The organism is Pseudogemmobacter blasticus, assembly GCF_003071405.1.
Classification (GTDB): Bacteria; Pseudomonadota; Alphaproteobacteria; order Rhodobacterales; family Rhodobacteraceae; genus Pseudogemmobacter; species Pseudogemmobacter blasticus.
This window is the reverse complement of sequence record NZ_CP020470.1, coordinates 2,640,527-2,696,283: the sequence shown is the minus strand read 5'-3', so window position 1 is coordinate 2,696,283 and position 55,757 is coordinate 2,640,527. Positions and strand designations below refer to the sequence as shown.

General features: G+C 65.7%; 58 protein-coding genes (2 of these 58 running past the window's edge). 12 read left to right on the top strand and 46 right to left on the bottom strand.

The genetic code is table 11. The features are described from left to right. A protein-coding gene (gene argE / locus B6K69_RS13165; RefSeq protein WP_108644099.1) for an acetylornithine deacetylase crosses the window boundary here: on the bottom strand, window positions 1-1,090 show its 5' portion. The gene continues 71 nt to the left of window position 1, outside the view; 1,090 of the gene's 1,161 nt are visible here — the first part of the coding sequence; it begins with the start codon at window positions 1,088-1,090; the stop codon falls past the left edge of the window. A gap of 138 nt (window positions 1,091-1,228) precedes the next feature. Between argE and B6K69_RS13160 the strand changes: the two genes are divergently transcribed. Together B6K69_RS13160 and B6K69_RS13155 are read left to right on the top strand one after the other, a co-directional pair. Then, window positions 1,229-1,936, top strand: coding sequence for a hypothetical protein (locus B6K69_RS13160; protein WP_108644098.1), 708 nt, complete (start codon window positions 1,229-1,231; stop codon window positions 1,934-1,936). Between the two features lie 132 nt (window positions 1,937-2,068). After that, window positions 2,069-2,890: a hypothetical protein gene (locus B6K69_RS13155; RefSeq protein WP_108644097.1), complete on the top strand. Its 822-nt coding sequence runs from the start codon at window positions 2,069-2,071 to the stop codon at window positions 2,888-2,890. Window positions 2,891-2,963: 73 nt separating this feature from the next. Here B6K69_RS13155 and B6K69_RS13150 read toward each other — a convergent pair whose 3' ends face one another. The 6 genes from B6K69_RS13150 to B6K69_RS13125 all read right to left on the bottom strand — a co-directional run bounded on the left by B6K69_RS13150 (window position 2,964) and on the right by B6K69_RS13125 (window position 10,097). Then, window positions 2,964-3,404 carry a PaaI family thioesterase gene (locus B6K69_RS13150; RefSeq protein WP_108644096.1) on the bottom strand — a complete coding sequence of 147 codons (441 nt, stop codon included), beginning with the start codon at window positions 3,402-3,404 and terminating at the stop codon, window positions 2,964-2,966. A gap of 102 nt (window positions 3,405-3,506) precedes the next feature. Further along, window positions 3,507-4,574 carry a serine protease gene (locus B6K69_RS13145; protein ID WP_108644095.1) on the bottom strand — a complete coding sequence of 356 codons (1,068 nt, stop codon included), beginning with the start codon at window positions 4,572-4,574 and terminating at the stop codon, window positions 3,507-3,509. A gap of 26 nt (window positions 4,575-4,600) precedes the next feature. Next, entirely contained in the window at window positions 4,601-6,565 is a 1,965-nt protein-coding gene (locus B6K69_RS13140; protein ID WP_108644094.1) for a caspase family protein, read from the bottom strand. A 73-nt stretch (window positions 6,566-6,638) separates the two neighbouring features. After that, window positions 6,639-8,009 carry a HAMP domain-containing sensor histidine kinase gene (locus B6K69_RS13135; protein ID WP_108644093.1) on the bottom strand — a complete coding sequence of 457 codons (1,371 nt, stop codon included), beginning with the start codon at window positions 8,007-8,009 and terminating at the stop codon, window positions 6,639-6,641. Further along, on the bottom strand, window positions 8,006-8,698 hold the full coding sequence (locus B6K69_RS13130; RefSeq protein WP_108644092.1) for a response regulator transcription factor: 693 nt from the start codon (window positions 8,696-8,698) through the stop codon (window positions 8,006-8,008). The genes B6K69_RS13135 and B6K69_RS13130 overlap by 4 nt, the downstream gene beginning before the upstream one ends. A 31-nt stretch (window positions 8,699-8,729) precedes the next feature. Then, window positions 8,730-10,097 carry a trypsin-like peptidase domain-containing protein gene (locus B6K69_RS13125; RefSeq protein WP_123876567.1) on the bottom strand — a complete coding sequence of 456 codons (1,368 nt, stop codon included), beginning with the start codon at window positions 10,095-10,097 and terminating at the stop codon, window positions 8,730-8,732. A gap of 158 nt (window positions 10,098-10,255) precedes the next feature. Here B6K69_RS13125 and B6K69_RS13120 point away from each other — a divergent pair, with 158 nt between their 5' ends. After that, window positions 10,256-10,852 carry a hypothetical protein gene (locus B6K69_RS13120; RefSeq protein ID WP_108644090.1) on the top strand — a complete coding sequence of 199 codons (597 nt, stop codon included), beginning with the start codon at window positions 10,256-10,258 and terminating at the stop codon, window positions 10,850-10,852. 10 nt (window positions 10,853-10,862) lie between these two features. Further along, complete coding sequence (locus B6K69_RS13115; protein WP_108644089.1) at window positions 10,863-12,950, top strand: caspase family protein; 2,088 nt, start codon at window positions 10,863-10,865, stop codon at window positions 12,948-12,950. A 194-nt stretch (window positions 12,951-13,144) separates the two neighbouring features. Here B6K69_RS13115 and iolG read toward each other — a convergent pair whose 3' ends face one another. Together iolG and B6K69_RS13105 are read right to left on the bottom strand one after the other, a co-directional pair. Next, complete coding sequence (gene iolG, locus B6K69_RS13110) at window positions 13,145-14,149, bottom strand: inositol 2-dehydrogenase (protein WP_108644088.1); 1,005 nt, start codon at window positions 14,147-14,149, stop codon at window positions 13,145-13,147. An 88-nt stretch (window positions 14,150-14,237) separates the two neighbouring features. Next, the gene (locus tag B6K69_RS13105) at window positions 14,238-15,650 is read right to left on the bottom strand and encodes an FAD-binding oxidoreductase (RefSeq protein WP_108644087.1); all 1,413 of its coding nucleotides are present in this window, start codon (window positions 15,648-15,650) and stop codon (window positions 14,238-14,240) included. A 145-nt stretch (window positions 15,651-15,795) separates the two neighbouring features. Between B6K69_RS13105 and B6K69_RS13100 the strand changes: the two genes are divergently transcribed. After that, window positions 15,796-16,455: a YceI family protein gene (locus B6K69_RS13100; protein WP_108644086.1), complete on the top strand. Its 660-nt coding sequence runs from the start codon at window positions 15,796-15,798 to the stop codon at window positions 16,453-16,455. Between the two features lie 6 nt (window positions 16,456-16,461). On the opposite strand, the gene B6K69_RS13095 is transcribed toward B6K69_RS13100, so the two are convergent. After that, on the bottom strand, window positions 16,462-17,160 hold the full coding sequence (locus tag B6K69_RS13095) for an arylesterase (RefSeq protein ID WP_418259901.1): 699 nt from the start codon (window positions 17,158-17,160) through the stop codon (window positions 16,462-16,464). Here B6K69_RS13095 and B6K69_RS13090 point away from each other — a divergent pair. Together B6K69_RS13090 and B6K69_RS13085 are read left to right on the top strand one after the other, a co-directional pair. Then, window positions 17,159-17,854: an ABC transporter ATP-binding protein gene (locus B6K69_RS13090; RefSeq protein ID WP_107673594.1), complete on the top strand. Its 696-nt coding sequence runs from the start codon at window positions 17,159-17,161 to the stop codon at window positions 17,852-17,854. The genes B6K69_RS13095 and B6K69_RS13090 overlap by 2 nt on opposite strands. Then, entirely contained in the window at window positions 17,851-20,364 is a 2,514-nt protein-coding gene (locus tag B6K69_RS13085; RefSeq protein ID WP_108644084.1) for an ABC transporter permease, read from the top strand. Before B6K69_RS13090 ends, B6K69_RS13085 begins: the two co-directional genes overlap by 4 nt. Here the strand turns inward: B6K69_RS13085 and B6K69_RS13080 are convergent. Together B6K69_RS13080 and hemC are read right to left on the bottom strand one after the other, a co-directional pair. After that, entirely contained in the window at window positions 20,361-21,095 is a 735-nt protein-coding gene (locus B6K69_RS13080) for a BUD32 family EKC/KEOPS complex subunit (protein ID WP_108644083.1), read from the bottom strand. The genes B6K69_RS13085 and B6K69_RS13080 overlap by 4 nt on opposite strands. A gap of 62 nt (window positions 21,096-21,157) precedes the next feature. Then, complete coding sequence (gene hemC, locus B6K69_RS13075; protein ID WP_108644082.1) at window positions 21,158-22,102, bottom strand: hydroxymethylbilane synthase; 945 nt, start codon at window positions 22,100-22,102, stop codon at window positions 21,158-21,160. A gap of 91 nt (window positions 22,103-22,193) precedes the next feature. On the opposite strand from hemC, the gene hemE reads away from it, so the two are divergent. From hemE to B6K69_RS18010, 4 genes are all read left to right on the top strand, one after another. Next, a complete protein-coding gene (gene hemE, locus B6K69_RS13070) occupies window positions 22,194-23,225 on the top strand; it encodes a uroporphyrinogen decarboxylase (RefSeq protein ID WP_108644081.1) in 1,032 nt (343 codons plus the stop codon). Window positions 23,226-23,303: 78 nt separating this feature from the next. Next, a complete protein-coding gene (locus B6K69_RS13065; RefSeq protein WP_108644080.1) occupies window positions 23,304-24,203 on the top strand; it encodes a DMT family transporter in 900 nt (299 codons plus the stop codon). A 2-nt stretch (window positions 24,204-24,205) separates the two neighbouring features. Then, window positions 24,206-24,541, top strand: a complete 336-nt coding sequence (locus B6K69_RS13060) for a hypothetical protein (RefSeq protein ID WP_123876566.1) — start codon at window positions 24,206-24,208, stop codon at window positions 24,539-24,541. Between the two features lie 114 nt (window positions 24,542-24,655). Next, on the top strand, window positions 24,656-25,054 hold the full coding sequence (locus B6K69_RS18010) for a hypothetical protein (RefSeq protein ID WP_123876565.1): 399 nt from the start codon (window positions 24,656-24,658) through the stop codon (window positions 25,052-25,054). Between the two features lie 195 nt (window positions 25,055-25,249). Here B6K69_RS18010 and rpmD read toward each other — a convergent pair whose 3' ends face one another. From rpmD to rpmC, 11 genes are all read right to left on the bottom strand, one after another. Next, window positions 25,250-25,444, bottom strand: a complete 195-nt coding sequence (rpmD, locus tag B6K69_RS13055) for a 50S ribosomal protein L30 (protein ID WP_107673601.1) — start codon at window positions 25,442-25,444, stop codon at window positions 25,250-25,252. A 1-nt stretch (window position 25,445) separates the two neighbouring features. Continuing rightward, window positions 25,446-26,021 carry a 30S ribosomal protein S5 gene (gene rpsE, locus B6K69_RS13050; RefSeq protein WP_107673602.1) on the bottom strand — a complete coding sequence of 192 codons (576 nt, stop codon included), beginning with the start codon at window positions 26,019-26,021 and terminating at the stop codon, window positions 25,446-25,448. A gap of 125 nt (window positions 26,022-26,146) precedes the next feature. Then, window positions 26,147-26,506, bottom strand: coding sequence for a 50S ribosomal protein L18 (gene rplR / locus B6K69_RS13045; protein ID WP_108644078.1), 360 nt, complete (start codon window positions 26,504-26,506; stop codon window positions 26,147-26,149). 11 nt (window positions 26,507-26,517) lie between these two features. Further along, on the bottom strand, window positions 26,518-27,051 hold the full coding sequence (gene rplF / locus B6K69_RS13040) for a 50S ribosomal protein L6 (RefSeq protein ID WP_108644077.1): 534 nt from the start codon (window positions 27,049-27,051) through the stop codon (window positions 26,518-26,520). Window positions 27,052-27,061: 10 nt separating this feature from the next. Further along, complete coding sequence (gene rpsH / locus B6K69_RS13035; protein ID WP_107673605.1) at window positions 27,062-27,460, bottom strand: 30S ribosomal protein S8; 399 nt, start codon at window positions 27,458-27,460, stop codon at window positions 27,062-27,064. A gap of 13 nt (window positions 27,461-27,473) precedes the next feature. Continuing rightward, window positions 27,474-27,779, bottom strand: coding sequence for a 30S ribosomal protein S14 (gene rpsN, locus B6K69_RS13030; protein WP_107673606.1), 306 nt, complete (start codon window positions 27,777-27,779; stop codon window positions 27,474-27,476). Window positions 27,780-27,797: 18 nt separating this feature from the next. Further along, window positions 27,798-28,358 carry a 50S ribosomal protein L5 gene (gene rplE / locus B6K69_RS13025; RefSeq protein ID WP_108644076.1) on the bottom strand — a complete coding sequence of 187 codons (561 nt, stop codon included), beginning with the start codon at window positions 28,356-28,358 and terminating at the stop codon, window positions 27,798-27,800. Beyond that, window positions 28,358-28,663 (bottom strand): 50S ribosomal protein L24, encoded by a 306-nt coding sequence (rplX, locus tag B6K69_RS13020; protein WP_107673608.1) that lies wholly within the window; start codon window positions 28,661-28,663, stop codon window positions 28,358-28,360. The genes rplE and rplX overlap by 1 nt, the downstream gene beginning before the upstream one ends. After that, complete coding sequence (gene rplN / locus B6K69_RS13015; RefSeq protein WP_013066055.1) at window positions 28,663-29,031, bottom strand: 50S ribosomal protein L14; 369 nt, start codon at window positions 29,029-29,031, stop codon at window positions 28,663-28,665. The genes rplX and rplN overlap by 1 nt, the downstream gene beginning before the upstream one ends. 62 nt (window positions 29,032-29,093) lie before the next feature. Further along, entirely contained in the window at window positions 29,094-29,333 is a 240-nt protein-coding gene (gene rpsQ, locus B6K69_RS13010) for a 30S ribosomal protein S17 (RefSeq protein ID WP_108644075.1), read from the bottom strand. 11 nt (window positions 29,334-29,344) lie between these two features. Beyond that, window positions 29,345-29,545 carry a 50S ribosomal protein L29 gene (rpmC, locus tag B6K69_RS13005; protein ID WP_107673610.1) on the bottom strand — a complete coding sequence of 67 codons (201 nt, stop codon included), beginning with the start codon at window positions 29,543-29,545 and terminating at the stop codon, window positions 29,345-29,347. Window positions 29,546-29,913: 368 nt separating this feature from the next. Here rpmC and B6K69_RS13000 point away from each other — a divergent pair, with 368 nt between their 5' ends. Further along, entirely contained in the window at window positions 29,914-30,510 is a 597-nt protein-coding gene (locus B6K69_RS13000) for a peptidoglycan-binding domain-containing protein (RefSeq protein ID WP_108644927.1), read from the top strand. A 52-nt stretch (window positions 30,511-30,562) separates the two neighbouring features. Here B6K69_RS13000 and B6K69_RS12995 read toward each other — a convergent pair whose 3' ends face one another. The 23 genes from B6K69_RS12995 to rplK all read right to left on the bottom strand — a co-directional run. Further along, entirely contained in the window at window positions 30,563-31,783 is a 1,221-nt protein-coding gene (locus B6K69_RS12995) for a Hint domain-containing protein (protein WP_228156733.1), read from the bottom strand. A 142-nt stretch (window positions 31,784-31,925) separates the two neighbouring features. Further along, the gene (locus tag B6K69_RS12990; RefSeq protein WP_107673611.1) at window positions 31,926-32,549 is read right to left on the bottom strand and encodes a TIGR02466 family protein; all 624 of its coding nucleotides are present in this window, start codon (window positions 32,547-32,549) and stop codon (window positions 31,926-31,928) included. Between the two features lie 78 nt (window positions 32,550-32,627). Continuing rightward, window positions 32,628-33,041 carry a 50S ribosomal protein L16 gene (gene rplP / locus B6K69_RS12985; protein ID WP_107673612.1) on the bottom strand — a complete coding sequence of 138 codons (414 nt, stop codon included), beginning with the start codon at window positions 33,039-33,041 and terminating at the stop codon, window positions 32,628-32,630. 13 nt (window positions 33,042-33,054) lie between these two features. Beyond that, window positions 33,055-33,786, bottom strand: a complete 732-nt coding sequence (gene rpsC / locus B6K69_RS12980; RefSeq protein ID WP_107673613.1) for a 30S ribosomal protein S3 — start codon at window positions 33,784-33,786, stop codon at window positions 33,055-33,057. Further along, entirely contained in the window at window positions 33,786-34,166 is a 381-nt protein-coding gene (gene rplV, locus B6K69_RS12975) for a 50S ribosomal protein L22 (RefSeq protein WP_107673614.1), read from the bottom strand. Before rplV ends, rpsC begins: the two co-directional genes overlap by 1 nt. Before the next feature lie 3 nt (window positions 34,167-34,169). Further along, entirely contained in the window at window positions 34,170-34,448 is a 279-nt protein-coding gene (gene rpsS, locus B6K69_RS12970; protein ID WP_107673615.1) for a 30S ribosomal protein S19, read from the bottom strand. Window positions 34,449-34,451: 3 nt separating this feature from the next. Further along, complete coding sequence (rplB, locus tag B6K69_RS12965) at window positions 34,452-35,291, bottom strand: 50S ribosomal protein L2 (RefSeq protein ID WP_108644074.1); 840 nt, start codon at window positions 35,289-35,291, stop codon at window positions 34,452-34,454. A gap of 740 nt (window positions 35,292-36,031) precedes the next feature. Further along, window positions 36,032-36,328, bottom strand: coding sequence for a 50S ribosomal protein L23 (locus B6K69_RS12960; RefSeq protein WP_107673618.1), 297 nt, complete (start codon window positions 36,326-36,328; stop codon window positions 36,032-36,034). Continuing rightward, entirely contained in the window at window positions 36,325-36,945 is a 621-nt protein-coding gene (gene rplD, locus B6K69_RS12955) for a 50S ribosomal protein L4 (protein ID WP_107673619.1), read from the bottom strand. Before rplD ends, B6K69_RS12960 begins: the two co-directional genes overlap by 4 nt. After that, a complete protein-coding gene (gene rplC, locus B6K69_RS12950; RefSeq protein WP_107673637.1) occupies window positions 36,942-37,664 on the bottom strand; it encodes a 50S ribosomal protein L3 in 723 nt (240 codons plus the stop codon). Before rplC ends, rplD begins: the two co-directional genes overlap by 4 nt. 12 nt (window positions 37,665-37,676) lie before the next feature. Beyond that, complete coding sequence (rpsJ, locus tag B6K69_RS12945; protein WP_023666234.1) at window positions 37,677-37,985, bottom strand: 30S ribosomal protein S10; 309 nt, start codon at window positions 37,983-37,985, stop codon at window positions 37,677-37,679. Window positions 37,986-38,043: 58 nt separating this feature from the next. Next, on the bottom strand, window positions 38,044-39,219 hold the full coding sequence (gene tuf / locus B6K69_RS12940; protein WP_108644067.1) for an elongation factor Tu: 1,176 nt from the start codon (window positions 39,217-39,219) through the stop codon (window positions 38,044-38,046). Between the two features lie 82 nt (window positions 39,220-39,301). Beyond that, window positions 39,302-41,428, bottom strand: a complete 2,127-nt coding sequence (gene fusA, locus B6K69_RS12935) for an elongation factor G (protein WP_107674695.1) — start codon at window positions 41,426-41,428, stop codon at window positions 39,302-39,304. 9 nt (window positions 41,429-41,437) lie between these two features. Continuing rightward, on the bottom strand, window positions 41,438-41,908 hold the full coding sequence (gene rpsG, locus B6K69_RS12930; protein ID WP_107674697.1) for a 30S ribosomal protein S7: 471 nt from the start codon (window positions 41,906-41,908) through the stop codon (window positions 41,438-41,440). 11 nt (window positions 41,909-41,919) lie between these two features. After that, window positions 41,920-42,291 (bottom strand): 30S ribosomal protein S12, encoded by a 372-nt coding sequence (gene rpsL, locus B6K69_RS12925; protein WP_107674699.1) that lies wholly within the window; start codon window positions 42,289-42,291, stop codon window positions 41,920-41,922. A 280-nt stretch (window positions 42,292-42,571) separates the two neighbouring features. Then, window positions 42,572-43,444 (bottom strand): DMT family transporter, encoded by an 873-nt coding sequence (locus tag B6K69_RS12920; protein ID WP_108644073.1) that lies wholly within the window; start codon window positions 43,442-43,444, stop codon window positions 42,572-42,574. A 55-nt stretch (window positions 43,445-43,499) separates the two neighbouring features. After that, window positions 43,500-44,726 carry a flavin-containing monooxygenase gene (locus B6K69_RS12915; protein WP_108644072.1) on the bottom strand — a complete coding sequence of 409 codons (1,227 nt, stop codon included), beginning with the start codon at window positions 44,724-44,726 and terminating at the stop codon, window positions 43,500-43,502. A 202-nt stretch (window positions 44,727-44,928) separates the two neighbouring features. Beyond that, window positions 44,929-49,179, bottom strand: coding sequence for a DNA-directed RNA polymerase subunit beta' (gene rpoC, locus B6K69_RS12910; RefSeq protein WP_108644071.1), 4,251 nt, complete (start codon window positions 49,177-49,179; stop codon window positions 44,929-44,931). 77 nt (window positions 49,180-49,256) lie between these two features. Continuing rightward, on the bottom strand, window positions 49,257-53,393 hold the full coding sequence (rpoB, locus tag B6K69_RS12905) for a DNA-directed RNA polymerase subunit beta (protein WP_108644070.1): 4,137 nt from the start codon (window positions 53,391-53,393) through the stop codon (window positions 49,257-49,259). A 247-nt stretch (window positions 53,394-53,640) separates the two neighbouring features. Continuing rightward, window positions 53,641-54,015, bottom strand: a complete 375-nt coding sequence (gene rplL / locus B6K69_RS12900; protein ID WP_107674708.1) for a 50S ribosomal protein L7/L12 — start codon at window positions 54,013-54,015, stop codon at window positions 53,641-53,643. A 66-nt stretch (window positions 54,016-54,081) separates the two neighbouring features. Then, window positions 54,082-54,597 (bottom strand): 50S ribosomal protein L10, encoded by a 516-nt coding sequence (gene rplJ / locus B6K69_RS12895; protein WP_107674710.1) that lies wholly within the window; start codon window positions 54,595-54,597, stop codon window positions 54,082-54,084. Between the two features lie 418 nt (window positions 54,598-55,015). After that, window positions 55,016-55,714, bottom strand: coding sequence for a 50S ribosomal protein L1 (gene rplA, locus B6K69_RS12890; RefSeq protein ID WP_108644069.1), 699 nt, complete (start codon window positions 55,712-55,714; stop codon window positions 55,016-55,018). A gap of 4 nt (window positions 55,715-55,718) precedes the next feature. Next, window positions 55,719-55,757: the 3' portion of a 50S ribosomal protein L11 gene (rplK, locus tag B6K69_RS12885; protein ID WP_107674713.1), read on the bottom strand. Its footprint extends 414 nt past the window's final position; only the last 39 of its 453 coding nucleotides appear in the window; its start codon lies beyond the right edge, outside the window; its stop codon occupies window positions 55,719-55,721.

Here is a 55,757-nt window from a genome sequence, read left to right as displayed (position 1 = left end):
CGACGGTGACGAATTCATCGGGCTTGTGGCCCTGCGCCATGCTGCCGGGGCCGCAGATCACGGTGGGCACGCCCAGCCGGGCATCGAACAGGCCGCCCTCGGTGCCGAAGGCCACCTTGATGGTGCCGTTCGCCCCGGTCAGCGACTGCACGAAGCGCACCACGGCGGCATCGGTGGGGGTGCCAAGGCCGGGGTAATCCCACAGCCGTTCGACGCGGATCTCCGCCTCGGGGAAACCGTCGCGCAGGGGGACGACAATCGCTTCGGCCCCGGCGCGCAATTCGTCGATCAGGGCGACCACATCGACACCGGCCAGCGAGCGGATCTCGAAATCGACCACCGCGCTGTTCGGCACGATGTTGACCTGCACGCCGCCCGACATCTTGCCGGCGTGAAGGGTGGTATAGGGCACGTCATAATCACCGTCGAACGGGCCTTCGGCGGCCACGCGGGCCTGAACGGCGCGGATCACGCCGATGAAATCGGCCGCCAGATGCAGCGCGTTCAGCGCCAGCGGGGCCAGCGCGGAGTGCCCCTCGCGCCCGGTGCAGGTGGCGCGCAGCGCGACCTTGCCCTTGTGGCCGGTGGCAACCTGCATCCCGGTGGGTTCGCCCACGATGCACATGGCGGGGCGGACCGGCGCGCCCTGCAGCAGATCAACCAGCGAGCGCACGCCCATGCAGCCGATTTCCTCATCATAGGACAGCGCCAGATGCAGCGGCACCTTCAGCGGGCGTTTCGCGGCAGCCAGCGTGGCGGCGATGGCGCTGGCGACAAAGCCCTTCATGTCGGTGGTGCCCCGGCCGTACAGGCGGCCGGCGTCTTCGGTCAGGGCAAAGGGCGGGCGGGTCCAGGTCTGGCCTTCCACCGGCACCACATCGGTATGGCCCGAGAGCATGACACCGCCCCGGTCCTGCGGGCCGACCGTGGCCCAGAGGTTGGCCTTGCCGCCCGTGGCATCCGGCACCAGCCGGGCCGCGATGCCCGCTTCGGCCAGAAGCCCCGCCACATAGTCCATCAGCGCCCGGTTGGGGTTGGCGCTGACGGTATCGAAGGCGATCAGCCGTTCAAGGATGGCACGGGTCTGCATGGGCACGGTTCCTGAGCTTCTGCCCCCCGTGCTAACGCGAAGCCGCGCCGCGCGAAAGGGCCGGGGCGGAAAGTCCTGACTGGCAGGCCGGCGGCAGACTTGGCATTGTGGCGCCAACCCCAGCCGCCCGAGACCGACATGAACCCTTCGCTTGCGCTGATCGCCGCCCTTGCCCTTGCCGCCCTGCCCCCGGCCGCCCGGGCCGAAGAGGCGGCGACCGGCAAGGTGGGCACGCTGAACCTGGCGGCCCGGCTTTACGCCCATGCGCTGGCCACCGACGATGCGCTGGCGGCAGTCACGGCGTTCCGGCTGGCCAGCGGCGTGGCATTGCGGCAGGCCGACGGCTGGAGCAGGAGCACCGAAACCGCGACCGGGACCGAGTTGCCGGGCGAACCGGCGCCCGCCGACACGGCGCAAGCGGGGAAGGACGCGGCACGGGGCTTTTCCGCGCTGGCGCTGATCACCGGGCAGGCGGCAGAATCGACCCGCGAAATCGCGGCGGGCGATGACGAGCTGGCGCTGATGGTCGAGGATGCCGTGGCCGATACCGCGCGCGGCCGGATCGGCGGCGCGAATCAGGCGGTGGCGACCCTGGCGCCCGGCAAGAAGGACATCTGGGAAATTCCCTTCGCCGGGCAGGAACAGGCCGAGATCGGCATCTTTGGCGATGGCAGCGGCGGGCTGGGCTGGATGGTGGCCGATGCGCAGGGCGTGCCGGTCTGCGTTGACCCCTATTCGGACCAGCCGCTTTACTGCAGCTTCACCCCGGCCGAGAACGCCTTTTACACCGTCACCGTGATCAGCCGCGCCGATGTGGACGGGCAGTATCTGCTGGCCACCAACTGACCCCGGTTTCGGGCCGCCCGGCCCGGATGACGATATTTGTCACCCGTTGCCCGCTTTTCAAACGCATATCCGGCTGTCACATTCCCCTGCAGGCAGCCCTTCCGCCAAGGTATTTCACCACAGGACAGAACCATGAAACTCAAAGCCCTTTCCCTGACGCTGGCCACCACCGCGCTGGTGGCGCTGGCCCTTCCTTCGCTGGCCGAGGACAAGGCCGGAACCAATGTCAGCGCCGAAGGCACCGGCAGCGCCGGCGCGACGGCGACCCTGTCGATGGCGCATGAGCTTTACGCGCTTGGCGTTGCCTCGGGCGATGCGCTGACCGTGCTGACGGCAGCCAAGCTGGCGGCGCAGTCGGAAGGCACCCCGCAAGAGCCGGCGGCCCTTGATCCCGCCGAATTCGAAGGCACCACTCTGGAAGCGTTCCGCGCCCGGAAAGCGGCGCCGGCCGCCCCCGCAGCCCCCGCGCCGATGATGAACGAGGGCGAACCGCGCCCGGCCGGCAAGGCAACGCTGCTGACATCGGCCGGCGGCGAGGAGGACGATGGCGCCGCCAAGGCCCCCGTCACCGCCGCCGAGATGTTCGCCAAGGCCAAGGAACTGGCCGGCGATGACGAGGGGCTGCTGGGCCTGATCGCGGATGCCGAGGCCGAAGGGTCGCGCGGGCGCATCGGCGGCGCGGTGACCTGGGGGTCGGCCCTGCCCAAGGGCCAGATCGACGTGTGGGAAGTGCCGTTCTATGGCAATTCCTATGCCGAGGTCGCGGTGGTGGGCGATGGCGACGCGAATCTGGACATGGTCGTCACCGACCAGAACGGCAACGTGATCTGCTATGATGTCAGCCCGTCGGACCAAGTTTATTGCGATTTCGTGCCCGCCTGGGACGGCTATTTCTACATCACGGTCGAAAATGCCGGCCGGGCGCGCAACAGCTATTACCTGATGACGAACTGAGCCGGCCAGGGCCAGCGCGGAACAGTCGAAAGGGCGCCGGGGGTTCCGGCGCCCTTTTCGTTGCGGCGGATCATCAGCCGGCGTCGGTCTGGCGCAGGGTCATCTGGGTCTGGATCACCATCGCGGCGGGCTTGCCGTCGCCGCGCAGGATGGTGGTCTGCCAGATCGTGGTCTTGCGGCCACGATGCAGCGGCACGGCGATGGCCGTCACCGTGTCACCCGGCAGGACGGGCCGGAAGAAGTTGGTCTTGCTTTCCAGCGTCGTCGTGCCTTCGCCCGGACCAAGATGGACGAACGACCCGGTGCCGGCCAGATTGTCGGCCAGCGACATGATCGCCCCGCCATGCAGCACGCCGTTGCGGTTGATCAGCTCGGGGGTGACGGTCATCTGGCCCTCGATCCGGTCCGGCGTGGCATGGGTGATGCGCAGCCCCAGGTGGCGGGCATAGGGCGGCTGGTCCTGCGCCACGGGGTGGATCGTCGGGGGTGCCGCCGGGTCGTCTTGGGGGATCATCGCGCTGCCTTCCGCTGTTCGGACGGCCAAGGTGGCCAAAAGCGAACGGCCCTGCAAGGCGGAACCCGCCGGGCAGGGCCGTGGACGGGGCGACGCCAGCCGTCAGGGGTTGGCGGCAATCACCTCGTTCAGCCAGGGCACGAAGCGCGAGATGTTGGTATAGGCCGAGAACATCGCCGTTTCCTCGCACCCCTTGCCCGACGAGGCCGACAGGCCCCAGCTTACGATGCCGGCCTGGATATAGCTGCCGTCTTCCAGCGGCACGACCAGCGGACCGCCGCTGTCGCCGTTGCAACTGGTCTTGCCACCTTCAAAGGTGCCCGAGCAGATCATGTTCTCGCTGATCGGCTTCGGGGCGCGCTGGACAAGCTGGTCCCACAGGGCATAGGCGTCGTCCTCGCGCACCGACAGCACCTGCACGGCATAGGAAAAGCCGGCCGCCGCCTCTTCGGCGCGGGCTTCCATCATGGCGGTGTTGCACATTTCGCGGTCCAGCATCTGGATCTGCGCCTCGCGCAGGTCGGCGGAGGGGCGGCCGCCGTTCTGAAGGCCCCAGCCGGTGACCACGGTGGTGACGCCCGGCTTGGCCAGAATGTCGCCGAAGGCCGCATCCGGCACCTGCACGGTTCGGTAGGGCACGTTCGGCTTGCGCGACAGCTTGATGAGCGCGATGTCGTAATCGAAATCGGTCGAGGTATAGGACGGGTGGCGATAGATCGCCTCGACCGGGATGGTATCGCCCGAGCCGTCCAGCTTGTTGGTGCCGGCGACGATGCTGATTTCCTGGGGTTTCAGGTCAAACTCGACGCCCTGGTCATCCATCATGTGCACGCAATGGGCGGCGGTCAGCACCCATTCGTCCATGACCAGAGAGCCGCCGCAGAACTGGCTGTCGGTGGACACCGGCATTCCGCCCACGGTCAGCGCCACCTGCCAGGGCCATTCGCCCTGATCGGCCAGCTCACCGCCGATGACCTTGCCACCCGCCGCCTCGGGTTCGGCGGCATCGCGCTTGGCCTTGTCGCCCGAGGCGGCGAAGGCGAAGGGCGAACTGTCCTGCGCCTTGGTGCCGCCCTTGTGGAAGGGGGCGGCGTCCTGCGCCAGAACGGCGCCCGCCGTGCCGGCGGCAAGCAGGGCCAGCAGAACGGGCTTGAGGGAAACGGCTTTCATGTCAACGCTCCATCGCAATCGGCGGGTCAGGGTGACCCGGGTTTCAGGCGCACAAGCTGACGGATCATCGTCAGCGCGGCGGGTTTGGTCGAGAAGCCGCGCATCGCGGTTTCCTCCGGGTCGGTCATGCGGCCTTCCAGCCAAAGCGCCATCGGGTCCGAGGCACTGGCAAAGTCGCGCGTCATGCCGGGGCTGGCAAGGCGGGTCAGGTCAACGCGCCGGCCGCTGTCCTCATCCATCGGCACGGCCAGAACCCAGATCTCCTCAAGCCCGGCGGTGGCGGTGGCTTCGATCTGCAGGCCGATCCGCGCGCTTTCGCCGGGGGCCAGCCGGTTGACGGTGTTCCGCTGCGGCCAGATCGGCTGCACCTCGAAATCGGCGGCCATGTAAAGAACGCTGATGTCCTGCATCTTGCCCGAGGTGTTGGTGACCGTCAGCCAGAGCTGGTCACAGGGGGCCACGCCCTGTGCGGGGTCGGCAGATGCGGCGGGGCCGGGGGTGCCACAGGCATCGCCCGTGGTGGTGGCGGGGCGGCGTTCGATGCCCACGGTGACCGGCGCCTTGCCGGTCAGGCTGCGGCCGGTGGCGCCGGCCAGCGTCTCGCGCAGGCGCAGGGCGTGGGCGGCCAGCTCCAGCGCGCGGTCCAGCGCCTGCGCAGCGGTTTCATCCGCCAGCCTTGTGACGCGCGGGGTTGATCCCGGACCCTCCGGGTCAAGCACGCCATCGCCGCGCGCCAGCGCCACCGTGCCATCAACCAGGATCGGCACAAGATCGGGCACGCCGGTGCCGGGCGTGGGAAGGGCGGCTTCCCAGGCGGCATAATCCTGCCCGTCATCCGGGGCGGCCCGCACCGGGGCGGCCAGCGACAGGGGCGCGGCAGGCGGCGCGGCAATCACCTCGGCCCAGGCGGCACCGGCGGGCAGGTCGCCCGGCAGCGCCGTGTCGCGCAAGGTGGCCTTGCCGGCGGTGACGGTGGCCAGCGGTTCGCCCCCGGCACCCGCCGCGTAAAGCGCCAGTTCGGCGCCTTCGGCCAGGCCCTGCAACAGCCCGGCCTGAACCTTGCCGTCCTTGACGGCAAAGCGCGCCTCGCCCGCGCCGGTGCCGAAGACCTGCGCCGTCAAGAGCGGGCCTTCGCCTTCGGGCACCTGCCGGGCGGGGCCTTGCACCATGGCATCGGCGGCGGCGGCCAGAACCTGCGCCCAGCTTGCCTGTGGCGCGGTGGCCAGAACCTGCGCCATCCGCAGGGTGAATTCTCCGTGCCATTCGTCGGTGCCCGGCAGCGGATATTCAAACGACCGTTCATCCGACTGCGAGGAATAGAGGAACACATAATCCCCCGTCAGCTCCAGCGGGGCCGTGGCGGGGGCCGAAGCCGCATCTTCGGGGATACCCAGCGTTTCGGGGGCCAGCACCCGCGCCACGCCCTGCCCGCCCACCGCCCGGAAGCCGGTGGCCGAATGGCAGGCGTCGATCAGCCCGACAAGCTGCACGCCGCGGCCCAGCATCCCTTGCGCCCATTCCTGCAATTCGTCGTCGATCAGCGCGTTTTCCACGCCGCCAACCGCGCCCTTCCACCCCGCCGCATCGGCGGGCAGCAGGATTTCGTCATAGCCCCCGCCTTCATCGCCCGAGGCATCGGGGGCCTGCGCGCCATGGCCCGAGAAATAGAACAGCACCGTATCGCCGGGCTGCGCGGCGGCAGCGGCGGTCTGCATCGCGGCCAGAATACCGGCGCGGGTGGGATCGCCCACCGCCGCCCCTGCGGGCAGACCGGCCCGGTCTGAGGTCAGGATCGTCATGTGATCCGCCGCCACCCCGCGCGCAGCCAGCGTTTCGGCCATCAGCCGCACGTCATTGGCGGGGCCTTTCAGATCGGCGTCCAGCACCAGATAATCGGATACGCCGACCAGAACCGCCCGCACCTCGGCCATGGCCGGGGCCGCCGCCAGCAGCGCGGCCGATGACAGGGCATATGCAAGGGCGTGTTTCATGCGGACAAGATTAACGTTGGCCCGGCACCGCACAAGTCTGCTGCGCCGCACCAAGGCCGGATGACGGCATTTGTCACCCCGCGGCGCCGCCTTCGCCCGGCGCGCGGGGAAAGGCGATTTCCACCGTCAGCCCCTGCCCCACGGCGGGCAACGACAGCCGCGCGCCGTGGCGCAGCGCGATGGCCCGCACCAGCGCCAGCCCCAGCCCGTGCCCCTGGATGCCGCGCGCGCGGTCGCGCTCGGCCCGGGTGAAGCGGTCGAAGGCGGCGTCCTTCAGCCCGTCCGGCAGGCCGGGGCCGGTGTCGATCACCCGCAGAAGGGCGGGATCGCCCGCGGCAAGCTGAAGTTCCAGCCGGTCGCCGGGGCTGCAATACTTGATCGCATTGTCCAGAAGGTTGGCCAGCATCTGCGCCAGAAGGTTGCGGTCGCCCAGCACCTGCACGCCGGCGGCCACCTGCAACGCAACTTGCAGGCCCTTGTCCTCGGCCAGCGGTTCGTACAGCTCCCACACCTCTTGCGCGACGGTGGACAGGTCCACCGGCACCAGCCCGCCGCCCTGGCCCTGGTCGGCCTCGGCCCGGCTGATGTCGAGCAGCGAATCGAACACCCGGATCGCCTGCCGCATCTCGGCGCGCAGGTCGGCGGCCAGATCATCCTGCCCTTCGACGCGCGACAGTTTCTGCAACATGCGGTTCAGCGGCGTGCGCATTTCATGCGCGATGGTGTCTGACAGCCGGTGCGTGGCGCGGTTCAGGTTGGAAATCCGGTCCAGCATGGCATGGACATGGGTTTCCAGCAGGCCGAATTCATCGCCGCTGCGCGGGCCGGTCAGGCGGGCATCCAGATCGCCCGCCGCCACCCGGTCAGCCAGCGCGTTCAGCCGACCGATGCGCCCCATCACCCAGCGGGCCGCCAGCCAGCCCACCCCGGCCCCGGCCAGAAGCAGGGCCGCCAGCAGCCCCAGCATCCCACGTTGCAGCGCCGCCAGCGTGGCATCGACCGGCGCCAGGCTGCGGCCAACCAGCAGGGGAAAGCCACCCGGAAGATCGCGCGCCACCACCAGCCAGCGGGCGCCGTCCAGCGCCACCTCTTGCGCGGGGTCGATGGTGAACCCCTGCCCCTGCGCCACCAGCCCTTCGGGCCAATCGGCCCGCGTGCCGGCCAGCACCTTGCCCTGCCGGTCAAGCAGCACCAGCATCTCGCCCCCCGGCGCGGCGGCGCGGTAGGCGATGGCTTCGCGCAAGGCGATGATGCGGCGCTGGTCATAAAGCGCGGCCAGACCGTCCAGATCGGCGGCCAGCAGCGTGCGCTGCGCCTGCATCAGCCGGGTTTCCACCAGCCGGTATTGCAGCCCCATGGCCAGCAGCGCCAGCAGCGCCACCGCCGCCGCCATGACCGCCGCCAGCCGCAGCGTGGCGCGGGCGCGCAGGGGGGCTTCGCTCACCCTGCCGCCCCGAGGGGGGCGAAGATGTAGCCTTCGCCGCGTGCGGTCTGGATGGCGGGGCTGCCCGCCTCTTCCAGCTTGCGGCGCAACCGGCCGACGTGAACGTCCACCACATTGGTGCCCGGATCGAAATGCAGATTCCAGACGTTTTCGAGAAGCTGCATCCGGGTGACGATCTGCCCGGCATTGCGGGCGAAATAGGTGATCAGCTCAAATTCCTTGGGGCTGACCGGCACATGGCTGCGCTTCACATGCACGGTGCGGGCCTTCATGCGGATTTCCAGATCGCCGAAGGCCAGCAGGTCATTGTCCAGCACCTGCATGGTGCCCCGGCGCAGCAGCGCCCGCAGCCGGGCGCGCAATTCGCTGGGTTCAAAGGGTTTGGGCAGATAGTCATCCGCCCCTTTCTCAAGCCCCTCGACCCGTTCGGCGGCGCGACCCAGCGCCGACAGCACCAGGATCAGCGCGCGGCTGCCCGTGGTGCGGATGCGCGCCATCGCTTCGACCCCGTCGCCGCCCGGCAGCATCCGGTCCAGCACGATCACGCGGTAATCGCCCGCGCCCGCCTCGGCGATGCCGTCATCCAGCGTGGCGCGGTGATGCGCCTCGCAGCCCAGTTCTGCCACCACTTCGGCCACGGCGGCGGCGGTTTCGGCATCGTCTTCGATGATCAGGATACGGTCCTGCATGGGTTTTCCTGCCCGGTTTGCGGCGAAAGGATCAGAACACCACCACGTCCGGGTCAAGCACATTCGCACCGCCCACCGGACGAAGACCGCCATCCTTGCCCCAGGGATCAAGGTAAAGGTGGCGCGTCGCACCGCCCGGGGCGGCCACCCGCAGCAGCACCGGGCCGGTGATTTCCAGCGCGTTCAGGGCCGCAATGTCCATGTCCTGCCCGTTGACGGCAAGGATGCGGTCGCCCCGGGCCAGCCCGGCAAAGAGCGCGGGCGAATTGTCGGTGACAGCCTTGACCACCGCGTCTTCGTCCAGAACCACGCCCAGCGCCGACAGGCGGTAGCTTTTCACCGTTTCGGGGTTGGCGGGCAGCGAGGCCAGGTCGCGCGTCTTGATCGCCAGCGCCGGCGCCTCGGTCTGGGGCGGGGTGAAGGCCAGCGGCAGGGTGACGGTTTCGGCACCACGCCGCACCGTCAGCGCGGCTTCGCCCTTTTCCACCGCCGCCTCGATCAGGAAGGCGAAAGTGCCGGGTTCGGCCAGCGCCGTGCCATCGACCGCAAGGATGATGTCGCCCGCCGCCAGCCCCGCCGCCGCGGCCAGACCGCCGCTTTCGGTGCCGTCAACCAGCAGGCCCGCCGCCTCCACGCCCAGCGCCTCGGCCACCTGCCGGTCCACCGGGCGGGCGGTCAGGCCCAGCTTCGGCAGCGGCAGCAGCGTCTCGTCGATCAGGCCGGTCACGATCCGGTCCAGATCGGGCGCGGCAATGGCATAGGCGATGCCGACGAACATCCGGCTGCCATCGGCGATCTGGCTGTTCATGCCGACCAGCCGCCCCGAGGCATCCACCAGCGGCCCGCCCGAGGAGCCGGGATTCACCGCCGCGTCATGCTGCAGCATCTTGAGCGGCACCTGCACCTCGACCTGCCGCGCGGTGGCAGAGATCAGCCCTTCGGTCAGGGTAAACTCAAGGCCCAGCGGCGCGCCAAGGGCAAAGACCTCAAGCCCCAGCGCGGCCGGATCGGGGGTGGCCACCAGACCCGCCCGCCCCGGCGCGACCGCGATCACCGCCACATCGCGCACCGGATCAAGGCCGATCACCGTGCCCACCTCTTCGACGCCGTGGCGGTTCACCAGGCGCACCTCGGTGGCCGTGCCCACGACATGCGCATTGGTCACCGCCACCTGCGCGGCATCGCCCCACAGGAAGGCCGACCCCAGGAACCTGTCCTCGGCATCATTCGAGCGCACGACCAGAACCGCATCCATCGCGGTTTCCAGCGGCGTGGCCGCCCCGGCGGGGCGCACCGTCGGCAGGGCCGCCAGCAGCACGGCCAGCGCAAACAGCAGCGCCAGCGCGCCTTGTGACAGGCGTTTGCGGACCGCGCCCCAAACCACATTCTGCAAAATCATGATGTCCAATCCCTGGATTTCTTGCCTTGGGCCGGACCCTAGGCCCAGGCCATGGGGCAGGTCACATGACAAATCCGGTCATGGAAATTTTCCAAGTTTACAGGCGGATGCGGCGGCCCCATCCTGCCGCCACCCCCAAAGGGAAAGGCCCCGTTCCGATGCCCCGCCGCCTGCTTTGTGCCGCCCTGATGACGATCGCCCTGCCCGCGCTGGCCGAAACCGTGCGGCCCTTGCGGCTGGCGGAACTGTCGGCGGATCTTTACGCCCGCGGCCTGGCCTCGGGCGATGCGGTGCTGATCCTGACCGCCGCCAGCCTGCGCAAATCGCTGGACCTGCGCCCCGAGGGCGAACAGCCCCTGCCGCTGGACTGGCAGGCGATGCTGGCCGCCGCCGAACCGCTGGCGGCGGGCGATGCCGCGCTGCAGGGCCTGATCGCCGACATCCGGGCCGAGACGCCCAAGGGCGTGGCCGCGGGGCCGGTCTATCGCATCGCCGGCATCGCGCCGGGAACAGAGGCGCAGATCGAGGAACTGTCGTTCCGCGGCGGCGCCTATGCCGAGGTCTATGTCGAGGCGGCCTCGGGTGCCAACCTTGACCTGACGGTGCGCGATGGCGACGGCCGCCTGATCTGTGCCGATACCGATCCCGGCCCCATCGCCTATTGCGGCTGGACACCGGCCGCCGACGGCGTGTTTCTTTTGACGATTGCAAACCGCGGCCAATCTGCCACCGACTATGCTTTGATGACGAATTGAGGACGCCCCCATGTTTCGCAGCCTTTGCCTGACGACCGCCCTCGCCCTTGTGGCCCTGCCCGCCATGGCGCGCGAGAATTACGCCATCCTGATCGGCGCCAACCAGTACCAGAACCTTGACGAACGCTGGTGGCTGCGCGGCCCGAAGAACGATGTGGAACTGGTGGCCACCTACCTGACCACCGAGGCGCCGGTTCCCTTCCCCGCCGATCACGTCACCCTGCTGACCGACGGGGTCGAAGGCGTGCAGCCCGCCACGCTGGGCGCCATCCGCGACGCCTTTGCCAAGGTCACCGCCGAGGCGCAGCCGGGCGATTTCGTCTATCTGCATTTCTCGGGCCACGGCACCCAGGCGCCGGCCACCCATGATGACACCGAACTGGACGGTCTGGACGAGCTGTTCCTGCCCGTGGACATCGGCCCCTGGAGCGACAGCGTGGGCGCGGTGGAAAACGCGCTGGTCGATGACGAGATCGGCCGGCTGATCGACGGCATCCGCGCCAAGGGCGCCGATGTCTGGGTGGTGTTCGACAGTTGCCATTCCGGCACCGCCACCCGCGCCGTCGAGGCCGATGACGAGGTGCGGACCCGCCAGCTTGACCCGTCAGTGCTGGGGCTGGACCCGGCGGCGATGGAAGACGTGGCCAGCCGGGGCATCGGCGAGGAAGACCCCCGCGCCGCCGCCGTTTCCGATGTGGCCGACGCCGCCCCGGCGGGCGAAGGCATGGGCAACTTCGTGGCCTTCTATGCCGCCCAGACCAACGAGGTGACGCCCGAGAAGAACCTTCCCAAGGGCAAGCCTGACCGCAAGCCGCATGGCGTGTTCACCTACACCCTGTTCGAGACGCTGGCCGAATACCCCTCGGCCACCTATGGCCAGATCGCGCAGGAAGTGCTGCGCAAGTATTCGGTCAAGAACCTGGCCAAGACGACGCCGCTGTTCGAGGGCGATCTGGACGCCGTGGCCTTTTCCGGCGCGGAAGGCGGGCGCGTCGCGCAATGGCCGGCCACGGTCGAAGGCGGCAGCTTCAGCCTGCCGGCGGGCGAATTGCATGGCCTGTCGCAAGGGGCGGTGCTGGCGGTGATGGCCACCGCCGCCGACCCGACCGAGGCAGCGCTGGGCTATGTCGAGGTGACTGGCATCGACACCTTCACCGCCACCGCGACGGCGGTGGAAAAGGACGGCAAGGCGCTGCCGGCCGAATTGCCCAAGGGCCTCTACCTGCGCAAGCTGGACGATGCGCTGGATTTCACCCTGACCGTGGCGCTGCCCGAAGCCGGCACCGCGCCGGCCGATGCGCTGCTGGCCGCGCTGGACAGCCTGACCGCCGAAGCCGGGCCGCGGCTGAACTTCGTGGCCGCCGGGGCCGAGGCCGACCTGCGGCTGGCGGTGATTCCCGACAGCCCCCGCCCCGATGCGATCTGGGTGCTGCCCGCGACAGGGCTGGCGGATGACCTGTCCACCACGCCTTCGGTGGGCACGGCGGGCAAGGACGGGGCCACGCTGGCGGTGACGCTGGCCGACACGCTGGCGCATATGTCCAAGGCGCTGAACCTGATGAAACTGGGCGGCGCGGTCGGCGGCGGCGACATGCAGGTCGAGGTCGAGATGCTGACGCGCAATGTCGAGACCCCGGCGCTGACGCCGCTACCGGTGTCGCCAGTGCCGGTGCTTCTGTCCAACGACGAGGTGCATGTTCTGGCGAAGAACCACATGGACGTGCCGGTTGACGTGAACGTGCTGTACATCGGCGCGGATTATTCGATCAGCCATTGGGCGGCCGAGCGGTTGCAGCCCGGCGACGAGTTGAAGAAGGGCCTGTTCGCCATCGGCGGCGAGGTGATGGGCCAGGAACGGATGATCGTGATCGTCACCCCGGCCAAGCCGCAAAGCCCGGTCGAGAACCTCAGCTATCTGGCGCAGGACGCGCTGGAAACCACCCGCAGCCTGGGCGGTTCGGCCTTCAACGATGCGCTGACCGAGGCGGGCTTCGGGGAAACCACCCGCGGCGCGGTGGCGCTGTCGGCCCCCGAGGAAGACACCGGCCCCGCGCCGATGATCCTGCAGATGGAACTGCGGACGAAGGCGGCGAACTGAGGCCTGACCAAAGCCGAGCGGCCGCACACCTGTTTCTCGCCTCTGGTCCGCGCAAGCGCGGCCCAACCGGCTCGGTCGTCTGCCTCCGGCGGGGATATTTCAGGACAGATGACATCAGGGCGGGCCTTTGCCCCTTCAACTTGGTCCAAATACCCCGGGGGTGCGGGGGCAGCGCCCCCGCCCTTCGGTGCGGCTCAGGCCAGCACTTCGGCCAGCCGCACGACGCGGCGCTCGGCAACCGATTTCAGCGCCGCTTCGGCCAGCGCCAGCGCGATCAGCCCGTCTTCACCCGAGGGCTCGGCCTTGCCGGTTCCGGCCATGGCCGCGATGAAGGTGGCAATCTCGGCGGCATAGGCCTCGGTATAGCGGGTCATGAAGAAATCATGCAGAGGCGGGCGGGTGTAGCCCTGCGCGCCCGCCACCTCGATCGACACCGGGCGCTGGTTCTCGGCCGAGACCATGCCGGCGGAGCCATGCACCTCGATGCGCTGGTCATAGCCATAGGTCGCCCGGCGCGAGTTCGAGATCACCGCCTGCCGGCCCGAAGCCGTGCGCAGCAGCACCTGCACGGAATCGAAATCCCCCGCGGTGCCGATGGCCGGATCGACCAGCACCGCCGCGGTGGCGACCACATCCTCGATCTCCTCGCCCAACAGGAAGCGGGCCATGTCGAAATCATGGATCGTCATGTCGCGGAAGATGCCGCCCGACCGGCCGATGTATTCCACCGGCGGGGCGCCGGGGTCGCGGCTGGTGATCACCGCCATCTCGACCTTGCCGATGCTACCCTTGTCGATCTCGGCCCGGACGGCGCGGAAATGCGGGTCGAAGCGGCGGTTGAAGCCCACCATCAGCGTGCCCTTGTGGGCGCGGACCACGGCCAGGCAGGCCTTCACCCGGTCAAGCGACAGGTCGATGGGCTTTTCGCAGAACACCGCCTTGCCGGCCTTGACGAAGAGTTCGATCAGGTCGGCGTGGGTGTCGGTCGGGGTGCAGATCACCACCGCGTCAATGTCGCTGGCCGCGGCCATCGCCTCGATGCTGCGCAACTCACAGCCATACTGATCGGCAATCGCCTGCGCCGCCGCGGGCATGGCATCGGCCACCGCCACCAGCCGGGCATTGGCATCGCCCGTCACCGCCTTTGCATGAACCTTGCCGATGCGCCCCGCGCCCAGCAGGCCGAACCTGATTGTCATGACTATCCCTCCTGCCGGTTGCGCAAAGCTGCGCGGCACTTTCCTCATTCCGCCTTGTTCCGGGGAAGCGGCGCAAATGCAAGGCCCCTCAGCGTGGCGGAATCACCTTGCCGGGGTTCATCCGGCCCTCAGGGTCAAGCGCGGTCTTGACCGCCCGCATCACATCCAGCGCGACCGGGTCCTTGCGCCGCCGCATCGACGGCAGTTTCGACAGGCCGATGCCGTGTTCGGCGCTGAAACTGCCGCCCAGGCCGGCCACCACATCTTCCACCGTATCCATCACCGCATCCTTCAGCGCGGCATCGTCGCGGGTGGGATAGACCGAGAAATGCAGGTTGCCATCGCCCAGATGCGCCACGGTGATTTCGCGGAACCCCGGGTTCTGCGCCTGAAGCCGGGCCAGGGCATGGGTCAGGAAGGCATCAACACGGTCCACCGGCACGCAGACATCACATTCCACCACCGGCTCAAGCCCGACGCAGATCTGCGCCGCCGCTTCGCGCCGGGACCACATGACCGCGCGCTGGTCTTCGTTCCGGGCCAGAACGGCATCGTCGATCAGCCCTTCTTCCAGCATCCCGGCCAGCACGGTTTCCAGCGTGGCCACCAGCGGCACCTCGCCGGTGGCATCGGGGCGGCCTTCGGCGGCAACCGTGGTGGCCGCCTCGATCAGGATCGTCACCTCGGGGATATGGTCGAAGGGCAGGCCCAGATCGGGGCGCACCTCGCGCAGCCGTTCGGAATAGCTGCGCGGCATGAATTCGAACGCCTCGACCCGCCCGCCCGTCGCTTCCTGCATCCGGTTCAGCAGATGCAGCGCCTTCGGCAGGCCGGCGGCAGAGACCATGGCCGTGGCATGAGCCAGCGGCAGGGGCACCAGCTTCATCACCGCCGCGGTGATGATGCCCAGCGTGCCCTCGGCCCCGATGAACATCTGCTTGAGGTCATAGCCGGAATTGTCCTTGTGCAGTTCGCTCATCAGATTCAGCACCCGGCCGTCGGCCAGCACCACCTCAAGCCCCAGGCACAGGCCGCGGGTGCTGCCATAGCGCAGCACGTTCGACCCGCCGGCATTGGTGGACAGGGCGCCCCCCAGCATGGCCGATCCGCGGGCGCCGAACCACAGCGGGAAGTATAGCCCCTTCTCCTCGGCCGCCTCGTGCAGGCGCTGCAGGATCACCCCCGCTTCGGCCACCACCAGCCGCGCGTCGGGCCGCAGGTCACGGATGCGGTTCATCCGCTCAAGGCTGACCATCAGCCCGCCCTCGGTCATGGTGCCGCCGACCAGCCCGGTGTTGCCGCCGATGGGCACCACCGGCACGCCCTGCGCGGCGGCCACCCGGACGCAGGCCGCCACTTCGGCGGTGCTGCCGGGGCGCACCACGGCCAGCGGCCGGCCGTGGTAGTGGCGCATCCAGTCCACCCCATAGGGCGCGGCCTCGGCCCCGGTCAGCACATTCGCGGTGCCCACGGCGGCGGCAAGATCGTCAACAAGGGTCATGGCGGGTGGTCCGTCTGCTGTCGGGTCAGGCCGGGTGCCCGGCGCAGGGCCAGACTAGCCAAGCCCCGCCCCCCGGGCCAGAGCCCTTGACAGACCCGGCGCCGGCTTAATACTTAGCGTTATTGCTAAGTGAAGGGTCGCCCGGATGTTCCGCTCCCTGTTTCTTGCCGCCACGCTTGCGCTGGCCCCGCTGCCCAGCCTTGCGCAAGAGGATCTGGGCACCCCGCCCGCCGGCACCTACAAGCTGGACCTGTCGCATGGCCGGCTGATCTTCAAGGTCAGCCATCTGGGCTTTTCCACCTATATCGGCCTGTTCACCCGGTTCGACGCCACCCTGACCTTCGACCCGGAGGCGCCGGAAACCATGTCTGTCACCGCGACGGTGGACCCGAAGTCGCTGGAAACCCACTTCCCCGACCCGGCCTATGATTTCAACGCCCAACTGACCGGGCCCGAGTTTCTGGATGCCGGGCAGTTCCCCGAGATCACCTTCACCTCGACCGCGGTCAGGCTGACGGGCGAGACCACCGCCGAGGTGACCGGCGACCTGACACTGCATGGCGTGACCAAGCCCGTGACGATGACCGTCACCTATAACGGCGGCTGGGCGCATATGCCAATGGACCCGGGCGGCGCGCGGGCGGGCTTTTCGGCCAGGGGCGCGCTGAACCGTTCGGATTTCGGCATTTCCTTCGGCCTGCCGGCGCCGGGCACCACCATGGGCGTGGGCGACCGGGTCGAGTTCGAGATCGAGACCGAATTCTCGAACCCCGACGCACCGAAGCCCGAGGCGCCAAAGCCCTGAGCCGGGTCAGCCCCGGACCCTGCCGATCAGCTCCTGCACCTTCGGCCCCAGCGCCTTGACGATTTCGGCCACGCCCTTGGCGTTGGGGTGAATCCCGTCGGCCTGCATCCAGGCTGACAGGCTGGCCGGATCGGCGGGGTTGGCCCCGGCGGCGGCCAGCCCGGCGAAGAAATCCTCCATCAGAAGCGCGCCATGGGCGGCGGCCAGATCGGGATAGACCGCATCGAATTCGGCCTTGTAGTCCGGCCCCCAGTTGCCCGGCGCCTTCATCGCCACCAGCAGCACCGGCAGGCCGCGCTGGTCGGCAGCGGTCAGGATGGCGTCAAGGTTCGCCCGCACCTCGGCCGGGGGCAGGCCGCGCAGCATGTCATTGCCGCCCAGCGTCACGATCAGCGCATCCGTCTCGGGCGTCAGCGCCCAGTCAAGCCGGGCGCGGCCGCCCGCCGTGGTGTCGCCCGACACGCCGGCGTTGACCAGCACCGCATCGGCCCCCTGCGCGGCAAGCCAGCCCTGCAACTGCGGCACCAGCCCCTCGCCTTCGGGCAGGCCGTAGCCCGCGGTCAGGCTGTCGCCCAGGGCCACCACCGTTACGGGTTCGGCCGCGGCGGGCAGGCCGGCCAGCAGGATCAACGCAATCGTGACATTGCGCATCCGCCGCAATGCGCCATATCCGAACTGAACCGACCGTTTCAGGATAGCTTGCATGACCGACCCCGTTCTTTCCCTTGCCGACGCGCGGCTGACCCTGCCCGGAAATGCCGGCCCCGTCGAGATCCTGCGCGGGATCACGCTGTCGGTGCAGAAGGGGGAAACGGTGGGTCTGGTGGGGCCTTCGGGATCGGGCAAGTCGTCTCTCCTCATGCTGATGGGCGGGCTTGAGCGCGCCACCGGCGGGCAGGTCCGTGCCCTGGGGCAGGATCTGACCGCGCTGGACGAAGACGCGCTGGCGCGGTTCCGCCGTCAGAACATGGGGGTCGTGTTCCAGTCTTTCCACCTGATCCCCACGATGACCGCGCTGGAAAACGTGGCGATCCCGCTGGAGCTGGCCGGGGCGAAGGATGCCTTCGCCCGCGCCGAGGTGGAACTGGCCAGCGTGGGCCTGGGCCACCGGATGGACCATTACCCCAGCCAGCTTTCGGGCGGCGAACAGCAGCGCGTGGCGCTGGCCCGTGCCGCCGTGCCGCGCCCGGCGCTGCTGCTGGCCGATGAACCCACCGGCAACCTTGACGGCGTGAACGGGCAGGCGATCATGGACCTGCTGTTCGGCCTGCGCGACCGGCACGGCGCCACCCTTGTGCTGGTGACGCATGATGCCGACCTTGCCCGCCGCTGCGACCGGGTGATCCGGCTGGCCGATGGCCGCCTGATCGACGACCGCGTGAAGGCCGCCGCCGAATGAGCCTGGCCCTGACCATCGCGCGCCGCGAATTGCGCGGCGGATTGCGCGGCTTCCGCATCTTCCTGGCCTGCCTTGCGCTGGGCGTGGCGGCGATTGCCGCCGTGGGCACCCTGCGCAGCGGCATCCAGTCGGGTCTGGCCGATCAGGGCGCCGTGCTGCTGGGCGGCGATGCCGAGATGCGCTTCACCTACCGCGCCGCCACCCCCGAGGAACGTGCCTTTCTGGACCGCGAGGCCACCGCCAGTTCCGAAGTCTACGACTTCCGCTCGATGGTGCTGACCGAAGGCGATCAGGCGCTGACGCAGGTCAAGGCCGTGGATGCAGCCTATCCGCTGTATGGTCAGGTGCCGCTTGATCCCGCCATGCCGCTGGCCGAGGCGCTGGCGGATCGCGACGGCATCCCCGGTGCGGTGATGGACCCGGTGCTGATCGACCGGCTGTCGCTGACGCCGGGCGATACGTTCCGCCTTGGCACCGCCACCTTCCGCCTGTCGGCCGCCCTGCTGCGCGAACCCGACAGCGCGTCGGCCGGCTTTACCCTTGGGCCCCGCACCATCGTGCGGACCGGGGCGCTGGCCACATCGGGCCTGCTGGCCCCCGGATCGCTGTATGAAACGCGCTACCGGATGCGCCTGCCCGCCGATGCCGATCTGGCCGCGCTGAAGCGCAAGGCCGACCGCGCCTTTCGCGATGACGGGATGCGCTGGACCGACAGCCGCAACGCCGCCCCCGGCATCGAACGCTTTGTCACCAGCCTTGGCAGCTTTCTGGTGCTGGTCGGGCTGGCCGGGCTGGCGGTGGGGGGCGTCGGCATCTCGGCTGCCGTGCGCGCCTATCTGGACGGCAAGACCGCCACCATCGCCACGCTCAAGACGCTTGGCGCGCCGGGCGGGCTGATCTTCCGCACCTATCTGATCCAGATCGGCGCGCTGACGGTGCTGGGCATCGCGATGGGCCTTGTGCTGGGCGCGGGCCTACCCCTGCTGGCCGCGCCGCTGATCGAAGCCTCGCTGCCCTTCCCCGCCCGCATCACCGTTTCGCCTGCGGCCCTGGCCGAGGCGGCGTTCTACGGGCTGCTGACCGCGCTGATCTTCACCCTGATCCCGCTGGCGCGGACCGAGCGTATCCGCGCCGCCGCCCTGTATCGCGGCGGTGCCGGCACCCGGGGCTGGCCGCGTGCGCGCTGGATGGTGGCGCTGGCGGTCATGGCTGCCGGTCTGATCGGGGCGGCAAGCTGGATTTCGGGTATGCCCGAACTGACGCTGGGCGCGGCGGGGGGCGTTCTGGCCGCGCTGGCCGTGCTGGCGCTGGCGGCCTGGGGCCTGCGATGGGCCGCGCGCCGGCTGGCGCGGTCGCCCCTGGCACGCGGGCGGGTTGCCTTCCGCGCCGCGCTGGCGGCCATCGGCGCGCCCCGGTCAGACGCGCTGCCGGTGATCCTGTCGCTGGGGCTTGGGCTTTCGGTGCTGGCCGCGGTCGGCCAGATCGACTGGAACCTGCGCACCGCGATTGACCGCGACCTGCCCACCCGCGCCCCGGCCTTCTTCTTCGTCGACATCCAGCCCGACCAGATTGATCCGTTCCTGGCGCTGATGCAGGCCAACCCGGCGGTGTCGAAAACCGAAAGCGCGCCCATGCTGCGCGGCGTCATCACCCGCATCAACGACCGCCCCGCCCGCGAGGTGGCCGGCGATCACTGGGTGGTGCGCGGCGATCGCGGCATCACCTATGCCGCCACCCCCGCCGAAGGCACCAAGATCACCGCCGGCACCTTCTGGCCCGCCGATTACACCGGCGCCCCGCAGGTAAGCTTTGCCGCGAAAGAGGCGGCCGAGATCGGGCTGAAACTGGGCGATACCGTCACGGTCAACATCCTGGGCCGCGACATCACCGCCACCGTCACCTCGTTCCGCGAGGTGGATTTCTCCAGCGCCGGCATGGGCTTTGTCATGGCGCTGAACCCCGCCGCCGTGGCGGGCGCCCCCCATACCCATATTGCCACAGTCTATGCCCCGCCCGCCGCCGAAGGCGCCATCCTGCGAGAGGTGACGCGGACCTGGCCCAATGTCACCGCCATTCGCATCCGCGAAGCCATTGACCGCGTGTCCGAGGCGCTGTCGGCCATTGCCACGGCCACCGCCTGGGCGGCGGCGGCGACGCTGGTCACCGGCTTTGTCGTGCTGATCGGCGCGGCGGCAGCGGGGGAACGGGCGCGGTCTTACGAATCCGCCATCCTGAAAACGCTTGGCGCATCCCGGCGGCAGATTCTGACCAGCTTTGCCCTGCGCTCAGCCCTGCTGGGGGCGGCGGCGGGGGCCGTGGCCGTGGTGGCGGGGGGCGTCGCCGGCTGGGCGGTGATGACCTTCGTGATGGAGGTTGACTACCAGTTCGAGCCGGTCTCGGCCCTGGCCATCGTGGCGGGCGGCATCCTGGCCACGCTGATCTCGGGTCTGGCCTTTGCCGCGCGGCCTTTGGCGGTGCGCCCGGCGCAGATCCTGCGCGCGCAGGATTAGGCCAGCCGGGCCAGCGTCAGCGACACCGCCCGCAGCTCGCGGCTGCGGGGGCGCAGCCGCAGCAGCCCGCGCGCCAGCCAGCCCAGCGGCGCCAGTTGCCGCGCCAGCCGCTGCACCCGGCCCATCGCCCCTTCGGGCGCGTTGGCGGCATAGGCCGCCAGCGCCGCATCGCACCAGCGCGGATCTTCGGCCCATTGGGTGAAGCAGCTTTGCACGAACATCACCGCATCGGCCGCCTGCCAGAACCCGCCGCGCCGGCCCAGCGAGAACCGCTCAAGATCAATGAACCGCGCCGCCTGCCCATCCCAGCAGATGTCGCGCGCGGCGGGGCGGCCATGCACCAGCCCGGCCCAATGCAGTTGCGCCAACGCCTTGCCTGCCGCGGCAAAGGCGGCCAGACGGTCCGCCTCGGGGCGCGTGGCATCGCCGGCAACCATGACCAGCGTCGGCCCCACATCGGGCATCACCAGATAATCCGGCCCTTCCATCGCAATCGGCGCCACCGGAAGGCCACGGTCGGCCAGCTCGTGCAGCCCGGCCCGTTCGGCGGCAAAGGCCTTTTCGGGATTGCCCTTCTGCACCCGCAGCCGCAGCGACAACTGCTCGACCTGCTTCATCCAGAACCGGCGGCCATCGGCCAGCACCAGCGACCGCACCCGCTGGCGTTCGCCGGCCTGTGCCTTGCGCACGGCTTCAATCAGATCGGGGCGGACGGCAGGATGACTGTTCACGGGGCACCTCATGACTGCGCCCAGTTTAACCGCGCGGTTCGGGCTTTGTAAGGCCCGCGCCCCTAGCGCCCGACCAGAAAGCCCTTGGGCGCGCGCGCCAGCAGGTCTTCGGCCAGCGCGGTTCCGATCCCGGCCGCCTGTGCCGCAGGGCCTCGGCGTTCGCCCGAGATCGACTCGCTGCCATCGGGGCGCAGGATTTCGCCGCGCAGCCAAAGCTGGTCGCCCTCCAGCACCGCCAGACCGGCAATCGGCGTTTCGCACGATCCGTCCAGCCGCAGCAGATAGGCCCGCTCGGCCGCCAGCCGGATGCCGGTGTCGCGGTCGTGGATCGCGTCCAGCATCGCCTTGACGCGCGGATCATCGGTCCGCCGCTCCACGCCGATGGCGCCCTGCGCCACCGCCGGCAGCATCTGTTCCGGCTCGATGGCCGACCGGGCGACATTGGCCATGCCCAGCCGCTTCAGCCCGGCCATGGCCAGGAACGTCGCATCCGCCACGCCGTCTTCCAGCTTCTTCATCCGGGTCTGCACATTGCCCCGGAACTCGACAAGCTGCAGATCGGGCCGCCGCAACGCCAGTTGCGACCGCCGCCGCAGGCTGGATGACCCCACCTTTGCACCCTGCGGCAAATCAGCCAGGCTGCCGTAGCGGGCGCTGACGAAAGCATCGCGCGTGTCTTCGCGTTTCAGATAGCAATCCAGCGTCAGGCCGTCGGGCTGGATCGTCGGCATGTCCTTCATCGAATGGACCGCGATGTCGATGCTGCCGTCCAGCAGCGCCTCTTCGATTTCGCGGGTGAACAGGCCCTTTCCCCCGATATCCTTAAGCGCCTTATCCAGAATCTGGTCGCCGGTGACCTTGATCACGCAGATCTCGAACGCCTCGATGGGCAGCGAGAACGCCTCCATCAGGCAGCGCCGCGTTTCATGCGCCTGCCAGAGGGCAAGCGGCGAACCACGGGTTCCGATCTTCAGGGGCTCTTGCGGGGTGGGCAGTTTCTCGATCATGGGGGCAAGCCTTACAACTGTCATCTTTGCCTGACAACTCTTGACAAGCCACGGTCGGAGTCGGAAGGCAAGGCGACAAAGGAGCCCTGCCATGACCGACAAGACCATCCTTCGTGCACTCCGCGGTGAGACCCTTCCCACGCCGCCGATCTGGATGATGCGGCAGGCCGGCCGCTACCTGCCGGAATACCGCGCCACGCGGGCACAGGCAGGCGACTTCCTTTCGCTGTGCTACACGCCGGACCTTGCGGCCGAGGTGACGCTGCAACCGATCCGCCGCTACGGGTTCGACGCCGCGATCCTGTTCGCCGACATCCTGCTGCTGCCGCAGGCGCTGGGGCCGAAACTGTGGTTCGAAACCGGCGAAGGCCCGCGGATGGAAACCACCACGACCATGGATCAGGTCAAGGCTCTGAAGCCGACCGACGCGATCCATGACACGCTGGCGCCTGTCTATGAAACCGTCCGCATCCTGGCGCGCGAACTGCCGCGCGAAACCACGCTGATCGGCTTTGCCGGGTCGCCCTGGACGGTGGCCACCTACATGATCGCCGGCCGCGGGTCCAAGGACCAGGGCGCCGCGCACCGCCTGAAAGACACTGATCGCGCCACGTTCCAGGCGATCATCGACCGCGTGACCGAGGCGACGATTGACTACCTTTCCGCCCAGGTTCAGGCCGGGGCCGAGGTCGTCAAGCTGTTCGATAGCTGGGCCGGGTCGCTGAAAGGGCAGGATTTCAAGGACTTCGCCGTGAAGCCCGCGAAAGAGATCATTTCGGCGCTGAAGGCCCGCCACCCCGGCCTGCCGATCATTGCCTTCCCGCGCGAGGCGGGCGAAGGCTATATCGGCTTTGCCAAGGCGACCGGCGCAGACTGCGTGGCGCTGGACAATTCCATCACCCCGGAATGGGCGGCCGAGAACGTGCAGGTCAGCGGCTGCGTGCAGGGCAACCTTGCGCCAGAGCATATGGTGACCGGCGGCGATGCGCTGGTGCGCGAAACGCTGCGGGTGGTCAACGCCTTCCGCAAGGGGCCGCATATCTTCAACCTGGGCCACGGCATCACGCCCGAGGCAGACCCGGAAAACGTCAAGCTGATGATTGATACGGTGCGGGGCGCTTGACGCCCCCGCCCCCGGCTGCGTAACGAGACGCGCACGGTTTCCGCTTCCGGAAACCCCTGAACGCCGGAGCGCCCCGACATGCTGCCTCTCTGGGTCTGGGCCTGTCTGGCCGGTGCCCTGGCCCAGACCGGCCGCAACGCCACGCAGGCCGGGCTGACGGCCCGGCTGGGCACGCTGGGCGCGACCAATGTCCGCTTCCTGTATGGCCTGCCCTTCGCCTGCGTCTTTCTGACGCTTGCCCTGTGGCAGACCGGCGAACCCCTGCCCGCCCTGACACCCCGCGCCATCGGTTTCACCGCGCTGGGGGCGCTGATGCAGATCGCGGGCACCGCCCTGATGTTGCAGGTGATGCGCAGTCAGGCCTTCGGGGTGACCACGGCCTGGCTGAAGGTTGAGCCGGTTCTGGTGGCCGTGGTGGGTTGGGCGGTGCTGGGCGACCCGCTGACCGCCCCGATGCTGGCCGCCATTGCGGTGGCGGTGCTGGGCGTGCTGATCCTGACGCTGAAACCCGGCCTTGGCCGCGCCATGTTCGCCGAGGCCAGACCCGCGGCGATGGGGCTGCTGTCAGGCTTTGCCTTCGGGCTGTCGGCCATCGGCTTTCGGGGCGGCATCATTTCCCTGCCCGAAGGCGGCTTTCTGGTGCGCGCGCTGACGATTCTGGTGCTGTCGCTGACGATCCAGAGCCTTGTGCTGGCGGCCTGGCTGTCCTTGCGCGACCGGGCCGCGCTGACCGGATCGTTCCGGGTCTGGAAGCCGTCGCTTGCCGCGGGCCTACTGGGGGCGGGCGCCTCGGCCTGCTGGTTCATCGCCTTCTCGCTGACCTCGGCCGCCAATGTGCGCACGCTGGCGCTGGTCGAGGTGGTGTTTGCGGTGGCGGTCTCGGTGCTGATATTCCGGCAAAAGACCACGGGGCGGCAACTGCTGGGAATGGCGGTGCTGCTGGCCGGCGTGGCGCTGCTGGCGCGGGTCAGCGGATAGGCATGGGCAAACCTATGCGGATGCGCTGTCACGGCGCGGCGAAAGCCAGCCTTGTGCCGCTGCTGCTGGCCGCCCTGCCCGCCGCCGCCGACAGCTGGCCCGAACGGAAATGCGCGATCTTTGCCGAAGCCTGGGCCAGCGCCGTGCCGGACACAGGACCGGCCGCCCCCAGCCCCGGCTTCCGCGCGCCTGTCGAGGCCTTCCTGGCGCGCGCCTGCGCCGACCCGCGCGACGCCTGCCCGACAACCCCCGCCGATCTGGCCCTGGCCGACACGCTGGCGCTGATCGTGGTGCAGGAAGGCATGTCCACCACCTTCCTGCCCTTCGCCTGCCATTAGTCTCATCTTCGGGTATTCCAGCTAACCCAAGTTCAACGAGCCTGCCCTTCATTGAAGCTTGACAGACAACGAATCACCTATTAAGTTACGATCACTATCTATGATGGAGGAACCATGACTTTTGCACAACGATTCCAAGCTGCCTGCGATGCCTCGGAATCCATTCCGTCGATGCATCACGGAAAAGGGCGGCTACAGTATATCGCTGGCGAGCTTCGCAAACGAAACCTGAGTGTGTCACTGCAAAGCGTAAGCCGATGGCATTCCGGGGCGGCGACACCTCGAGACAAGTATTTGATTGAACTATCAAAAATACTCAACGCAACCCCGGAGTGGTTGAGATTTGGCGCCAACACCACCTCAAGCCAGACACCGGTCCAAGTTGGCGGCTTACTTGAACATCGTTTTCGGCTGCGCCCTGATCTTGAGATCACGCTCTCGCTGCCCGCCAACCTTACTGAGAAGGAAGCGGAACGGCTCGCGCGGTTCATTCTGACCACCTCATTAGCTTAGCATATATGTCTGTATTTCCATATTAAATCAATATTTTACACTACACACCCAGTTAAGATCACAAGTTAGGCCACGCCGCAAATTAATAACTTTAAATAGGATTATTGAGCACAACACGCCACAAAGCTGAAACGCAAGACGCCCCGGCGTTTCCGCCGGGGCGTCAGACTGCCACGGGTTGCCCCGCGGAATGGGTCAGCCGCGTTCCTCGATGATCTTCACGAGGTGGCTGATCGAGTTCACCATGCCGCGCACGGAAGGGGTGTCTTCCAGTTCACGGGTGCGGTTCATCTTGTTCAGGCCCAGGCCTTTCAGCGTGGCGGTCTGGACGGCCGGACGGCGGGCGGCAGAGGCCACCTGCTTGACGACGATGGTTTTCTTCGCGGTCATCTCAGGCCTCCACCGTCTCGGTTTCCGGCTTGCGCAGGATCTCGGCAACCTTCTTGCCACGACGCGCCGCCACCGAACGGGGCGAGGTTTCGTGCTTCAGGCCGTCGAAGGTGGCACGGATCATGTTGTAGGGGTTGGTCGAGCCGATGCACTTGGCAACGACATCCTGAATCCCCACCATTTCGAAGACGGCGCGCATCGGGCCGCCGGCGATGATGCCGGTGCCGGGAACGGCCGAACGCATCACGACCTTGCCGGCGCCATGGCGCCCTTCCATGTCGTGGTGCAGGGTGCGGCCGTCGCGCAGGGCGACGCGAACCATGCTGCGCTTGGCCTGCTCGGTGGCCTTGCGGATGGCCTCCGGCACTTCCTTGGCCTTGCCCTTGCCGAAGCCGACGCGACCACGCTGGTCACCCACGACAACGAGAGCCGCAAAGCCGAAGCGCTTGCCACCCTTGACGGTTTTCGAGACGCGGTTGATCGCGACCAGACGGTCGGCGAATTCCGGGGTTTCTTCCGGGCGGTTGTCGCGGCGGTCGTTGCCACGGCCTTCCCGGCGGTTTTCACGTTCTGCCATAAGGCATTCCTTGCATTGGGTGGCGCAGTCAGGCGCCGTTTGAGCCAATCCTGGTGCCCCCGATCTGGTCGGGGGCCCGGATCATCGGGGCGGCGCGCCGGTGGCCCGGACGCCGCCCACCGGGATCAGAACTTCAGGCCGCCTTCGCGGGCAGCCTCGGCCAAAGCCTTGATCTTGCCGTGGAACAGGAAGCCGCCGCGGTCGAAGTAGCACTCGTCGACGCCCGCCTTCTTGGCCCGTTCGGCAATGGTCGCGCCGATCTTGGTCGCCGCTTCGATGTTGTTCTTGCCGACAACGCCAAGATCCTTCTCGAGCGTCGAGGCCGCCGCAACCGTCACGCCCTTCACATCGTCGATCAACTGGACCGAGATGTTCTTGGACGAGCGATGAACCGACAGGCGCAGACGGCCATGGGCCATCGCCTTCAGCTTGTTCCGCACGCGCAGGCGGCGCTTGAGGAACAGATCTCTTTTCGTGTTCGCCATTTTTGCGCCCCTTACTTCTTCTTGCCTTCCTTGCGGAAGATGTACTCATCCTTGTAGCGGATGCCCTTGCCCTTGTAGGGCTCGGGCTGACGCCATTCGCGGATGTTCGCGGCCACCTGGCCGACCAGTTGCTGGTCGATGCCTTCCACGATGATTTCGGTGGGCTTCGGGGTCGCGATCGTCACGCCCTTCGGCACATCGAAGTTCACTTCGTGGCTGTAGCCCAGCGACAGCTTGAGCACATTGCCGGCCACCGCGGCGCGGTAACCCACGCCCTGGATTTCCATTTCCTTCTTGAAGCCGGTTGAGACACCGACCACGAGGTTGTCAACCATCGAGCGGGTCATGCCCCACTGCTGGCGCGCGCGCTTGGACAGCCCGCGCGGGGTGACCTTGATCGCATCACCTTCGATGGTGATGGTCACATCGTCGCCCGCGGTGAAGCTGCGGGTGCCTTTCGGCCCCTTCACTTCGATGGTCTGACCGCTGACCGAGGCGGAAACGCCTTTGACCAGCGTGACGGGTTTTCTGCCGATACGGGACATTCCACCCTCCTCAGAATACGGTGCAAAGCACTTCGCCGCCAACATTGGCCGCGCGTGCATTTGCATCCGACAGAACGCCCTTGGGCGTGGAGACGATCGCGACACCCAGCCCGTTACGGACCGAGGGAAGTTCGCTCACACCCATGTACACGCGACGGCCCGGCTTGGAGACCCGCTTCAGTTCGCGGATGACCGGCTCGCCTTCATAGTACTTCAGGCTGATGGTGAATTCGCCCTGGCCGTTCGAGGTGTCGGCCTTTTCGTAGCCACGGATGTAGCCTTCCGAGGCCAGCACGTCCAGGACACGGGCGCGCAGCGCGGAAGCGGGCGAAATCACGGTGGATTTGCCGCGCATCTGCGCGTTGCGGATGCGGGTCAGCATATCGCCGAGAGGATCGTTCATCGACATTCTCTGTCCTCCCTTACCAGCTCGACTTGACCATGCCCGGGATCTGGCCGAACGAGGCCAGTTCACGCAGCATGATACGGCTGAGCTTGAGCTTGCGATAATACGCATGCGGACGGCCCGTCAGCTGGCAACGGTTGTGAATCCGCGTCGCCGACGAGTTACGGGGCATTTGAGCCAGTTTCTGGGTCGCCTTGAAGCGATCCTCGATCGGCTTGGTCTGGTCGTAGATCACCGCCTTGAGCGCGGCCCGCTTGGCAGCATGCTGCTTCACAAGCTTGGCCCGCTTCACTTCGCGGTTCACCATGGATTTCTTTGCCATATCTCGGGTTCCTCGCGATCAGGCCGTGAACGGCATGTTGAAGTGCTTCAGCAGCGACTTCGCTTCCGCGTCGGTCTTCGCCGTGGTGCAGATGATGATGTCCATACCCAGAACCTCATCGACCTTGTCGAAGTTGATTTCCGGGAAGACGATTTGTTCCTTCAGGCCCATGGCATAGTTGCCACGCCCGTCGAAGGAAGTGCCCTTGACGCCGCGGAAGTCGCGGACGCGGGGCAGCGCCACGTTGATCAGTCGGTCGAGGAATTCGTACATGCGGTCGCCGCGCAGCGTGACCTTGCAGCCCAGCGGCATCTCTTCGCGCACCCGGAAGGTGGCGATCGACTTGCGGGCCTTGGTGATCACGGCCTTCTGGCCGGCGATCTGCGCCAGTTCTTCGGCGGCCTGCTTCACCTTCTTGGTGTCCTTGACCGCTTCGCCGACGCCCATGTTCAGGACGATCTTGTCCAGACGCGGGATCTGCATGTCGTTCTTGTAGCCGAACTCTTCCTTGAGAGCGGCGCGCACCTTGGCCTTGTATTCGGCCTTGAGGCGCGGGGTATAGGTGGCCTGGTCAAGCATCAGATCGCCTCCCCGGTGGTCTTGGCATAGCGAACCTTCTTGTCGCCTTCGACGCGGAAGCCGACGCGGGTCGCCTTGCCGTTCTTGTCGACCAGAGACAGGTTCGACAGGTCGATCGGCATCGCCTTGGGCAGGCGGCCACCTTGCGACGCGGCGGATTGCTTGGTGTGGCGAATCGCGACGTTCACGCCATCGACCACGGCCTTGTTGTCCTTGGGCATGACAGCGGCGATTTCGCCGGTCTTGCCCTTGTCCTTGCCGGTGAGCACGACAACCGTGTCACCCTTGCGGAGCTTGGCAGCCATCACAGCACCTCCGGCGCAAGCGAGATGATCTTCATGAAGTTCTTGGCACGCAGCTCGCGAACGACCGGCCCGAAGATACGGGTACCGACCGGCTCACCCTGGTTGTTCAGGATGACGGCGGCGTTGCGGTCGAAACGGATCGCGGTGCCGTCTTCACGGCGAACTTCCTTGGCGGTGCGAACGACAACGGCCTTGCGGACATCACCCTTCTTCACGCGGCCCTTAGGAATGGCTTCCTTCACCGACACCACGATGATGTCGCCGACCGAAGCATAACGGCGGTGCGAACCGCCAAGAACCTTGATGCACTGCACCCGGCGTGCGCCGGAGTTGTCAGCTACATCCAGATTCGTCTGCATCTGGATCATTGGTCTACTCCCGACCTTCGGGGACCGTCACCGGCCCCGGGGTTTCGTTCAGATCGTGGGGATCAAGCCGAAGCTTCGGTCACCACGGTCCAGCGTTTCGTTTTCGAGATCGGCGCACATTCCTCGATGCGGACGGTGTCACCAACCTTGAACTTGTTCTCCGCGTCATGGGCGCGGTACTTCTTCGACTTGCGGACGGTCTTCTGCAGCAGCGGGTGCTTGAAGCGGCGCTCCACAAGAACGGTGATCGTCTGCTCGTTCTTGTCCGAGGTGACGACACCTTGCAGGATACGTTTCGGCATTGCGGTTCCCCTTACTTCGCGGCTTCGGCGGCTTTTTGGCCGAGAACGGTCTTGATGCGGGCAACGTCGCGACGGACGGCACGCATACGGGCGGTGTTCTCAAGCTGGTTGGTCGCAGCCTGGAAGCGCAGATTGAACGCTTCCTTCTTGAGCTGGACCAGGCTGTCGCGCAGCTGGTCGGGGGTCTTGGTCTTCAATTCCTTGGCGTCCATCGCCAATCTTCCTTTCACAATCGCCAGACGGCCCCTTGTTTCGAAGGGTGACCGGACACCTGGCGGATCAATGACAAATCGACGATTCCGAGTCGCCCCGGAATCGCGGATGGGTTCCTCTACAGGGGCGGGCGGACGAGAGCAAGGGATTTCCCCCGCAACCAGAGGAATTCCCCGAAGCTGGGGGCGGGCCGCCGTTCGGCGCCCTCCCCGCCGGCCGCGCCCCCGGGTGACGCGACGCCACCAAGGGGGAAATGCAGCAAAACCTACCCATTGTGCCGGCTATGACATACCCTTACCAAGGATGGCTTGGCTATCCAGGCTGGGCCCGTGCGGGCCAATTGGAACAACGAGTGAAGGAAGAGCTTATGTCGATCTTGAAGAAGGGCCTCAAGGGCGCGCCGGTCAAGCGGTTGCAGGAAAAGCTGGGCGTCCCCGCCGATGGCGATTTCGGACCCGGTACCGAAAAGGCGCTGAAAGAGTTTCAGAAGGCGCATGGTCTGAAGGTTGACGGCATCGCCGGTCCGGCCACGTTCACCGCCATCGGCCTGCCCGAACTGGTGCTGCTGCGCCGTGGCCTGAAGGGCGACTCGGTCAAGAAGCTGCAGGCGGCCCTTGGCATTGAGGCCGACGGCAGCTTCGGCCCCGGCACCGAAGCCGCGGTGAAGGCCTATCAGGAAAAGAACGGCCTGACCGCTGACGGCATGGCCGGGCCGGAAACCCTTGCCAAGCTGGGCGCCATCGAAGGCATCACCGCCGCTGCGGTGGCCGCTGCCGAAGTGAAGCCCGACGAAGAGGCGTTCGAAAGCGAACCGCTGCCGGAACTCAAGGACAATCAGGTTGTCGCCGCCGCTTCGGCGGAAGCTGCCGCCTCGGCCGAAGCCCTGGTTGCCGCGCTGGCCGCGAAGAAGGACGCGCCGCCGGTGAAGAAGTCGGTCTGGCAGAAGATCAAGGGCTGGGCCTGAGCCCGGTTTCGCGGCCCGGAGGGGGCATCCCTTTCGGGCCGCACGCCGCCCCTCAGGCGGCCAGGGTGCCTTGCGTCAACAGAGGACGGCCGTTCTTCTGGTGACGCTCCACCAGATGCCGCGCCCGGCGACCGGGCACACAGGGCCGCGCGGGATCCGCCATCCCGTCTTCCAGCAGTTCGGAAAACAGCGCCATCAGCTCCATCCGGGCCTCAACCCCCATCGCGTTGATGGATCGCGGGGTGGCCAGCAGGGATTCCGTTGCCAGACCGTTCGAGAACACGATCTGATGCCCGTCCAGGATGAAGTGGTAATAGGCCACGCCCTGCGGGGCCTCGGCCACCTCGATGCCGGGCTGGCCCAGCAGATGCTTGGCCGCCACCAGAACCTCGGGTTCACCGAACATCCTTTCGGCGATCTGAGACCGCACAAGCACCCGATGCTGCGGAGACACCAGCAGATCCTCTGCCGGCATACCCGGCCCGAAGGCATGGGCGCGGATGCGGATCGGACACAGGTAAGCGGCCGCCTGAAGCTGGCGGGCCGACAGCACCCGGCAGCCGATCCAGCGAATGGCCTGAAACCCGTTGTCGCGGGTCATCACCAGGTCACCGGCTTTCAGCGTTTCAACCGCCTTCTCGCCCTCTGATGTCAGGATGCGCGCCCCTGCGGCGAAACAGGGGGCCTCGGGGATGGGGGTGACGAATTCTGGAATGAACCCGGCCGCAGCGTTCAGGCCATCGGTGGTGCGGTCGGTGTTGAATTCCCCCGATGTCGTATCAACGCCGGCGATGGTGATCGTGTCGATGCCCCAGTCCTGCAGCGCATCATGCCAGAGATCGACATCCTGATAGTAGGGGCGAAGGAACAGGTCGCCGTTGTCCATCTGGACCAGAACCGCCCGCAGATGCAGCGTATCCTTCACCAGAACATTCGGCTCGACGGTGGTGTCGATCCGGGCCACCGCGATATCGACTGAAACCACCACATGGCTGGTGTAAAGCTGGGTATGCGACGTGGTGCCGCCCAGCCCGTCCTCAATGGTATAGCTGAGAGGATCGACCCCGCGCGAGAAGTTCACCCCGCCCGCCCCCGTGGCATTGCCGGTGACCTGCACCCCCGACATTTCCTCCACCCCGAATTCCCAGCCCACCACGGCCTGCGCCTCGGTCAGCGTGGTGTCTGCCTGGGTCGGGACAGGCGAGTTCCAATCTGGATTGATCTGGGTGGCTTGATTGCCGACATAAATCCACGTCGGAGAGTACACGGGCATGATACAGAATTCCTTACACGGCAGTCATACTGAAAACAGAACACCGGCGATGCAGCCTCATCGCGTCATCTTTGATTTATATAGCAGATTTTGCCGGAAACGTCAAATCGCCCCCGCCCCGACGCCAAGAAGGGCCGGCCCGTCACGCCCACCCGTAGTTGAAGCTGACGCTGATCCGATCATCTTCCGACATGTTCATCGGCACTTCATGGCGCAGCCAGCTTTCCCACAGCAGCACGTCGCCAACCTGCGGCTTTACATAGACAAAGCGTTGCAGGGCTTCTGGCGCGTCCTTGCGGGTGACCGGCGCCATCATCATCATCGGCAGGCGCGGGTCTTCCAGCTTCAGCGCGCTGGTGCCTTCGGGCATGGCAACATAGGTGGTGCCCGAAATCACCGAATGGGGGTGAATGTGGCTGGCATGGGTGCCGCCTTCGGGCAGGATGTTGATCCACAGCGCGTTGCACTTCAGCTTCTTGCCCTGAAGATCAAACCCAAGGTCGTCGCAGAAGGCGGCCACATGCTTGTCCAGCGCCTTTTCCAGATCGCCGAAGATCGGAAAGCGCCAGGGCAGATCATCCAGTGACGCATAAGAGGTATAGCCGGGATAGCCCTGCTCCTCGCACCAGGCCTGCCCGGCGGCGTCATCGTCGGCAATGGCATCGCAACTGTCGCGCAACTCCTCATAATCCACCTTCTTGCGGGCCAGGTCATTTAGCCGGGCACGATAGAGGCGGGTGACGAAAAGCGAGGTGATGTCGGGCATGGCAGCAATCCTGAACAGAAAAGCCCCCGCCGTTTCCGGCAGGGGCCTGTTTCACGGGCGGGGTGTCACCCCGGCCTCTTACCAGTCTTCGCGGGCGACGATGCGCGAGGTGACCGGAAGCTTCATCGCGCCAAGGCGCAGGGCTTCACGGGCGATTTCCTCGTTCACGCCGTCGATCTCGAACATGATGCGGCCGGGCTGAACCTTGCAGGCCCAGTAATCGACCGAACCCTTGCCCGAACCCATCCGCACTTCGACCGGCTTGGCCGAGACCGGAACATCCGGGAAAATGCGGATCCAGACCCGGCCCTGACGCTTCATGTGGCGGGTGATCGCGCGGCGGGCCGCTTCGATCTGCCGCGCGGTGACGCGCTCGGGCTCGGTCGCCTTGAGGGCGAAGGAGCCGAAGTTCAGCAGGAACCCACCCTTGGCTTCGCCATGGATGCGGCCCTTGTGCATCTTGCGGTACTTGGTGCGCTTCGGTTGCAGCATTCTCTTCTACTCCTTACGCGCGCTCGCGGTCGCGGTCGCCGCGTTCACGACGCGGACCGCGCGGCGCGGGGCCATCGGCCGCTTCCGCCAGACGGCGGTCGTGGGCCTGCGGATCGTGCTCAAGGATTTCGCCCTTGAAGATCCAAACCTTGACGCCAATGATCCCGTAGGGAGTCACGGCCTCGCTCAGCGCATAGTCGATGTCGGCGCGCAGGGTGTGCAGCGGCACACGGCCTTCGCGATACCACTCGGTCCGGGCGATTTCGGCGCCGCCAAGGCGGCCGGCGACGTTGACCCGGATGCCAAGCGCACCCATCCGCATCGCGTTCTGCACGCCGCGCTTCATGGCGCGACGGAAGGACACGCGGCGTTCCATCTGCTGGGCGATCGATTCGGCCACCAGTTGGGCATCGACTTCCGGCTTGCGGACTTCGACGATGTTGAGGTGCAGTTCCGACTTGGTGAAGGCGGCCAGCTTCTTGCGCAGGGTTTCGATATCGGCGCCTTTTTTGCCGATGATCACGCCCGGACGCGCGGTGTGGATCGTGACGCGGCACTTCTTGTGCGGACGCTCGATGATCACCTTGCTGACGCCGGCCTGCTTCACTTCCTTGTGGATGAACTCGCGCATCCGCAGATCTTCCAGCAGGAGGTTGCCGTAATCCTTCGATTCAGCAAACCAGCGGCTGTCCCAGGTGCGGTTCACCTGGAGGCGCATCCCGATGGGGTTGACCTTCTGACCCATTATGCCGACTCCCCGACCTGACGCACCTTGATGGTGATCTCGCTGAACGGTTTCATGATCTTGCCGAAGCGGCCACGGGCCCGCGGACGGCCCCGCTTCATCACCAGGTTCTTGCCGACCCAGGCTTCCGCAACGACAAGGCTGTCCACGTCCAGGCCGTGGTTGTTTTCGGCGTTGGCGATGGCCGACTGCAGGCACTTCTTCACGTCGCCCGCGATGCGGCGCTTCGAGAAGGTCAGGTCGGCAAGGGCCTTGTCCACCTTCTTGCCGCGGATCAGGCCCGCGACAACGTTCAGCTTCTGGGGCGAGGTGCGCAACATGCGCGCGATCGCCATCGCTTCGTTATCCGCCACGCGGCGGGGGTTCTTTTCCGCACCCATGGCTTACTTCCTCTTCGCTTTCTTGTCGGCGGCATGACCGTAATAGGTCCGGGTCGGCGAATATTCACCGAACTTCTGGCCGATCATCTCTTCCGTCACGGCGACGGGGATATGCTTCTTGCCGTTGTAGACGCCGAAAGTCAGGCCCACGAATTGCGGCAGGATGGTGGAACGGCGCGACCAGATCTTGATCACTTCGTTCTTGCCCGAGGCCTTCGCGGTTTCTGCCTTCTTCAGCAGGTAACCGTCGACGAACGGGCCTTTCCAGATGGAACGGGACATGGATCAGCGCCCTTTCTTCTTGGCGTGGCGCGAGCGGACGATGTACTTGTCCGTCTGCTTGTTCGTGCGGGTGCGGTTGCCCTTGGTGCCCTTGCCCCACGGAGTAACCGGGTGACGGCCGCCCGAGGTACGGCCTTCGCCGCCGCCATGCGGGTGGTCGATCGGGTTCATGGCAACACCGCGCACCGTCGGGCGGATGCCCTTGTAGCGCATACGGCCCGCTTTACCGAAGTTCTGGTTCGAGTTGTCGGGGTTCGACACGGCACCGATGGTGGCCATGCATTCCTGACGGACCATCCGCAGTTCGCCCGAGGACAGGCGGATCTGCGCATAGGCGCCGTCACGGCCGACGAACTGCGCATAGGTGCCGGCGGCACGGGCCAGTTGGCCACCCTTGCCGGGCTTGAGTTCGACGTTGTGGACGATCGTACCGATCGGCATACCCGAGAAGGGCATCGCGTTGCCCGGCTTCACGTCGACCTTGGCGCCGGCGACGACGCTGTCACCCACCGCCAGGCGCTGCGGCGCCAGGATATAGGCCAGTTCGCCATCCGAGTACTTGACCAGGGCGATGAAGGCCGTCCGGTTGGGGTCGTATTCGATACGTTCCACCACAGCGGGCAGATCCCACTTGCGGCGCTTGAAGTCCACGATGCGGTAAAGGCGCTTGGCCCCGCCGCCCTGGTGGCGCATCGTGATCCGTCCGGTGTTGTTCCGGCCGCCTTGCGAAATAAGACCCTCGGTGAGGGCTTTCACAGGCCGACCTTTCCACAGCTCCGAACGGTCGATCAGAACCAGCCCGCGCTGGCCAGGCGTCGTCGGCTTATACGACTTGAGTGCCATGATTACTGTCTTCCGTTTGCTTCAGGACCATCCCCCTGCCGTTGCGGGCAAGGCGGAAGGTCCGGGGTGAAGGGCTCCGAAGATCCCCGGTTCGTGGGTTCGCGCCGATGAACAGGCCACCGGAACGAACAAACCAAGAGCCCCGGACGAATCCGGGGCCTCTGGTGTGGCGGTGCAGTAGCAGAAGGGGGGTGGGGGTAGCAAGAGGGGAAGGTGGGATTCTTGTTGCGTTGAGCAGCTTCTCACTAGCGGTGCGGCTTGGACGGTGCCTACTCGCCTTCTGGCGCAATCCCGTTAGTAATAATCGAGAGCAGGTGTTGCAGTCGCAATATGGATTGGGAGTCAGGACGATGAAGATCAGATGCGAGTGCGGGACGATCATCGTCGATCAAACCGACTACCTTTCCAACAAAGCACACATCATTGGCGACAAAGACCTTTTCGACTACCTCGACACGATTGACGGAGCCATCGAGAGCCAAGAACAAGATCGGAGTGGTCTTTGCCACAAAGTCCGCCGAGCTGACCCGAGCCGCCTCGCATATGAATGCAACCACTGTGGTCGACTTTATCTATATGATTCAAATAACGAATTAGTCGCGTATCTACCAGAGAACGGAAAGGCTAACCGAATATTTGACCGAGACCGCTCGCAATCAAAGTGCTGAAACATCAGATCGCGCTAAAGAAAAGCCCCCGCCTTCCGGCAGGGGCTCTCTCATCTCACTCAGGCCCAAGCCTCAAAGCCCGGTCGACACGTCGATCGTGTGGCCTTCTTCCAGCGACACATAGGCCTTCTTCTTGTCGCTCCGTTCGCCGTTGCGGCCACGGAACTTCTTGGCCTTGCCCTTGGTGATGGTGGTGTTCACCGCCTTCACCTTCACGCCAAAGACAGCCTCGACGGCTTCCTTGATCTGCGGCTTGGTCGCATCCATCGCAACCTGGAAGACAACCGCGCCCGCCTCAGAGGCCATGGTGGCCTTTTCGGTGATGATCGGCTTCTTGATCAGGTCGTAGTGTTCGGGTTTCGCGCTCATTTCAGACGAGCCTCCAGGGCTTCGACACCCGCCTTCGTGATCACCAGGGTGTCACGCTTGAGGATGTCATAGACGTTGGCGCCGATGGTCGGCAGCACGTCGATGCCTTCGATGTTGCGGGCGGCCAGCGCGAAATTCGCGTCAACCGTCGCACCGTCGATCACCAGCACGCGCTTCCAGCCACGTTCGGACACGGTCTTGGCCAGCATGGCGGTCTTGGCTTCCGCCAGGGCCAGGCTGTCCACGATCACCAGTTCGCCCGCCTTCAGCTTTGCCGAGAGAGCATGGCGCAGGCCAAGGGCACGCACCTTCTTCGGCAGGTCATGGGCGTGGCTGCGGGGCTGCGGGCCCTTGTACACGCCGCCGTGGCGGAAGATCGGTGCCTTCTTGGACCCGTGGCGTGCGCCGCCGGTGCCCTTCTGGCGGTAGATCTTCTTGGTCGAATAGCTGACGTCCGACTTGCCCAGCGTCGAGTGGGTGCCGGCCTGGGCCTTGGCCCGCTGCCAGCGCACCACGCGGTGCAGGATGTCGGCGCGCGGCTCAAGGCCGAACAGCGCTTCGTCCAGATCAATGGAACCGGCCTTGCCGCCGTCCAGCTTGATCACATCGAGTTTCATGCTTCACCCCCTTCGGCGGCCACTTCGGCAGCCGGAGCAGCAGCGGCAGCGCGGACGGCCGCCGGACGCGGAGCGTCCTTGTGGGCCGGCTTCTTTGCCGCATCCTTGACGGTGACCCAGCCACCGGCAGCACCGGGGACCGCGCCCTTGATCATGATCAGACCGCGGGCGGCGTCCGTGCGGACGACCTGCAGGTTCTGCGTGGTCACACGGGCAGCGCCCATGTGGCCGGCCATCTTCTTGCCCTTGAACACCTTGCCGGGGTCCTGGCACTGGCCGGTCGAACCGTGCGAACGGTGCGAGACCGACACACCGTGGCTGGCCCGCAAACCGCCGAAGTTGTGCCGTTTCATCGCACCGGCAAAACCTTTACCGATCGAGGTGCCGGCCACGTCGACGAACTGGCCTGCCAGATAGTGGTCAGCGGTGATTTCCGCGCCCACGTCGATCAGGTTGTCCGGGGAAACCCGGAACTCGGCCAGCTTGCGCTTGGGGGCCACGTTCGCCTTGGCGAAATGGCCGCGCTGCGCGGCAGTGGTGCGGGAGACCTTGGCCGTGCCGGCACCCAGTTGGACGGCGGTATAGCCATCCTTGTCGGCGGTGCGCTGTGCAACCACCTGCAGGGTATCAAGCTGCAGGACCGTGACCGGAACCTGCTTGCCGTCTTCCAGGAACAGCCGGGTCATGCCCAGCTTCTTTGCGATAACGCCAGAGCGCATTTCCATGCCCCCTTACACTTTGATTTCAACGTCGACGCCGGCAGCCAGGTCGAGCTTCATCAGCGCGTCCACGGTCTGCGGGGTCGGGTCAACGATGTCGAGAAGCCGCTTGTGCGTGCGGATTTCCCACTGGTCGCGCGACTTCTTGTCGATGTGCGGACCGCGGAGAACGGTGAACTTCTCGATCTTGTTCGGCAGCGGGATGGGCCCGCGAACCTGTGCACCCGTGCGTTTCGCCGTGTTCACGATTTCCTGCGTGCTGGCATCCAGGACGCGGTAATCGAAGGCTTTCAGCCGGATGCGGATGGTCTGACCTTGCATCTTGTTGGTTTCCTTCGGAAAGGCCGGGGGCGTGACAATCACGCCCCCGCCAGTCTGGTTAAGCGATGATCTTCGAAACGACGCCGGCGCCGACGGTGCGGCCGCCTTCGCGGATGGCGAAGCGCAGTTTTTCTTCCATGGCGATCGGCGCGATCAGTTCGACTTCGAACTTCAGGTTGTCGCCCGGCATCACCATTTCCGTGCCTTCCGGCAGCTTCACCGTGCCCGTCACGTCGGTCGTGCGGAAGTAGAACTGCGGACGGTAGTTCGCGAAGAACGGCGTGTGGCGGCCGCCTTCTTCCTTGGTCAGGATGTAGGCTTCGGCTTCGAACTTCGTGTGCGGGTTCACCGACTTCGGCTTGCACAGCACCTGGCCGCGTTCCACGCCGTCACGGTCGATGCCGCGCAGCAGAACGCCCACGTTGTCGCCCGCTTCACCACGATCCAGCAGCTTGCGGAACATTTCCACGCCCGTGCAGGTGCTCTTCTTGGTGTCGCGGATGCCCACGATTTCAACTTCGTCGCCGACGTTGATCACGCCGCGCTCGATCCGGCCGGTCACAACCGTGCCGCGGCCCGAGATCGAGAACACGTCTTCGATCGGCATCAGAAACGGCTGGTCGATCGCACGCGCCGGGGTCGGGATGTAGCTGTCAACCGCCGCCATCAGCGCGCGGATCGAATCCTCGCCGATGTCCTTGCGCTCGCCGATCATCGCCTGGTGGGCCGAGCCCTTGACGATCGGAATGTCATCGCCCGGGTATTCGTAGGACGAGAACAGTTCGCGGATTTCCATCTCGACCAGTTCCAGCAGTTCCGGGTCGTCGACCAGGTCCACCTTGTTCATGTAGCAGACCATGTACGGAATGCCGACCTGACGGCCCAGCAGGATGTGCTCGCGCGTTTGCGGCATCGGGCCGTCCGACGCGGCGCAGACCAGGATCGCGCCGTCCATCTGCGCGGCACCCGTGATCATGTTCTTCACATAGTCGGCGTGGCCGGGGCAGTCGACGTGCGCATAGTGACGGTTCTCGGTCTCGTACTCGACGTGCGCCGTCGAGATCGTGATCCCCCGAGCCCGCTCTTCCGGCGCGCCGTCGATCTGGTCATAGGCCCGGAATTCACCGAAATACTTCGTGATCGCAGCCGTCAGCGTCGTCTTGCCATGGTCAACGTGACCAATGGTCCCGATGTTCACATGCGGTTTGTTACGTTCAAACTTTGCCTTTGCCATCGTGGCATCTCCTTGTGTCGGTGCGGTGCGCGCCGGCGCACCCTACGGTTGGTAGGGTGGGCGTTTCCGCCCACCGCTCAAATCACGCGTACTTCTTCTGAATCTCTTGCGAGATGTTCTCGGGCACGGCGTCGTAGTGGTCGAACTCCATCGAGAACACAGCCCGGCCCGAGGTCATCGAACGGAGTTGGTTGATGTAGCCGAACATGTTGGCCAGGGGAACCATGGCGGAGATGACATTCGCGTTGCCGCGGCTGTCCTGCCCGCTGATCATGCCCCGACGCGAGGTCAGGTCGCCGATGACGCCACCGGTGTATTCTTCCGGGGTCACCACTTCGACTTTCATGATCGGCTCAAGCAGCTTCGCGCCGGCCTTCTTCAGGCCTTCCCGCATGGCCGCCCGCGAGGCGATTTCGAAGGCCAGAACCGAGGAGTCGACGTCGTGGAACGCGCCGTCGATCAGTTGGACCTTGAAGTCGATCACCGGGAAGCCTGCCAGCGGACCGGAGTCCATGACCGACTTGATGCCCTTTTCGACGCCGGGGATGTATTCCTTCGGCACCGCGCCGCCAACGATCTTCGACTCGAACGAATAGCCTTCGCCCGGTTCGGTCGGCGAGATGATCAGCTTCACGCGGGCGAACTGGCCGGTACCGCCGGTCTGCTTCTTGTGCGTGTAGTCGATTTCATGCTCGCGCGAGATCGTTTCGCGATAGGCCACCTGCGGGGCGCCGATGTTCGCCTCGACCTTGAACTCGCGACGCATACGGTCGACGAGGATGTCGAGGTGAAGTTCGCCCATGCCCTTCATGATGGTCTGGCCGCTTTCGAGGTCAGTTTCCACGCGGAAGGACGGGTCTTCGGCAGCCAGACGGGCCAGTGCGATGCCCATCTTTTCCTGGTCGGCCTTGGTCTTGGGTTCGACCGCGATCTCGATCACCGGGACCGGGAAGGTCATGGTTTCCAGAACAACGGGCGCCGCCGGATCACAGAGCGTGTCCCCGGTGGTGGTTTCCTTCAGACCGCCAAGCGCGATGATGTCACCGGCGAAGGCTTCGGAAATTTCTTCCCGTTCAATCGCGTGCATCATCATCATGCGGCCAACGCGCTCACGGCGCTGCTTGGTCGCGTTCAGCATCGCATCGCCTTTGGCCAGCTTGCCCGAATAGATCCGGGTGAAGGTCAGCGAACCGACGAAGGGGTCGTTCATGATCTTGAACGCCAGCGCCGAGAAGGGCTGCGCATCATCGGCCGAACGGGCGATGTTACGGGTTTCCGTCTCGTCGCCCGGCGCGAAGCCCATGTAGGGCGGCACGTCAAGCGGGCTGGGCAGATAGTCCACCACGGCGTTCAGCAGCGGCTGCACGCCCTTGTTCTTGAACGACGAGCCGGCCATCACGGGGATGAAGTCGATCGCCAGCGTGCCCTTGCGGATCAGCGCGCGCAGCGTGTCGGCATCCGGTTCGTTGCCTTCGAGATAGGCTTCCATCGCGGCGTCATCCTGACCCACGGCGGTTTCGATCAGGTTCAGGCGCCATTCGTCGGCGCTGGCCTTCAGTTCCGCCCGGATCGGCTTGCGGGTCCAGGACGCGCCCAGGTCTTCGCCCTCGTAGACCCATTCTTCCATGGTCACGAGGTCGATGATGCCTTCCAGCTTGTCCTCGGCCCCGATCGGAAGAACGATCGGCATGGCGTTGGCGCCGGTGCGGTCCTTGATCATGCGGACGCATTTGAAGAAGTCGGCGCCGGTCTTGTCCATCTTGTTGACGAACACGATGCGCGGAACCTTGTAGCGGTCAGCCTGACGCCACACGGTTTCGGTCTGCGGCTCAACGCCGGCGTTGCCGTCCAGAAGGACGACCGCACCGTCAAGCACGGCCAGCGAACGTTCGACTTCGATGGTGAAGTCAACGTGGCCGGGGGTGTCGATGATGTTGAAACGGAACTTCTTCGACTTGTCGGACGTATCGGTGTTCGGGTCGACCTGACGAGTCCAGAAGGTGGTCGTGGCAGCCGAGGTGATCGTGATGCCGCGTTCCTGCTCCTGTTCCATCCAGTCCATCGTGGCGGCGCCGTCATGGACTTCGCCAAGCTTGTGGGACTTGCCGGTGTAGAACAGGATGCGTTCCGACGTGGTGGTCTTGCCCGCGTCGATGTGGGCAATGATCCCGAAGTTGCGGTAGCGGTCGAGCGGATAGTCGCGTGCCATGATGACCCCTTACCAGCGGTAGTGGCTGAACGCTTTGTTCGCGTCGGCCATCTTGTGGGTGTCTTCCCGCTTCTTCACCGCGGTGCCGCGGTTGTTGCAGGCATCGGCCAGTTCGGCGGCAAGCCGCTCTTCCATGGTGTTCTCGTTGCGCTTGCGGGCAGCAGCGATCAGCCAGCGGATGGCCAGCGCTTCACGGCGTTCGGTGCGCACTTCGACGGGGACCTGGTAGGTCGCACCGCCAACCCGGCGCGAACGGACTTCGACCGAGGGCTTCACGTTGTCCAGGGCTTCATGGAACAGCACGACGGGCTCGCGCTTGAGGCGGCCCTGCGCACGCTCCAACGCGCCGTAGACGATGCTTTCGGCGACGGACTTCTTGCCGTCGAGCATCAGGTTGTTCATGAATTTCGTGATCACCTTGTCGCCATACTTGGCGTCGGGCAGGATCTCGCGTTTTTCGGCTGCGTGACGACGGGACATCTCTTATCTCCTCACTTCGGACGCTTCGCGCCGTATTTCGAACGACGCTGACGACGGTCTTTCACGCCTTGGGTATCAAGCACGCCGCGGAGGATGTGGTAACGCACACCCGGAAGGTCCTTCACCCGGCCGCCACGGATCAGAACCACAGAGTGTTCCTGAAGGTTGTGCTTTTCGCCGGGGATGTAGGAGATGACCTCGAAGCCGTTGGTCAGACGCACCTTGGCGACTTTCCGCATGGCCGAGTTCGGCTTCTTCGGGGTGGTGGTATAGACGCGGGTGCAAACCCCACGCTTTTGCGGGCACGATTCCAGGTGCTGGGACTTGGACTTGCGCGCGTTCGCTTCCCGGGGCTTCCGGATCAGCTGCTGAATCGTCGGCATTCACGTTCCTCGTTTCGATACTCGCCCCGTTGCCTTCGGGGCGCCGCTTCTCGACCGTGCCTCGCGCTCATCGCAAAACACGAAACCCGCACCCATCCCCTGTTTGGGGATGACGCGGGGAAATTCCAGAGGATCGGGGTGCTGACACCCGGATCGTGACCACATCAAGCGCTCTGACCCCGGCAGAGGGAATACACCCGTGCCAAGGTGAGCGGGCTATAGGGGGAATCGGTCCGGGTGTCAACAGACGGTCCCGGTGCGGGGGCCGGTCTGGCCCGCCCTATCCGTGGCGCAGACGGCGTTCGCGCAGCAGGGTGAACAGCCCGCTGGCCACAACCAGCGCTGATCCGATCAGCGTCCAGGTATCGGGCAGGTTGCCGAAGGCCAGCCAGCCCATCAGGATGGCCCAGAGCAGCGCCATATAGCGGAACGGGGCGACGGCCCCGATGTCGCCCACCCGCATGGTGGCGACAACCGACAGATAGCCCGCGATCAGCGCTACCCCGGCAAACAGGATCAGCATCGCCTCTTTCGGGGTGACGGTCTGCCAGCCCTCGACCGTGGCGCCGGTCAGCCCGACCAGCATCACCGCCGCCGAGGCCGCGACCGCCACGGTCACCGAGGGAACGGCCCGGCTCATCTTGCGGGTGGACAGGTCGCGCAGCACCACGAAGGCAACCGAGACGATGCCCAGCACCGACCAGCGGTCAAAGCCTTCGGTGCCGGGGCGGATGATGATCAGCACGCCGACAAACCCCACCCCGATGGCCAGCGCCCGGCGCCAGCCGATCGCCTCGCCCAGGAACACCGCGGCGGCCAGTGTCACCGCCAGCGGCAGCGCCTGCATGATCGCGGACAGATTGGCGATCTGCATATGCACCAGGGCGGCAAGGAAGGTGAGGGTCGAGGCCACCTCGGCAAAGGTGCGGATGGCGACATAGCCCAGATCGCGCTTCGGCAGCCGCAGGGTCAGCGCGCCCAGTCGCAACCCGATCAGCGCAATGGCCAGCGTTGACAGAATCCCGCGCAGGCCGATGGCCTGATACAGCGGCAGCGTCTGCATGGCCGCCTTCATCGCGGTATCGTTCAGCGTGAACGCCGCCATGGCGATGTTCATCAGCACCACGCCGCGCGCGTTGTCGGTAAGCTGCATACCTGCCCCCTGCCCCAGCCTCGTGGCTATCAGGCCACCGGGGAAACCGGAAGGGTCAGCCGCGCGCCGCGATATGGCCAGCCAGGGTCCGGGCATCGTGCCACGCGCCCCAGATGAAGGGCGACGCGCGGCGCGACAGCCAGGCAAGGCCCAGGAAATACAGGCCCGGAACCTGCGTCACCCCCTTCTGATGCGCCGGACGGCCGGCGGCATCAAAGGCGCCGGGCACCTGCAGCCAGCCGAAATCCAGCGCAAAGCCCGTGGCCCAGATGATGGCGCTGATCCCGGCCTCCGCCAGATCCAGCGACAGGATCGGGTCCGTCGCGCAGGCCGGCATCGGCCCCAGCACCCGTGCCTGCGGTTCGGGCGGCAGGTCGATGCCGTTGGCCGCCAGATAGGCATCGGCCTCGTCCAGAACCGACAGGTAGTTCGCATCGCCCCGCGCGATGTTCTGCGCCAGATCCGGGGCAAAGCCCAGCACGCCGTTCACGCAGCTCTGCGTCCGGCCCGTCAGCACCATGCCCCGGGCGGCCAAATCGCGGAAATCGACGGTGCGCCCGCCATGCGCCCCGCTGACGGCAATCGTCACATGCTCCATCCCCGGCGCAACGGTTGGCGCATCCCACTTGCCCAGCACACCCAGCCACCACACGAAATCGCGCCCGCGATAGCGGATCGGCGGCCGGTCATGCGGGCCGACCGAGAGATAGACCTTGCGCCCCGCCCGCAGCAGTTCATCGGCGATCTGCACGCCCGACGACCCGGCGCCCACCACCAGCACCGCGCCCTCGGGCAACTGGGCGGGGTTGCGGTAGCCGGTCGAATGGATCTGCATCAAACCCGTCTCGGCCGGCACCAGCGGCGGGAGGATCGGCTTCTGGAACGGGCCGGTGGCGGCCACCACGTTCTGCGCCAGGATCACGCCCCCGGTGGTTTCGGCGCGGAACTGACCGTCCGCCTGCCGCGTCAGACCCGTCACCTCAACTCCGCAGCGGATGGGGGCGGCGATCTTCTTCGCGTAATCCTCGAAATAGGTGACGATCCGGTCTTTCGGCGCAAAGGCGAAAGGGTCGACACCCTCGAAGCTCATGTTCGGAAAGCGGTCATGCCAGGCGGGGCCATTGGCGACCAGGCTGTCCCAGCGGTGGCTGCGCCAGCGTTCGGCGATGCGGTCACGCTCCAGCACCAGATGCGGGATGCCCTGCGCGCCCAGATGTTCGCTCATCGCGATGCCGGCCTGACCGCCGCCGACAATCAGCGTGTGCGTGGTTTCAATGGACATGGCCGGCAATCCCTTCGCGCTTTCCCCGTCATTCCCTGAATGATGTATGGGAGAGTTTGGATAGGGAGAAACACAATTTCTCTTGCCGTTGGTTAGCCTGATCCTATCAAACAGGCCGAGCCGGAACCGCCGCAGGCAAAAGAAAACCCCCGCCGGGCTTGCGCGCGGCGGGGGCGTTTTCGTCAGGCCCGAAGGCGGGGCGTCACTCGCGGCTTTCGGCCGTATCGACAAGACCCGCATCGAAGCTGCTGTCGAAGTCCGGCTCCGCCGTTTCCAGCGGGGCAGCCAGCGCGGCGGCCTGTTCGGCCTCGCTCCGGCGGGCTTCGATCACCGTCTGGTCGCGGTCGGCGGCGATCTTCTTCACGCGGCCCGTCGCGCCACCCGTCCCGGCCGGGATCAGCCGGCCGACGATGACGTTTTCCTTCAGACCAACCAGCTTGTCGCGCTTGCCCTGAACCGAAGCCTCGGTCAGCACGCGGGTGGTTTCCTGGAAGGACGCCGCCGAAATGAAGCTGCGGGTTTGCAGCGACGCCTTGGTGATGCCCAGAAGAACCGGCTCGGCCTTGGCCTCGCGTCCGCCACGGGCACGGGCCTTGGCGTTTTCTTCCTCCAGCTCCTGCTTCTCGACCTGCTCGCCCTTGAGCAGGGTCGTGTCGCCACCGTCCAGCACCTCGAGCTTTTGCAGCATCTGCCGCACGATCACCTCGATGTGCTTGTCGTTGATCTTCACGCCTTGCAGGCGATACACGTCCTGCACTTCGTCGATCATGTAGTTGGCCAGCGCCTCGATCCCCATGATCCGCAGGATGTCATGCGGAGCAGGGTTGCCGTCCATGATGTAGTCACCCTTCTGGACGAAGTCGCCTTCCTGAACCGGAATGTGCTTGCCCTTGGGGATCATGTATTCCATCGGCTGGATCGTGTCGTCGACCGCCTCGATGGTGATGCGGCGCTTGTTCTTGTAGTCCTTGCCGAAGCGGACATAGCCGTCGTTTTCGGCAATGATCGCGTGATCCTTCGGACGACGGGCTTCGAACAGTTCCGCCACGCGGGGAAGACCCCCGGTGATGTCCTTGGTCTTGGCACCTTCGCGCGGAATCCGCGCCACCACGTCACCCGGCTTCAGCTCTTGCCCGTCTTCCAGCGACAGAACCGCATCCACCGACATCGGGTAGGTGATCGGATTGCCGTTGTCGCCGCGCACCGGTTCCCCCGTGGCCGGATCGACCAGGATGATTTCCGGCTTCAGATCGCTGCCGCGCGGCGCGGAACGCCAGTCGGACACGATCTTCTGCGTCATGCCGGTGGCATCGTCGGTGTCCTCGCGGACCGAGATGCCCGAGATCAGGTCCTTGAACCGCGCCACGCCGGCCTTTTCGGCCACGATCAGCAGGTTGAAGGGGTCCCATTCGAACAGCTTGTTGCCGCGCTTGACCGTCTGGCCGTCCTTGACATGCAGCTTGGCGCCGTAGGTCAGCTTGTGGACGGCGCGTTCCTGCCCCGCCTCGTCGATGATGGCGATCTGCATGTTCCGGCCGATCACGATCTGCTCGCCTGCGGCGTTGGACAGAAGGTTCGCGTTGCGGAACTCGATCTTGCCTTCCTGCGAGGCTTCCAGGAACGACTGCTGGCCACCCTGGGCCACGCCGCCGATGTGGAAGGTCCGCATGGTAAGCTGCGTGCCGGGTTCCCCGATGGACTGGGCGGCGATGATGCCGACCGCTTCGCCCTGGTTCACCAGCGTGCCGCGGGCAAGGTCGCGCCCGTAGCACATGGCGCAGACGCCTTCTTCCGCTTCACAGGTCAGCGGGCTGCGGATGCGGATCGACTGCACGCCGGCCTGACCGATGATGTCGGCGCGACGTTCGTCGATCAGTTCGCCCTTCGCCACCAGCACCTCGTCGGTGCCGGGGACAAGCACGTCATCCGCGGCCACGCGGCCCAGAACCCGTTCCGACAGCGGCGCGGTTTCCTGGCCTTCCTTGACCGCCGCCGAAGCGGTGATCGCGTTTTCGGTGCCGCAGTCGTGGCTGCGGATGATGCAGTCCTGCGCCACGTCCACCAGACGCCGCGTCAGATAGCCCGAGTTCGCGGTCTTCAGCGCGGTGTCAGACAGGCCCTTCCGGGCGCCGTGGGTCGAGTTGAAGTATTCAAGAACGGTCAGACCTTCCTTGAAGTTCGAGATGATCGGCGTCTCGATGATCTCGCCCGAAGGCTTGGCCATCAGGCCGCGCATCCCGCCCAACTGCTTCATCTGGGTGACCGACCCCCGGGCACCCGAGTGGGCCATCATGTAGACCGAGTTCGGCTCCTTCTCGGCGCCGCTCTCTTCGAAGCGCGGGGCCGAGATGGTGGACATCATGGCCTCGGTCACCTTGTCGTTGCACTTCGACCAGGCATCCACAACCTTGTTGTACTTCTCGCCCTGGGTGATCAGACCGTCCAGGTATTGCTGCTCGAAGCCGGCAACCTGATCCTTCACCTCGTTCACGATGGTCCACTTGTTGTCGGGGATCACCATGTCGTCCTTGCCGAACGAGATGCCGGCCTTGAACGCCTCGCGGAAGCCCAGACCCATGATCTGGTCACAGAAGATCACCGATTCCTTCTGGCCGCAGTAGCGGTAGACGGTGTCGATGACGGTCTGCACGTCCTTCTTCCGCAGCAGGCGGTTCACCAGTTCGAACGGTGCCTTGGCGTTCAGCGGCAGCAGGTTGCCCAGCCGCAGGCGGCCGGGGGTGGTTTCAAACCGCTTCCAGACGATGTTGCCTTCGTCATCAACCTGGCGCAGGCGGGCCTGGATCCTGGCGTGCAGGTGCACCGCACCGGCCGCCAGCGCATGTTCGACTTCGTCGATGTCAGCAAAGACCATGCCTTCACCGACCATGCCCTTGCGTTCCATGGTGGTGTAGTACAGCCCCAGCACCATGTCCTGCGACGGCACGATGATCGGCGCGCCGTTGGCGGGCGACAGCACGTTGTTCGTGGACATCATCAGGACGCGCGCCTCAAGCTGGGCTTCCAGCGAGAGCGGAACGTGAACGGCCATCTGGTCGCCGTCGAAGTCGGCGTTGAAGGCCGAGCAGACCAGCGGGTGAAGCTGGATCGCCTTGCCTTCGATCAGGATCGGCTCGAACGCCTGGATGCCCAGACGGTGCAGCGTCGGCGCGCGGTTCAGAAGGACCGGATGTTCGCGGATGACTTCATCCAGAATATCCCAGACCTCCGGGCGTTCCTTCTCGACCAGCTTCTTCGCCTGCTTGACGGTGCTGGACAGGCCCTTCGCCTCAAGCCGCGAATAGATGAACGGCTTGAACAGCTCCAGCGCCATCTTCTTCGGCAGGCCGCACTGGTGCAGCTTCAGTTCCGGCCCGGTCACGATGACCGAACGACCCGAGAAGTCGACCCGCTTGCCCAGAAGGTTCTGGCGGAAGCGGCCCTGCTTGCCCTTCAGCATGTCGGACAGCGATTTCAGCGGGCGCTTGTTGGTGCCCGTGATCACGCGGCCGCGACGGCCGTTGTCGAACAGCGCATCGACCGCCTCTTGCAGCATCCGCTTTTCGTTGCGGACGATGATGTCGGGCGCACGCAGTTCGATCAGCCGCTTCAGACGGTTGTTCCGGTTGATGACCCGGCGATACAGGTCGTTCAGGTCCGACGTGGCGAAGCGGCCGCCGTCCAGCGGGACCAGCGGGCGCAGTTCCGGCGGAATCACCGGCAGCACGGTCAGAACCATCCATTCCGGCCGGTTGCCCGATTCCAGGAAGGATTCAACGATCTTCAGCCGCTTGATGATCTTCTTCGGCTTCAGTTCGCCCGTGGCTTCCTTCAGCTCCTCGCGAAGCTGGTCGGCCAGCGGGCCAAGGTCGATGGCCGCCAGCATTTCCCGAATGGCCTCGGCCCCGATGTTCGCCGTGAAGGCGTCGGCGCCGTACTGGTCCTGCGCGTCGAGGAATTCTTCCTCGGTCATCAACTGGCCATAGGTCAGGTCGGTCAGACCCGGCTCGATGACGACATAGTTTTCAAAGTACAGGATGCGTTCCAGATCGCGCAGCGTCATGTCCAGCATCAGGCCGATGCGGGACGGCAGCGATTTCAGGAACCAGATATGCGCCACCGGCGCGGCCAGTTCGATATGGCCCATGCGTTCGCGGCGCACCTTCTGCAGCGTGACTTCCACGCCGCATTTCTCGCAGACAACGCCGCGATACTTCATGCGCTTGTACTTGCCGCAGAGGCATTCGTAATCCTTGATCGGCCCGAAGATACGGGCGCAGAACAGGCCGTCGCGCTCGGGCTTGAAGGTCCGGTAGTTGATGGTTTCCGGCTTCTTGATCTCGCCATAGGACCACGACAGGATCCGCTCCGGGCTGGCCAGAGAGATCTTGATCTCGTCGAAGGTCTTCAGCGGAGCAACCGGGTTGAACGGGTTGTTCGTCAGTTCCTGGTTCATTTCATCTTCCCAATCAGAGGGTTGCGGTCAGAGGGGCGGGACGGCGCAAGCGCCGCCCCAAAAGCGGGGTGTCCCGCTCACTCCTCCTCCGCATCCAGGAGTTCCATGTTCAGGCCGAGGCCGCGGACTTCCTTCACAAGAACGTTGAAGCTCTCGGGAACGCCCGCTTCGAAGTTGTCCTCGCCCTTGACGATGCTTTCGTAGACCTTGGTCCGGCCTGCCACGTCGTCCGACTTGACCGTCAGCATTTCCTGCAGGGTATAGGCGGCACCATAGGCTTCCAGGGCCCAGACCTCCATTTCCCCAAGGCGCTGACCGCCGAACTGCGCCTTGCCGCCCAGCGGTTGCTGGGTGACCAGGCTGTACGGCCCGGTGGAACGGGCGTGCAGCTTGTCGTCGACCAGGTGGTGCAGCTTGAGCATGTATTTCACGCCCACCGTGACCTTGCGCTGGAACTTCTCGCCGGTGCGGCCGTCGAACACGTCGGACTGGCCCGAAGTGTCAAAGCCCGCGCGACGCAGCGCATCGTTCACGTCCGCTTCCTTGGCGCCGTCGAAGACCGGGGTCGCGATCGGAACGCCCTTGGTCACCAGCGCGGCCTTTTCGACCAGCTCGTCGCTGTCCATGCCGCCGAAGGCGTCTTCATAGGTCTCGTCGCCATAGGCGAAGCGCATCGCCTCGCGCACCGGGGTCAGGTCACCCGACCGGCGGAAGTCGCGCAGCGCCTCGTCGATGCGCAGGCCCAGACCGCGCGCGGCCCAGCCCATATGCGTCTCAAGGATCTGCCCGACGTTCATCCGGCTGGGCACGCCCAGCGGGTTCAGCACCAGGTCGACATGCGTGCCATCGGCCAGGAACGGCATGTCCTCGATCGGAACGACCTTGGAGATAACGCCCTTGTTGCCGTGACGGCCGGCCATCTTGTCGCCCGGCTGCAGCTTGCGCTTCACCGCGACGAACACCTTGACCATCTTCATCACGCCCGGAGGCAGATCGTCGCCGCGACGCACCTTTTCAACCTTGTCGTCGAAACGGTGATCCAGGGCGCGTTTCTGCGCCTCGAACTGGTCGTGCAGGGCTTCGATTTCCTTGGCCTGGTCTTCCTCGGCCACGGCAAGCTGCCACCACTGGCCGCGCGACAGCGTGCCCAGCAGGTCCTCGTCGATCTTCGACCCGGCCTTGATGCCCTTCGGACCCTTGACCGCCTCACGCCCCATCAGCAGCGCCTTGAGACGCGAATAGATGTTGCGTTCCAGGATCGTCAGCTCGTCGTCGCGGTCACGCGCCAGACGTTCGACTTCCTCGCGCTCGATCTGCAGCGCGCGTTCGTCCTTGTCCACGCCATGACGGTTGAACACCCGCACTTCCACCACGGTGCCATAGGCGCCAGGCGGCAGACGCAAGCTGGTGTCGCGCACGTCGCTGGCCTTTTCCCCGAAGATGGCGCGCAGCAGCTTTTCTTCCGGCGTCATCGGGCTTTCGCCCTTGGGGGTGATCTTGCCGACCAGAATGTCGCCCGGGTTCACCTCGGCGCCGATATAGACGATGCCGGCTTCATCCAGGTTGCGCAGGGCTTCTTCACCCACGTTCGGGATGTCGCGGGTAATCTCTTCCGGCCCCAGCTTGGTGTCGCGCGCTGCGACTTCGTATTCCTCGATGTGGATCGAGGTGAACACGTCGTCCTTCAGGATGCGTTCCGAGATCAGGATCGAGTCTTCGTAGTTGTATCCGTTCCAGGGCATGAACGCGACGATCACGTTCCGGCCCAGGGCCAGTTCGCCCATGTCGGTGCAGGGGCCGTCGGCGATCACCTCGCCACGGGTCACCTTGTCACCCACCTTCACCAGCGGACGCTGGTTGATGCAGGACGACTGGTTCGACCGCTTGAACTTGCGCAGACGGTAGATGTCGACGCCCGGTTCACCCGGCTCCAGCAGTTCGGTGGCGCGCACAACGATACGGGTCGCGTCCACCTGGTCGATCACGCCCGAACGGCGGGCCATGATGGCCGCGCCGCTGTCGCGCGCGACAACCGCTTCGATCCCGGTGCCCACGAAGGGGGCATCGGATTGCAGCAGCGGCACAGCCTGACGCTGCATGTTCGAACCCATCAGCGCGCGGTTGGCGTCGTCGTTTTCCAGGAACGGAATCAGCGAGGCCGCGACCGACACCAACTGCTTGGGCGACACGTCGATCAGGTCGATCGCGTCCGGCGGGTTCAGCATGAACTCGCCCGCCTTCCGGCTGGAAATCAGGTCGTCGGTGAACTTGCCGTCCTTGTCCTGGGCGGCGTTCGCCTGGGCAACGGTGTGGCGCATCTCTTCGGTCGCCGACATGTAGACCACCTCGTCGGTGACCTTGGCGTCGATGACCTTGCGATACGGGGTCTCGATGAAGCCGTACTTGTTCACGCGGGCAAAGGTCGCCAGCGAGTTGATCAGACCGATGTTCTGGCCTTCCGGCGTCTCGATCGGGCACATCCGGCCATAGTGCGTCGGGTGAACGTCGCGCACTTCGAAGCCCGCGCGTTCACGGGTCAGACCGCCCGGCCCAAGGGCCGACAGACGGCGCTTGTGGGTGACTTCCGACAGCGGGTTGGTCTGGTCCATGAACTGCGACAGTTGCGAGCTGCCGAAGAATTCACGCACCGCCGCCGCGGCCGGTTTGGCGTTGATCAGGTCTTGCGGCATGATCGTGTCGATTTCCACCGACGACATGCGTTCCTTGATCGCACGGTCCATGCGCAGCAGGCCAACGCGATACTGGTTTTCCATCAGTTCGCCGACCGAACGCACCCGGCGGTTGCCAAGGTGGTCGATGTCGTCGATCTCGCCCTTGCCGTCGCGCAGTTCAACCAGCGCGCGGATGCAGGCGATGATGTCTTCCCGGTCCAGCGTCCGCTGGGTGTCGGGCTTGCCCAGATCAAGGCGCATGTTCATCTTGACCCGGCCCACGGCGGACAGGTCGTAGCGGTCCTTGTCGAAGAACAGCGTGTCGAACAGCGCCGAAGCCGCTTCCACGGTCGGCGGTTCACCCGGGCGCATCACGCGGTAGATGTCCATGAGCGCGGTATCGCGGCCCATGTTCTTGTCCGCCGCCATGGTGTTGCGGATGTAGGGGCCGACATTGACGTTGTCGATGTCCAGCACCGGAATCTCGGTCACGCCCTGGTCAAGCAGAACCTTGATGGTGCCGCCCTTGGGTTCGCCGTCGCGGTCCAGTTCCCAGGTCAGCTCGTCGCCGGCCTCGGCCCAGATCTCGCCGGTTTCCTCGTTGATGATGTCCTTGGCGGCATAGCGGCCGATGATGTGGTCGAACGGCACCAGCAGCTCGGTGACGGCGCCCGCATCCATCCAGTTCTTGACCATCCGCGGGGTGGCCTTTTCGCCGGCCTTCAGGATGACTTCGCCGGTGGCGGCATCCACCAGATCATAGGCCGGGCGGGTGCCACGCACGCGCTCGGGGAAGAACTTGGTGACCCAGCCCTTGTTCTTGACGTAGCGGAATTGAACCGTGTCGTAATAGGCATCCATGATGCCTTCCTGATCCATGCCCAGGGCATAGAGCAGCGTCGTCACCGGCAGCTTGCGGCGACGGTCGATCCGGGCGAACACGATGTCCTTGGCATCGAACTCGAAGTCCAGCCAGCTACCGCGATACGGGATGATGCGGCAGGCGAACAGCAGTTTGCCCGACGAATGGGTCTTGCCCTTGTCATGGTCGAAGAACACGCCGGGGCTGCGGTGCATCTGGCTGACGATCACCCGCTCGGTGCCGTTCACGATGAACGTGCCGTTCGGCGTCATCAGGGGCATGTCGCCCATGTAGACATCCTGTTCCTTGATGTCCTTGACCGACCGGGCGCCGGTGGTTTCATCGACATCGAACACGATCAGGCGCAGCGTCACCTTCAGGGGCGCGGCATAGGTCAGGTCGCGCTGCATGCACTCGTCAACGTCGTACTTCGGCTTTTCCAGCTCGTATTTCACGAATTCCAGAACGGCCGTCTCGTTGAAGTCCTTGATCGGGAACACCGATTGGAAGGTGCCCTGGATGCCTTCGCCGTCCAGCGGCTTCGGACCGTCGCCCGACCGCAGGAACAGGTCGTAGGACGACTTCTGCACCTCGATCAGATTCGGCATTTCCAGAACTTCACGGATCTTGCCGTAATGGCGGCGAATCCGCTTCTGGCCAACGTACGCTTGCTGCGCCATGCTCGTCGTAACCTTTCATCTTTTCGCCGGAACGCATCTCCGTCGGGCCACGGAAAGGCGCGCCGATTGGCGAGGGGCCTGCGGTTCCATACCTGCCACCTGTCCCGTCAGGCAGCTCCCGAACCGTCTGTCGCACCCGGAAAGACGCTTTGCCCGGCAAAGCCCCTTTCAAGACGCGATTTGGCTGGGGACGGATTGCTCTGTCCCCAGCCAGAAATCATCGCTGCGGAATGGTCCGCAAGCGCGATTACTTCAGCTCGACCTTGGCGCCAGCCTCTTCGAGCTTCTTCTTGAAGCCTTCGGCGTCAGCCTTCGAGACGCCTTCCTTCACCTTGCCGCCAGCTTCGACCAGGTTCTTCGCTTCAACGAGGCCCAGGCCGGTGATGGCGCGGACTTCCTTGATGACGTTGATCTTGTTCGCGCCGGCATCCGTCAGGACAACGTCGAACTCGGTCTTTTCTTCCGCGGCTTCAACAGCGGCGGCCGGACCAGCGGCCATCATGACGGCGCCACCGGCGGCCGGCTCGATGCCATACTTGTCCTTCAGGATGGTCTTCAGTTCCTGCGCTTGCAGCAGGGTCAGACCGACGATTTCTTCGGCGAGTTTGTTCAGATCAGCCATTTGCTCATTCCGTAAGGTTAGATGGGTTCCAACGACGTTTGGTCAACCACGAAGGGATGTCGAAGATCAGGCCGCGGCCTTTTCCTCGATGGTTTTCAGAATGCCAGCGATGTTTGCAGCAGGCGCGCCAATGGCCCCGGCGATGTTCGACGCCGGCGCACCGATGCACGACACGATCTGAGCGATAAGCTCTTCGCGCGACGGCATGGAAGCGACGGCCTTGACACCGGCCTGGTCCAGGATCGTGTTGCCCATGGCACCGCCCAGCAGAACGAACTTGTCGTTCGACTTGGCATAAGCCTCGCAGACCTTGGCCGCAGCCACGGGGTCTTCGGAATAGGCAAACACGGTCATGCCCGTCAGCAGGTCACCCATCTTTGCAGCGGGCTTCCCTTCGAGGGCGATCTTGGCGAGCTTGTTCTTGGCAACGCGGACGGACCCGTTAACGTCGCGCATCTTCGCGCGCAGGTCCTGCATCTGTGCAACCGTCATGCCTTCGTAGTGGGCAACCACCACGACGCCAGAGCTTTCGAAGATCTGGCCGAGTTCCTCGACCACTTTCTCTTTCTGGGCTCTATCCACAGTTTCACTCCAAGTTGGGGGTCTCCCCCCGGCTCAATTCAGTGGAACATCCGAAGGATGCCCCACGTTCGGGTCCACGATGCAGTCCCGAGAGCCAGATCGCCCGAGGGAACCTCGGGGAAAAAACGTCTCGAACTCCATCTCGGGCAGGGTATTAAGGCGTTTGCGCACCACCCGCCGTCTCGGACAAAGCAAGTCGGGGCAACGTGACGAATCACGCAGCCACGACAGAGGCCGTGCATATCCGCTTGTTCCGGCCAAGCCAAGACGCCGCATCACGGAACTGCGGCTCCGGCATCAGTTTTCGCCCCAAACGGCGGCGAAGGCGGACGCGGGGGCGGTTTCCATCCTTGCAGACGGCCCGCAAAAAGAAAACCACCGGCCCGGGGGCCGGTGGCTTCAATGCTCTGCAACCGGCTCAGGCCGAGGCGGTCGAGGACAGGTCCAGCGAAACGCCCGGGCCCATGGTCGAGCTGAGCGAGACCTTCTTGACATAGGTGCCCTTGGCCCCCGGCGGCTTGGCGCGGGTCACGGCTTCCACGAAGGCGCGGACGTTCTGCGCCAGCTTCTCGTCCGAGAACGACACCTTGCCGACGCCGGCATGGATCACGCCGGCCTTTTCGACCTTGAACTGCACTTCGCCGCCCTTGGCCCCTTCGACGGCCGTTTTCACGTCCATCGTCACGGTGCCGACCTTGGGGTTCGGCATCAGGTTGCGCGGGCCCAGGATCTTGCCCAGACGGCCGACCAGCGGCATCATGTCCGGCGTCGCGATGCAACGGTCGAACTCGATCTTGCCCGACTGGATGGTTTCCAGCAGGTCTTCCGCACCCACGATGTCCGCACCGGCGGCCTTGGCTTCATCAGCCTTGGCGCCACGGGCGAACACGGCCACGCGCACGGTCTTGCCCGTGCCGTTCGGCAGGGCCACCACGCCGCGGACCATCTGGTCGGCGTGACGCGGGTCAACGCCCAGGTTCATCGCGATTTCGACGGTTTCGTCGAACTTGGCCGAGGCGGCCTTCTTGATCAGGCCGACAGCATCTTCAACCGACAGGTTGGCCTTGCCGACGAACAGCTCCTGCGCCTTCTTCACGCGCTTTGCGATCTTTGTCATGGCTTCAGCCCTTCACTTCGATGCCGCAGGACTTGGCCGAGCC

Coding starts and splice junctions, on each gene's coding strand:
- B6K69_RS13160 (WP_108644098.1), top strand. CDS start 1,229: ATGAACCCTTCGCTTGCGCTGATCGCCGCCCTTGCCCTTGCCGCCCTG.
- B6K69_RS13155 (WP_108644097.1), top strand. CDS start 2,069: ATGAAACTCAAAGCCCTTTCCCTGACGCTGGCCACCACCGCGCTGGTG.
- B6K69_RS13150 (WP_108644096.1), bottom strand. CDS start 3,404: ATGATCCCCCAAGACGACCCGGCGGCACCCCCGACGATCCACCCCGTG.
- B6K69_RS13145 (WP_108644095.1), bottom strand. CDS start 4,574: ATGAAAGCCGTTTCCCTCAAGCCCGTTCTGCTGGCCCTGCTTGCCGCC.
- B6K69_RS13140 (WP_108644094.1), bottom strand. CDS start 6,565: ATGAAACACGCCCTTGCATATGCCCTGTCATCGGCCGCGCTGCTGGCG.
- B6K69_RS13130 (WP_108644092.1), bottom strand. CDS start 8,698: ATGCAGGACCGTATCCTGATCATCGAAGACGATGCCGAAACCGCCGCC.
- B6K69_RS13125 (WP_123876567.1), bottom strand. CDS start 10,097: ATGATTTTGCAGAATGTGGTTTGGGGCGCGGTCCGCAAACGCCTGTCA.
- B6K69_RS13120 (WP_108644090.1), top strand. CDS start 10,256: ATGCCCCGCCGCCTGCTTTGTGCCGCCCTGATGACGATCGCCCTGCCC.
- B6K69_RS13115 (WP_108644089.1), top strand. CDS start 10,863: ATGTTTCGCAGCCTTTGCCTGACGACCGCCCTCGCCCTTGTGGCCCTG.
- iolG (WP_108644088.1), bottom strand. CDS start 14,149: ATGACAATCAGGTTCGGCCTGCTGGGCGCGGGGCGCATCGGCAAGGTT.
- B6K69_RS13105 (WP_108644087.1), bottom strand. CDS start 15,650: ATGACCCTTGTTGACGATCTTGCCGCCGCCGTGGGCACCGCGAATGTG.
- B6K69_RS13100 (WP_108644086.1), top strand. CDS start 15,796: ATGTTCCGCTCCCTGTTTCTTGCCGCCACGCTTGCGCTGGCCCCGCTG.
- B6K69_RS13090 (WP_107673594.1), top strand. CDS start 17,159: ATGACCGACCCCGTTCTTTCCCTTGCCGACGCGCGGCTGACCCTGCCC.
- B6K69_RS13095 (WP_418259901.1), bottom strand. CDS start 17,160: ATGCAAGCTATCCTGAAACGGTCGGTTCAGTTCGGATATGGCGCATTG.
- B6K69_RS13085 (WP_108644084.1), top strand. CDS start 17,851: ATGAGCCTGGCCCTGACCATCGCGCGCCGCGAATTGCGCGGCGGATTG.
- hemC (WP_108644082.1), bottom strand. CDS start 22,102: ATGATCGAGAAACTGCCCACCCCGCAAGAGCCCCTGAAGATCGGAACC.
- hemE (WP_108644081.1), top strand. CDS start 22,194: ATGACCGACAAGACCATCCTTCGTGCACTCCGCGGTGAGACCCTTCCC.
- B6K69_RS13065 (WP_108644080.1), top strand. CDS start 23,304: ATGCTGCCTCTCTGGGTCTGGGCCTGTCTGGCCGGTGCCCTGGCCCAG.
- B6K69_RS13060 (WP_123876566.1), top strand. CDS start 24,206: ATGGGCAAACCTATGCGGATGCGCTGTCACGGCGCGGCGAAAGCCAGC.
- B6K69_RS18010 (WP_123876565.1), top strand. CDS start 24,656: ATGACTTTTGCACAACGATTCCAAGCTGCCTGCGATGCCTCGGAATCC.
- rpmD (WP_107673601.1), bottom strand. CDS start 25,444: ATGACCGCGAAGAAAACCATCGTCGTCAAGCAGGTGGCCTCTGCCGCC.
- rpsE (WP_107673602.1), bottom strand. CDS start 26,021: ATGGCAGAACGTGAAAACCGCCGGGAAGGCCGTGGCAACGACCGCCGC.
- rplR (WP_108644078.1), bottom strand. CDS start 26,506: ATGGCGAACACGAAAAGAGATCTGTTCCTCAAGCGCCGCCTGCGCGTG.
- rplF (WP_108644077.1), bottom strand. CDS start 27,051: ATGTCCCGTATCGGCAGAAAACCCGTCACGCTGGTCAAAGGCGTTTCC.
- rpsH (WP_107673605.1), bottom strand. CDS start 27,460: ATGTCGATGAACGATCCTCTCGGCGATATGCTGACCCGCATCCGCAAC.
- rpsN (WP_107673606.1), bottom strand. CDS start 27,779: ATGGCAAAGAAATCCATGGTGAACCGCGAAGTGAAGCGGGCCAAGCTT.
- rplE (WP_108644076.1), bottom strand. CDS start 28,358: ATGCTTGACCAGGCCACCTATACCCCGCGCCTCAAGGCCGAATACAAG.
- rplX (WP_107673608.1), bottom strand. CDS start 28,663: ATGGCTGCCAAGCTCCGCAAGGGTGACACGGTTGTCGTGCTCACCGGC.
- rplN (WP_013066055.1), bottom strand. CDS start 29,031: ATGATCCAGATGCAGACGAATCTGGATGTAGCTGACAACTCCGGCGCA.
- rpsQ (WP_108644075.1), bottom strand. CDS start 29,333: ATGCCGAAACGTATCCTGCAAGGTGTCGTCACCTCGGACAAGAACGAG.
- rpmC (WP_107673610.1), bottom strand. CDS start 29,545: ATGGACGCCAAGGAATTGAAGACCAAGACCCCCGACCAGCTGCGCGAC.
- B6K69_RS13000 (WP_108644927.1), top strand. CDS start 29,914: ATGTCGATCTTGAAGAAGGGCCTCAAGGGCGCGCCGGTCAAGCGGTTG.
- B6K69_RS12995 (WP_228156733.1), bottom strand. CDS start 31,783: ATGCCCGTGTACTCTCCGACGTGGATTTATGTCGGCAATCAAGCCACC.
- B6K69_RS12990 (WP_107673611.1), bottom strand. CDS start 32,549: ATGCCCGACATCACCTCGCTTTTCGTCACCCGCCTCTATCGTGCCCGG.
- rplP (WP_107673612.1), bottom strand. CDS start 33,041: ATGCTGCAACCGAAGCGCACCAAGTACCGCAAGATGCACAAGGGCCGC.
- rpsC (WP_107673613.1), bottom strand. CDS start 33,786: ATGGGTCAGAAGGTCAACCCCATCGGGATGCGCCTCCAGGTGAACCGC.
- rplV (WP_107673614.1), bottom strand. CDS start 34,166: ATGGGTGCGGAAAAGAACCCCCGCCGCGTGGCGGATAACGAAGCGATG.
- rpsS (WP_107673615.1), bottom strand. CDS start 34,448: ATGTCCCGTTCCATCTGGAAAGGCCCGTTCGTCGACGGTTACCTGCTG.
- rplB (WP_108644074.1), bottom strand. CDS start 35,291: ATGGCACTCAAGTCGTATAAGCCGACGACGCCTGGCCAGCGCGGGCTG.
- B6K69_RS12960 (WP_107673618.1), bottom strand. CDS start 36,328: ATGAGCGCGAAACCCGAACACTACGACCTGATCAAGAAGCCGATCATC.
- rplD (WP_107673619.1), bottom strand. CDS start 36,945: ATGAAACTCGATGTGATCAAGCTGGACGGCGGCAAGGCCGGTTCCATT.
- rplC (WP_107673637.1), bottom strand. CDS start 37,664: ATGCGCTCTGGCGTTATCGCAAAGAAGCTGGGCATGACCCGGCTGTTC.
- rpsJ (WP_023666234.1), bottom strand. CDS start 37,985: ATGCAAGGTCAGACCATCCGCATCCGGCTGAAAGCCTTCGATTACCGC.
- tuf (WP_108644067.1), bottom strand. CDS start 39,219: ATGGCAAAGGCAAAGTTTGAACGTAACAAACCGCATGTGAACATCGGG.
- fusA (WP_107674695.1), bottom strand. CDS start 41,428: ATGGCACGCGACTATCCGCTCGACCGCTACCGCAACTTCGGGATCATT.
- rpsG (WP_107674697.1), bottom strand. CDS start 41,908: ATGTCCCGTCGTCACGCAGCCGAAAAACGCGAGATCCTGCCCGACGCC.
- rpsL (WP_107674699.1), bottom strand. CDS start 42,291: ATGCCGACGATTCAGCAGCTGATCCGGAAGCCCCGGGAAGCGAACGCG.
- B6K69_RS12920 (WP_108644073.1), bottom strand. CDS start 43,444: ATGCAGCTTACCGACAACGCGCGCGGCGTGGTGCTGATGAACATCGCC.
- B6K69_RS12915 (WP_108644072.1), bottom strand. CDS start 44,726: ATGTCCATTGAAACCACGCACACGCTGATTGTCGGCGGCGGTCAGGCC.
- rpoC (WP_108644071.1), bottom strand. CDS start 49,179: ATGAACCAGGAACTGACGAACAACCCGTTCAACCCGGTTGCTCCGCTG.
- rpoB (WP_108644070.1), bottom strand. CDS start 53,393: ATGGCGCAGCAAGCGTACGTTGGCCAGAAGCGGATTCGCCGCCATTAC.
- rplL (WP_107674708.1), bottom strand. CDS start 54,015: ATGGCTGATCTGAACAAACTCGCCGAAGAAATCGTCGGTCTGACCCTG.
- rplA (WP_108644069.1), bottom strand. CDS start 55,714: ATGACAAAGATCGCAAAGCGCGTGAAGAAGGCGCAGGAGCTGTTCGTC.